The 55,520-nt window shown below is 66.7% G+C and carries 53 protein-coding genes and 3 tRNA genes (2 of these 56 cut by a window edge); 19 read left to right on the forward strand and 37 right to left on the reverse strand.

The window, feature by feature from the left end; translation table 11 throughout:
• The 4 genes in view from HMJ39_RS05795 to HMJ39_RS05810 are tightly spaced (at most 52 nt apart) and all read left to right on the forward strand, a layout consistent with a single transcriptional unit that may run on beyond the window.
• On the forward strand, positions 1-185 hold the end of the coding sequence (locus tag HMJ39_RS05795; RefSeq protein ID WP_194296613.1) for an acyl-CoA dehydrogenase family protein. It extends 901 nt beyond the left edge of the window; the window shows 185 of its 1,086 coding nt (coding positions 902-1,086); its start codon lies beyond the left edge, outside the window; the stop codon is at positions 183-185.
• Positions 186-203: 18 nt separating this feature from the next.
• Complete coding sequence (locus HMJ39_RS05800; RefSeq protein WP_194296614.1) at positions 204-674, forward strand: MaoC family dehydratase; 471 nt, start codon at positions 204-206, stop codon at positions 672-674.
• Positions 675-679: 5 nt separating this feature from the next.
• Positions 680-1,600, forward strand: coding sequence for an SDR family oxidoreductase (locus HMJ39_RS05805; protein WP_161383157.1), 921 nt, complete (start codon positions 680-682; stop codon positions 1,598-1,600).
• A 52-nt stretch (positions 1,601-1,652) separates the two neighbouring features.
• On the forward strand, positions 1,653-2,855 hold the full coding sequence (locus HMJ39_RS05810) for an acetyl-CoA C-acyltransferase (protein ID WP_161383158.1): 1,203 nt from the start codon (positions 1,653-1,655) through the stop codon (positions 2,853-2,855).
• Positions 2,856-3,042: 187 nt separating this feature from the next.
• Here the strand turns inward: HMJ39_RS05810 and HMJ39_RS05815 are convergent, their stop codons facing one another.
• From HMJ39_RS05815 to HMJ39_RS05875, 13 genes are all read right to left on the reverse strand, one after another.
• Complete coding sequence (locus HMJ39_RS05815; RefSeq protein ID WP_194296615.1) at positions 3,043-3,771, reverse strand: TetR/AcrR family transcriptional regulator; 729 nt, start codon at positions 3,769-3,771, stop codon at positions 3,043-3,045.
• A gap of 35 nt (positions 3,772-3,806) precedes the next feature.
• Entirely contained in the window at positions 3,807-5,372 is a 1,566-nt protein-coding gene (locus HMJ39_RS05820; protein ID WP_194296616.1) for an AMP-binding protein, read from the reverse strand.
• On the reverse strand, positions 5,369-6,934 hold the full coding sequence (locus tag HMJ39_RS05825) for a carboxylesterase/lipase family protein (RefSeq protein ID WP_228462180.1): 1,566 nt from the start codon (positions 6,932-6,934) through the stop codon (positions 5,369-5,371). The genes HMJ39_RS05820 and HMJ39_RS05825 overlap by 4 nt, the downstream gene beginning before the upstream one ends.
• A gap of 29 nt (positions 6,935-6,963) precedes the next feature.
• Positions 6,964-7,659, reverse strand: a complete 696-nt coding sequence (locus HMJ39_RS05830) for an ABC transporter ATP-binding protein (protein WP_194296618.1) — start codon at positions 7,657-7,659, stop codon at positions 6,964-6,966.
• Positions 7,659-8,408: an ABC transporter ATP-binding protein gene (locus tag HMJ39_RS05835; protein WP_194296619.1), complete on the reverse strand. Its 750-nt coding sequence runs from the start codon at positions 8,406-8,408 to the stop codon at positions 7,659-7,661. The genes HMJ39_RS05830 and HMJ39_RS05835 overlap by 1 nt, the downstream gene beginning before the upstream one ends.
• Complete coding sequence (locus HMJ39_RS05840; protein WP_194296620.1) at positions 8,405-9,646, reverse strand: branched-chain amino acid ABC transporter permease; 1,242 nt, start codon at positions 9,644-9,646, stop codon at positions 8,405-8,407. Before HMJ39_RS05840 ends, HMJ39_RS05835 begins: the two co-directional genes overlap by 4 nt.
• Complete coding sequence (locus HMJ39_RS05845; RefSeq protein ID WP_194296621.1) at positions 9,643-10,584, reverse strand: branched-chain amino acid ABC transporter permease; 942 nt, start codon at positions 10,582-10,584, stop codon at positions 9,643-9,645. Before HMJ39_RS05845 ends, HMJ39_RS05840 begins: the two co-directional genes overlap by 4 nt.
• A gap of 90 nt (positions 10,585-10,674) precedes the next feature.
• On the reverse strand, positions 10,675-11,901 hold the full coding sequence (locus HMJ39_RS05850) for a branched-chain amino acid ABC transporter substrate-binding protein (protein ID WP_194296622.1): 1,227 nt from the start codon (positions 11,899-11,901) through the stop codon (positions 10,675-10,677).
• Between the two features lie 346 nt (positions 11,902-12,247).
• Entirely contained in the window at positions 12,248-12,946 is a 699-nt protein-coding gene (locus tag HMJ39_RS05855) for an ABC transporter ATP-binding protein (RefSeq protein ID WP_228462181.1), read from the reverse strand.
• Positions 12,943-13,689 carry an ABC transporter ATP-binding protein gene (locus HMJ39_RS05860; protein WP_161383160.1) on the reverse strand — a complete coding sequence of 249 codons (747 nt, stop codon included), beginning with the start codon at positions 13,687-13,689 and terminating at the stop codon, positions 12,943-12,945. Before HMJ39_RS05860 ends, HMJ39_RS05855 begins: the two co-directional genes overlap by 4 nt.
• The gene (locus tag HMJ39_RS05865) at positions 13,686-14,936 is read right to left on the reverse strand and encodes a branched-chain amino acid ABC transporter permease (RefSeq protein WP_228462182.1); all 1,251 of its coding nucleotides are present in this window, start codon (positions 14,934-14,936) and stop codon (positions 13,686-13,688) included. Before HMJ39_RS05865 ends, HMJ39_RS05860 begins: the two co-directional genes overlap by 4 nt.
• Positions 14,937-14,956: 20 nt before the next feature.
• Entirely contained in the window at positions 14,957-15,898 is a 942-nt protein-coding gene (locus HMJ39_RS05870; RefSeq protein ID WP_161383162.1) for a branched-chain amino acid ABC transporter permease, read from the reverse strand.
• A 72-nt stretch (positions 15,899-15,970) separates the two neighbouring features.
• Entirely contained in the window at positions 15,971-17,191 is a 1,221-nt protein-coding gene (locus tag HMJ39_RS05875; RefSeq protein WP_194296624.1) for a branched-chain amino acid ABC transporter substrate-binding protein, read from the reverse strand.
• Here HMJ39_RS05875 and HMJ39_RS05880 point away from each other — a divergent pair.
• The 3 genes from HMJ39_RS05880 to HMJ39_RS05890 all read left to right on the forward strand — a co-directional run bounded on the left by HMJ39_RS05880 (position 17,190) and on the right by HMJ39_RS05890 (position 20,579).
• A complete protein-coding gene (locus tag HMJ39_RS05880; RefSeq protein WP_161383164.1) occupies positions 17,190-17,456 on the forward strand; it encodes a hypothetical protein in 267 nt (88 codons plus the stop codon). The two genes, HMJ39_RS05875 and HMJ39_RS05880, sit on opposite strands and share 2 nt — an antisense overlap.
• Before the next feature lie 509 nt (positions 17,457-17,965).
• Positions 17,966-19,597, forward strand: a complete 1,632-nt coding sequence (locus HMJ39_RS05885; protein ID WP_228462183.1) for a long-chain-fatty-acid--CoA ligase — start codon at positions 17,966-17,968, stop codon at positions 19,595-19,597.
• Between the two features lie 19 nt (positions 19,598-19,616).
• Entirely contained in the window at positions 19,617-20,579 is a 963-nt protein-coding gene (locus HMJ39_RS05890) for an alpha/beta fold hydrolase (RefSeq protein WP_161383165.1), read from the forward strand.
• 13 nt (positions 20,580-20,592) lie between these two features.
• Here HMJ39_RS05890 and HMJ39_RS05895 read toward each other — a convergent pair whose 3' ends face one another.
• Positions 20,593-21,552: an OmpA family protein gene (locus HMJ39_RS05895; RefSeq protein ID WP_194296625.1), complete on the reverse strand. Its 960-nt coding sequence runs from the start codon at positions 21,550-21,552 to the stop codon at positions 20,593-20,595.
• 32 nt (positions 21,553-21,584) lie between these two features.
• On the opposite strand from HMJ39_RS05895, the gene HMJ39_RS05900 reads away from it, so the two are divergent.
• The 7 genes from HMJ39_RS05900 to HMJ39_RS05930 all read left to right on the forward strand — a co-directional run bounded on the left by HMJ39_RS05900 (position 21,585) and on the right by HMJ39_RS05930 (position 28,770).
• Complete coding sequence (locus HMJ39_RS05900; protein WP_194296626.1) at positions 21,585-22,727, forward strand: sodium:calcium antiporter; 1,143 nt, start codon at positions 21,585-21,587, stop codon at positions 22,725-22,727.
• A 110-nt stretch (positions 22,728-22,837) separates the two neighbouring features.
• Positions 22,838-23,803 carry a formate/nitrite transporter family protein gene (locus HMJ39_RS05905; RefSeq protein ID WP_228462184.1) on the forward strand — a complete coding sequence of 322 codons (966 nt, stop codon included), beginning with the start codon at positions 22,838-22,840 and terminating at the stop codon, positions 23,801-23,803.
• A gap of 62 nt (positions 23,804-23,865) precedes the next feature.
• Positions 23,866-24,372, forward strand: coding sequence for an RNA polymerase sigma factor (locus HMJ39_RS05910; protein ID WP_194296627.1), 507 nt, complete (start codon positions 23,866-23,868; stop codon positions 24,370-24,372).
• 52 nt (positions 24,373-24,424) lie between these two features.
• On the forward strand, positions 24,425-25,357 hold the full coding sequence (locus HMJ39_RS05915; protein WP_194296628.1) for a FecR family protein: 933 nt from the start codon (positions 24,425-24,427) through the stop codon (positions 25,355-25,357).
• 291 nt (positions 25,358-25,648) lie between these two features.
• Entirely contained in the window at positions 25,649-28,033 is a 2,385-nt protein-coding gene (locus HMJ39_RS05920) for a TonB-dependent receptor domain-containing protein (RefSeq protein ID WP_228462185.1), read from the forward strand.
• Between the two features lie 142 nt (positions 28,034-28,175).
• Positions 28,176-28,442: a type II toxin-antitoxin system RelE family toxin gene (locus HMJ39_RS05925; RefSeq protein WP_194296629.1), complete on the forward strand. Its 267-nt coding sequence runs from the start codon at positions 28,176-28,178 to the stop codon at positions 28,440-28,442.
• Positions 28,420-28,770, forward strand: coding sequence for a helix-turn-helix domain-containing protein (locus tag HMJ39_RS05930; protein ID WP_161383173.1), 351 nt, complete (start codon positions 28,420-28,422; stop codon positions 28,768-28,770). The genes HMJ39_RS05925 and HMJ39_RS05930 overlap by 23 nt, the downstream gene beginning before the upstream one ends.
• 309 nt (positions 28,771-29,079) lie before the next feature.
• On the opposite strand, the gene HMJ39_RS05935 is transcribed toward HMJ39_RS05930, so the two are convergent.
• The 3 genes from HMJ39_RS05935 to HMJ39_RS05945 form a co-directional block, all read right to left on the reverse strand.
• Positions 29,080-29,167: transfer RNA gene (locus HMJ39_RS05935), tRNA-Ser, on the reverse strand.
• A 280-nt stretch (positions 29,168-29,447) separates the two neighbouring features.
• The gene (locus tag HMJ39_RS05940; RefSeq protein ID WP_323370850.1) at positions 29,448-29,918 is read right to left on the reverse strand and encodes a YiiD C-terminal domain-containing protein; all 471 of its coding nucleotides are present in this window, start codon (positions 29,916-29,918) and stop codon (positions 29,448-29,450) included.
• A complete protein-coding gene (locus tag HMJ39_RS05945) occupies positions 29,911-30,474 on the reverse strand; it encodes a nitroreductase family protein (RefSeq protein ID WP_161383176.1) in 564 nt (187 codons plus the stop codon). Before HMJ39_RS05945 ends, HMJ39_RS05940 begins: the two co-directional genes overlap by 8 nt.
• Positions 30,475-30,625: 151 nt before the next feature.
• On the opposite strand from HMJ39_RS05945, the gene HMJ39_RS05950 reads away from it, so the two are divergent.
• Complete coding sequence (locus tag HMJ39_RS05950; RefSeq protein ID WP_194296631.1) at positions 30,626-32,164, forward strand: adenylate/guanylate cyclase domain-containing protein; 1,539 nt, start codon at positions 30,626-30,628, stop codon at positions 32,162-32,164.
• A gap of 3 nt (positions 32,165-32,167) precedes the next feature.
• Complete coding sequence (locus HMJ39_RS05955) at positions 32,168-33,646, forward strand: AbgT family transporter (protein ID WP_194296632.1); 1,479 nt, start codon at positions 32,168-32,170, stop codon at positions 33,644-33,646.
• A gap of 78 nt (positions 33,647-33,724) precedes the next feature.
• Here HMJ39_RS05955 and HMJ39_RS18845 read toward each other — a convergent pair whose 3' ends face one another.
• The 5 genes from HMJ39_RS18845 to HMJ39_RS05980 form a co-directional block, all read right to left on the reverse strand.
• Positions 33,725-34,216, reverse strand: coding sequence for a DUF4870 domain-containing protein (locus HMJ39_RS18845; RefSeq protein WP_228462186.1), 492 nt, complete (start codon positions 34,214-34,216; stop codon positions 33,725-33,727).
• 23 nt (positions 34,217-34,239) lie between these two features.
• On the reverse strand, positions 34,240-35,064 hold the full coding sequence (gene queF / locus HMJ39_RS05965) for an NADPH-dependent 7-cyano-7-deazaguanine reductase QueF (protein ID WP_194296633.1): 825 nt from the start codon (positions 35,062-35,064) through the stop codon (positions 34,240-34,242).
• Positions 35,065-35,098: 34 nt separating this feature from the next.
• On the reverse strand, positions 35,099-35,872 hold the full coding sequence (locus tag HMJ39_RS05970) for an ABC transporter permease (RefSeq protein WP_161383180.1): 774 nt from the start codon (positions 35,870-35,872) through the stop codon (positions 35,099-35,101).
• Positions 35,869-36,819, reverse strand: a complete 951-nt coding sequence (locus HMJ39_RS05975) for an ABC transporter ATP-binding protein (RefSeq protein ID WP_161383182.1) — start codon at positions 36,817-36,819, stop codon at positions 35,869-35,871. The genes HMJ39_RS05970 and HMJ39_RS05975 overlap by 4 nt, the downstream gene beginning before the upstream one ends.
• Positions 36,820-36,883: 64 nt before the next feature.
• A complete protein-coding gene (locus HMJ39_RS05980) occupies positions 36,884-37,558 on the reverse strand; it encodes a histidine phosphatase family protein (RefSeq protein ID WP_161383183.1) in 675 nt (224 codons plus the stop codon).
• Positions 37,559-37,849: 291 nt separating this feature from the next.
• On the opposite strand from HMJ39_RS05980, the gene rnk reads away from it, so the two are divergent.
• Together rnk and HMJ39_RS05990 are read left to right on the forward strand one after the other, a co-directional pair.
• Complete coding sequence (gene rnk, locus HMJ39_RS05985; protein WP_194296634.1) at positions 37,850-38,230, forward strand: nucleoside diphosphate kinase regulator; 381 nt, start codon at positions 37,850-37,852, stop codon at positions 38,228-38,230.
• Positions 38,231-38,307: 77 nt separating this feature from the next.
• Positions 38,308-40,968 (forward strand): autotransporter outer membrane beta-barrel domain-containing protein, encoded by a 2,661-nt coding sequence (locus HMJ39_RS05990; protein ID WP_194296635.1) that lies wholly within the window; start codon positions 38,308-38,310, stop codon positions 40,966-40,968.
• A gap of 80 nt (positions 40,969-41,048) precedes the next feature.
• On the opposite strand, the gene HMJ39_RS05995 is transcribed toward HMJ39_RS05990, so the two are convergent.
• The 9 genes from HMJ39_RS05995 to HMJ39_RS06035 form a co-directional block, all read right to left on the reverse strand.
• Positions 41,049-42,020, reverse strand: a complete 972-nt coding sequence (locus HMJ39_RS05995; protein ID WP_194296636.1) for an XdhC family protein — start codon at positions 42,018-42,020, stop codon at positions 41,049-41,051.
• Positions 42,021-43,190, reverse strand: coding sequence for a xanthine dehydrogenase family Fe-S subunit (locus tag HMJ39_RS06000; protein WP_194296637.1), 1,170 nt, complete (start codon positions 43,188-43,190; stop codon positions 42,021-42,023).
• Positions 43,187-44,017: an FAD binding domain-containing protein gene (locus HMJ39_RS06005; protein ID WP_194296638.1), complete on the reverse strand. Its 831-nt coding sequence runs from the start codon at positions 44,015-44,017 to the stop codon at positions 43,187-43,189. Before HMJ39_RS06005 ends, HMJ39_RS06000 begins: the two co-directional genes overlap by 4 nt.
• Positions 44,014-46,362, reverse strand: a complete 2,349-nt coding sequence (locus HMJ39_RS06010) for a xanthine dehydrogenase family protein molybdopterin-binding subunit (RefSeq protein ID WP_194296639.1) — start codon at positions 46,360-46,362, stop codon at positions 44,014-44,016. The genes HMJ39_RS06005 and HMJ39_RS06010 overlap by 4 nt, the downstream gene beginning before the upstream one ends.
• 88 nt (positions 46,363-46,450) lie before the next feature.
• Positions 46,451-47,533, reverse strand: coding sequence for a TRAP transporter substrate-binding protein (locus HMJ39_RS06015; RefSeq protein ID WP_194296640.1), 1,083 nt, complete (start codon positions 47,531-47,533; stop codon positions 46,451-46,453).
• A gap of 81 nt (positions 47,534-47,614) precedes the next feature.
• Positions 47,615-48,988, reverse strand: a complete 1,374-nt coding sequence (locus HMJ39_RS06020) for a TRAP transporter large permease (RefSeq protein ID WP_203384910.1) — start codon at positions 48,986-48,988, stop codon at positions 47,615-47,617.
• Positions 48,981-49,502 carry a TRAP transporter small permease subunit gene (locus HMJ39_RS06025; protein ID WP_161383194.1) on the reverse strand — a complete coding sequence of 174 codons (522 nt, stop codon included), beginning with the start codon at positions 49,500-49,502 and terminating at the stop codon, positions 48,981-48,983. The genes HMJ39_RS06020 and HMJ39_RS06025 overlap by 8 nt, the downstream gene beginning before the upstream one ends.
• Before the next feature lie 403 nt (positions 49,503-49,905).
• Positions 49,906-49,981, reverse strand: a tRNA-Gly gene (locus tag HMJ39_RS06030).
• Between the two features lie 207 nt (positions 49,982-50,188).
• Positions 50,189-50,264 (reverse strand) — tRNA-Glu (locus HMJ39_RS06035).
• 217 nt (positions 50,265-50,481) lie between these two features.
• On the opposite strand from HMJ39_RS06035, the gene HMJ39_RS06040 reads away from it, so the two are divergent.
• Positions 50,482-51,135: a glutathione S-transferase family protein gene (locus HMJ39_RS06040; RefSeq protein ID WP_161383195.1), complete on the forward strand. Its 654-nt coding sequence runs from the start codon at positions 50,482-50,484 to the stop codon at positions 51,133-51,135.
• Between the two features lie 2 nt (positions 51,136-51,137).
• Here the strand turns inward: HMJ39_RS06040 and HMJ39_RS06045 are convergent, their stop codons facing one another.
• The 6 genes from HMJ39_RS06045 to ccmC form a co-directional block, all read right to left on the reverse strand.
• Positions 51,138-51,662: a GDYXXLXY domain-containing protein gene (locus HMJ39_RS06045; RefSeq protein ID WP_194296641.1), complete on the reverse strand. Its 525-nt coding sequence runs from the start codon at positions 51,660-51,662 to the stop codon at positions 51,138-51,140.
• Positions 51,659-52,885, reverse strand: a complete 1,227-nt coding sequence (locus tag HMJ39_RS06050; protein WP_194296642.1) for a DUF2157 domain-containing protein — start codon at positions 52,883-52,885, stop codon at positions 51,659-51,661. Before HMJ39_RS06050 ends, HMJ39_RS06045 begins: the two co-directional genes overlap by 4 nt.
• Before the next feature lie 32 nt (positions 52,886-52,917).
• Positions 52,918-54,423 (reverse strand): RimK family protein, encoded by a 1,506-nt coding sequence (locus HMJ39_RS06055; RefSeq protein WP_194296643.1) that lies wholly within the window; start codon positions 54,421-54,423, stop codon positions 52,918-52,920.
• A gap of 130 nt (positions 54,424-54,553) precedes the next feature.
• Positions 54,554-55,054, reverse strand: coding sequence for a cytochrome c maturation protein CcmE (ccmE, locus tag HMJ39_RS06060; protein WP_194296644.1), 501 nt, complete (start codon positions 55,052-55,054; stop codon positions 54,554-54,556).
• On the reverse strand, positions 55,038-55,253 hold the full coding sequence (gene ccmD, locus HMJ39_RS06065) for a heme exporter protein CcmD (protein WP_161383204.1): 216 nt from the start codon (positions 55,251-55,253) through the stop codon (positions 55,038-55,040). Before ccmD ends, ccmE begins: the two co-directional genes overlap by 17 nt.
• 2 nt (positions 55,254-55,255) lie before the next feature.
• Positions 55,256-55,520, reverse strand: partial view of a heme ABC transporter permease CcmC gene (gene ccmC / locus HMJ39_RS06070; RefSeq protein ID WP_161383206.1) — the final stretch only. The gene runs 503 nt beyond the window's last position; only the last 265 of its 768 coding nucleotides appear in the window; its start codon lies beyond the right edge, outside the window — the gene reads right to left on this strand; the stop codon is at positions 55,256-55,258.

Raw genomic sequence — 55,520 nt, forward strand, 5'->3', positions numbered from 1 at the left:
CCAAGTCCAAGGCCGCCAAGGTGGCCCTGCTGGCCGGCCAGGAAGGCGTGCAGATGCACGGCGGCATCGGCATGACCGATGAATTCGACATCGGTTTCTTCCTCAAGCGTGCCCGCGCCGGCGGCGAGACCCTGGGCGACGCCAACTACTGCGCCGACCGCTTCGCGGCCTTGCGCGGTTACTGAGTCAAGGAGAGCACGACAATGTCCAACAACACGCTCAACGTCGAACAACTCCAGGCCAAGGTGGGCGAGGACCTGGGTACCTCGCGCTGGTTCCCGGTGGACCAGAGCCGCATCGACGCCTTCGCCGACCTCACCGAGGACCCGCAGTGGATCCACGTGGACCCGGAGCGGGCCGCCAAGGAAACCCCGTTCGGTGGTACCATCGCCCACGGCTTCCTGAGCCTGTCCCTGCTGTCCGCCATGGCCATGGACGTGGTGCCTTCCATCCAGGGCACCGTGATGGGCATCAACTACGGTTTCGACAAGGTGCGCTTCCTGAACCCGGTGCGTTCCGGCTCCAAGGTTCGTGGCAATTTCAAACTGGCCAGCGTGGAACCGCGCGGTGACAATCAGCTGCTGATCCGCTACGCCATCAGCGTCGAGATCGACGGCGTCGACAAGCCGGCCATCGCCTGCGAATGGCTGAGCCTGATCATTCTGGGAGAGTAAACAGCATGAGCATCAACTTCGAAGGCCGCGTGGCCATCGTCACCGGCGCGGCCAATGGCCTGGGCCGGTCCCACGCCCTGGAACTGGCCCGCCTGGGCGCCAAGGTGGTGGTCAATGACTTCGGCGGCGCCCGCGACGGCACCGGCGGGTCCAGCGAAGCCGCCGAGAAGGTGGTCGCCGAGATCACCGCCGCCGGCGGCGAGGCCATCGCCAACGGCGCCGACGTCTCCAACGAGGAGCAGGTCCAGGCCATGGTCCAGCAAACCCTGGACCAGTGGGGCCGCGTCGACATCCTGGTCAACAACGCCGGCATCCTGCGCGACAAGAGCTTCGCCAAGATGGACATGAGCGACTGGGACAAGGTGGTGGCGGTGCATCTCACCGGCTCCGCCATCTGCACCCGGGCGGTGTGGCCGGTGATGCGCGAGCAGGGCTATGGCCGCGTGATCATGACCACCTCCACCTCCGGGCTGTACGGCAACTTCGGCCAGGCCAACTACGGCGCCGCCAAGATGGGCGTGGCCGGGCTGATGAACACCCTGTGCCTGGAAGGCGAGAAATACGACATCAAGGTCAACTGCGTGGCGCCCACCGCCGCCACCCGCATGACCGAGGACCTGATGCCCAAGGAAGTACTGGCGCTGCTGGAACCGTCGGAAATCACCCCGGCGGTGCTGTTCCTGGCCAGCGACCAGGCGCCCAGCCGCCGCATCGTGCTGGCCGGCGCCGGCTGCTACGCCATGGTGCGTCTGATGGAGAGCGACGGCATCTACCTGGAGGAAGGCGACCGCACCCCGGACGCCATCGCCGCCCGCTTCGAGGAACTCGGCGACATGAGCAACGCCCGCGAAATGCAGAACGGCGGCGAGCATGTCTCCAAGATTCTGACCAAGGCCGCCCACGCCAAGGGCATCAAACTGGGCTGACGGCGACGTCCGCCCCACCCTTTTCAACGACTTTCAAACAACGAGGCCCATCATGAGAGAAGCCGTAATCGTTTCCACCGCCCGCACCCCGATCGGCAAGGCCTATCGCGGTGCCTTCAACGACACCCAGGCCCAGGCCCTGGGCGGCCACGCCATCAAGCACGCCGTGGAGCGCGCCAAGGTCGATCCGGAAAGCATTCAGGACGTGATCATGGGCGCCGCCCTGCAACAGGGCTCCACCAGCGGCAACGTGGCCCGCCAGTGCGCCCTGCGCGCCGGCCTGCCCACCTCCGTGGCGGGCATGACCATGGACCGCCAGTGCGCCTCCGGCCTGATGGCCATCGCCACCGCCGCCAAGGAAATCGTGGTGGACAACATGGACGTGGCCGTGGCCGGCGGCCTGGAGTCCATTTCCCTGGTGCAGAACGACAAGATGAACACCTTCCGTGCCCGTGATCCGTGGCTGGTGGAGCACCGCCCGGACATCTACATGAGCATGCTGGAAACCGCCGAGATCGTGGCCGACCGCTACAACGTCTCCCGCGACGCCCAGGACGAGTACGCCTTCCAGTCCCAGATGCGCACCGCCCAGGCCCAGCAGGACGGCAAGTTCGACGACGAAATCGTGCCGCTGACCACCAACATGAAGGTGATGAACAAGGAGACCAAGGAAATTTCCGATCAGGAAGTGACCCTGGGCAAGGACGAAGGCAACCGTCCGCAAACCACCCTGGAAGGCCTGCGGAGCCTGCAGCCGGTGTTCAAGGACGGCATGGCCGTGAAGGAAGGCAAGTTCATCACCGCCGGCAACGCTTCCCAGCTGTCCGACGGCGCCAGCGCCTCGGTGCTGATGGAAGCCAAGGAAGCCGAGCGCCTCGGCCTGACCCCGCTGGGCGCCTACCGCGGCATGGCCGTGGCCGGCTGCGACCCGGACGAAATGGGCATCGGCCCGGTGTTCGCGGTGCCGAAACTGCTCAAGCGCTTCGGCCTGAGCATCGACGACATCGGCCTGTGGGAACTCAACGAAGCGTTCGCCAGCCAGTGCCTGTACAGCCGTGACAAGCTCGGCATCGACCCGGACAAATACAACGTCAACGGCGGCGCCATCTCCATCGGCCACCCGTACGGCATGTCCGGCGCGCGCATGACCGGCCACGCGCTGATCGAAGGCAAGCGTCGCGGCGTCAAGTACGTGGTGGTGACCATGTGCGTGGGCGGCGGCATCGGCGCCGCCGGTCTGTTCGAGGTATTCTGAACGGCTTCACCGAATCGCCGGGCCCGTCCCCTTTCCGGGTCCGGCAACGCTTTGCCGCGTCAGCAGGCCGGCGTGTCCCCAAAACGCGCCGGCCATTTCAGTGGTGACGATCGCGTCGACCGACGCCCCTTCCCAAGAATCATCACCGCACGAGGGCCGCTGACGCGGCCTTTTTATTATTCTCGATTCAGACGCGATCCCAGGCTGGGGGCTCACGCCCCTCGCAGATCTCGATCAGGCCGGCGGCCATGAAACGGGCCATGCGTTTCTTCACCGCTTCAAAGTCGTCGGACCGGCACAGCCCGCCGGACAGTTTGTCGATACGACCAGTACGCGCCAGGGTCAGCACCAGGGCACCGGTGACGAAATGATAACCCCAGAAAATGTCTTCCTCCGTGGCGTCCGGCAGCGCCTTCCTGAGCAGGTCGATGAGACGCAGCACCACCGGATCAAAGTGCTTGTCCATCATCTCCGCGCCCCACTCCGGGGTGTTCGCCACCTGGGCGGCGAACGCGGCGTAGTTGCGCCAGCCCTCGCCGCCCTGAATGTAGGTATCCAGGTCGGTATCCAGATACGCGTGCAGCGCCCCCTCCACGGTGGGCGCGCCGTCGCAGGAGCGCTCATAGTCGTCCAGGGCGGTCATGCGCCGGCTGCTGGTCTCCACCGCCCGGCGCGCGAACACGGCGTCGAAAAGCTGCTTTTTATCATCGAAGTAATAGTTGATCAGCGTGTGATGCACGTCGATGCGTCTGGCCACATCCTTCAGCGTCACGCCATGCAGGCCATGCTGGGAGAACAGGTACTCCGCCGCGTCCAGAATCCGCTCGGTCATCTCGGCGCGGCGCTCGGCCCGGCTCGGCCCCTTGCGCCGCGCACCGCTGGCCGCCTTGCCGGCGGGCTTTTCTCGGGCTGTCATCGTTGTTAAGACTCGTCGGGTCGGCGCGAAACCGGTCAAGCTTGGCCAAATTCCGCGCGCAGGCGTTTTTTGTCGATTTTTCCCGTACCGGCCAGTGGCATGCGGTCCACGCGCACCACCGCGTCGGGCAGCCACCATGAAGCCACGCGGTCGCGCATGGCGTCCAGTATTTCTCGATCCTCGATGGTTTGCGCGGGCTTGGTTTCGATGACAAGCACCGGCCGTTCCCCCCAGCGTCCATCACGGCGACCGATCACCGCCGCCTGTGCCACCGCCGGGAGCGCGCCGGCGATGGCCTCCAGCTCCGCCGGGTTGATCCATCCGCCGCCGGACTTTATCAGGTCCTTGGCGCGGCCGGTAATGGTCAGCCGGCCCTGCGCGTCGATGCGCGCCAGGTCGCCGGTGGCGAACCAGCCGCGCTCGTCCAAAGCACCGTGTCGCTGGCCAAGATAACGCTCCACCACGGCGGCGCCACGCACTCGGAGGTGCCCTTCAACGTTGCGCTGCTCGGGCAGCGGCGTGCCTTGCTCATCGGTCAGCAACAGATCCATGCCAACCGCCACCCGGCCCGCCGACGCGGCATCGCGCCGTGGCTCGGCGGCGGGCGTGATGGTGCCCAAGGGGGAAAGTTCTGTCATTCCCCAACTAGTCTGCACACTGACGCCCAGACGCTGCTCGAGCCGTGCCATCAGCGTCGCCGACATGGGCGCGCCGCCAACCAGAATGCGTTTCAAGGATGGCAGTTCACCGCCCTGCGCTTCCAGATGCTCAAGCAGGCCGAGCCAGACGGTGGGCACGCCGGCGGCCAGGGTGACGTTCTCCGTGGCGATCAGGCGCGCCAGGCTGGCGCCATCCAGGTGGCGGCCCGGAAACACCAGGTCCGCGCCCGCGGCCGGCGTCGCGAATGGCAATCCCCAGGCGTTGGCGTGAAACATGGGCACCGCCGCCAGCACCCGGTCACCGAAACCGAGGCCGAGCACATCCGCCTGCAGCAACCGCAGGGTCTGCAGGTAAATGGAACGGTGATCATAGAGCACCCCCTTGGGATCACCGGTGGTGCCGGAAGTGAAGCACAGCCCGGAAGCACTGTGTTCATCGAAATCGCCCCAGCTTACCGCCGTATCGTCCAGGTCTTCCAAGGCCGACTCCAGGGCAGGCGGCTCGCCGTCTCCATCGATCACGAACAGCTCGGTCAGGGCCGGCGCCAGGGCGGCGATGCGCTGGCCCAGCGGTGCCAGATCGGCGCTGACGATCAGTACGCGGGCGCCGGACTGACGCGCCATGGCGGCACTCTGGCTGTCGGTGAGACGGGGATTGAGGGTATGGCAGACCGCGCCCATTCCCATGATGCCGTACCAGGCTTCCAGGTGGGCGCGGCTGTTCCAGGCCAGCGTCGCCACCCGGTCACCGACACCGATACCGAGACCGGCCAGCAACGCCGAGATCCGGCGGGCGCGGCGCCGCAGCACCAGATAATCGGTTTGCTCCACCCCGCCATTGTCCAGCGCGCCGGTGACACCGGCATGCGGGTGCCATTTAGCGGCATGGTCGAGAAATTTATTCAGGGTCAGCGTGTAACGCTGCATCGCGCCGTCCGTCATGGTGCCTCCGATGTCGCGCTCGACCGCGGCGGCGCCGCGATGCCGATGTTCCAGTTCCAGGGGGTATCGCCGGCGCGCCGCCGGCGACGTACCAGTTCGTCATGCAGCGCGAAACGGTCCGGCATGGGATCGACCACCGGGGTTGGCGCCGCGCCAATATGCAGCCAGCGGCCACGGGGATGTTCGCCATGGGCCGGCCAGCGGGGCTGGTCCACGGCGGCGGGCTGGCCGTCGCGCACAAACGCCGCCCAGTAATCCCCCAGCGCCCGCGACAGCCGGCGTTCACCGTCATTGTCGGGAATGCGCGGCCACAGCGGGGTGGTACGCGCGGCGGTGCCGAACACATAGGGAATCTCGGCGGCATGAAAACCGTGTAAGCCACGTTCGTTGGCGGCGGGGTAACCGTGGTCGAACAGATACAGCCAGGCGTCCTGGCCGCGTGCCGTACGCGCTCTCACCAGGTACTCGGCGGTCCAGCCGTACAAAGCGTCACGCAGCGCCGCCAGGCGCGCCTCCTCGCCATCGCCGATGGGATAGATGCGCAGGAAGGTATCGGCCAGGTCGCCATAGCCATCCCGTATGGCGCGCTCGCCGACGGCGTTGTCGGCGGGCGCCGGCGGCAACAGGAAACGCAACGAACGCACCTCGCCACTGTTGAAGCCGGCCAGCAGCGGCACCGAAGCCTGCTCGCCACGGTCGAACACGTCCAGCGGCTGACGCGGCAGCCAGTGACCGTCCACATTGCCCAGCGGCATATAGCCGGCGTCCGCCGCCGCCTGGACCAGCTCCGCGGCATCCCGGGCACGCAGGTCCGCGATCCGCCGCGCGCCCAGCGCGTGGGCAAGCCGTTCGCCGATTTCCTCGGCGGGCATCTCACCGCATTCCCGGTGAGCCAGGGCCGGATGGGAAATCAGGTAGGCACTCTGCGCGATGGCCCGCTGGAACAGGCCCCGCGCCGGCGGCGACGCCAGCAGATACAGGACGCTGAGCGCGCCGGCGGATTCGCCGGCCACGGTGACCCGGTCCGGGTCACCGCCGAACCCGGCGATGTTGTCGCGCACCCAACGCAGCGCCGCGATCTGGTCGAGCAGGCCATAGTTGCCGGATACGCCGTGCTCGGATTCGGCGCTGAGCGCCGGGTGGGCCAGATAACCAAGCACCGCCAGCCGGTAGTTGAGGGTCACCACCACCAGACCACGGCGCGCCAGGGCGGCGCCGTCCAGCATGGGTTCGGTGCCACCGCCGGTATTCAGCGAGCCACCATGAATGTAGACCAGCACCGGCGCGCCCCGCGCGTTCGCCGGGGCCCAGATGTTGAGCGTCAGGCAATCCTCATTCAGCCCCGGCAGCGCCGGCGCGTAAAGACTGCCCGACCGCGACGCCGGCTGCGGACAGGCCGGACCGAAGCGAGTGGCGTCGCGCACGCCGGACCAGGGCGGCATGGGTTGTGGTGGCCGCCAGCGGTACGCGCCCACCGGCGGGCGCGCGTAGGGTATCCCCTTGAAGATATTCAGATCCCGCTGGCGGCGCCCCCGTAGCGTCCCGGCGGAAACCCGTGCCATCGCGTCACCCATTCCACCGCCCCCGCCGTTCATACTTCCAGCCATTCGCCACGCACCGTCTGATCGCCACGCAGCGCCGCCGGCGTGCCTTCGAACACGATGCGCCCGTGGCCCATCACCAACACCCGGTGGGAGATGTCCATGGCAATGGAGAGCTTCTGTTCGACCAGCAGGATCGACACGCCGGCCGCGGCGATCTCGGCGATCAACTCCCCGATCTGCTTGACGATCAACGGCGCCAGCCCCTCGGTGGGTTCGTCGATCATGATCAGCGCCGGGTCGCCCATCAGAGTGCGGCTGATGGTGAGCATCTGTTTCTCGCCGCCGGACAAGACACCGGCCGGGGCATCCGCGCGCCGCGCCAGATTGGGAAACATGTCGAGGAACTGCGGTACCTTCCATTTACCCGGCCTGCGGGTGTTCTTGACGCCCAGCTCCAGGTTCTCCCGCACCGTCAGGGTCGGGAACACATCCCGACTTTCGGGCACGTAGCCCAATCCCTTGCGGGCGATGCGATGGTTGGGCAGCCCGGCGATCTGCTCGCCGCGAAAGCGGATCGAACCCCGCGGCGGGACTTCGCCCATGATCGCCTTGACGGTGGTGGAGCGGCCCACGCCATTGCGGCCGAGCAGCGATACCACCTCCCCTTCGCCGATGGAAAGATCGACACCGTTGAGAATATGACTCTTGCCGTAGTAGGCGTGCAGGTCCTTGACTTCCAGCATCACGCCGCCTCCTCGCCCAGGTAGGCTTCCTTGACCCGTGGATCGTTACGGATCGCGTCCGGCGTGCCGGTGGCGATGATCTCGCCGTACACCAGCACCGAGATACGATCCGCCAGTTCAAACACCACCCCCATGTCGTGCTCGACGATCATCAGGGTGTGCCCCTCCGCGATACGACGGATCAGCGACACCGCCTGGGTGGTTTCGGTGTTGCTCATGCCGGCGGTTGGTTCATCCAGCAGCACCACGTCGGCGTCCCCGGCGATGGTCATGCCGATTTCCAAAGCACGCTGACTGGCATAGGGCAAGGCGCCGGCGGGGCTGTCGCGAAGCGCCGTCAGGCCGATCATCTCCAACACTTCCTCGGCACGACGGTTGGCCCGCTTCACCGACCCGGCCGGGCGCCAGAAGGCGTAGCCCGCCCCGCTTTGCTTGAAGCAGGCGCACCGGAGATTTTCAAACACCGACAAATTGCCGAACACGTTGCTGACCTGAAAGGAACGGGCCAGACCACGCTGCTGAATTTTTTCCGGCGCCAGACCGTCGATACGCCGGCCGTGCAGACTCACCTGGCCCGCGCTCGGCGCGAACGCACCGGACACCAGATTGAAGAACGTGGATTTACCGGCCCCGTTGGGACCAATCACGGCATGCACTTCACCACGGGCCACGGTCAGATCGACACCACGGATCACCTCGGCGGGACCAAAACTTTTCTTCAGCCCAAGAATGTTCAATGCTTCGCTCATGCGCGTGCCTCCCGATATCGTCCGCTGACGCGCGCCACGCCATAGCCGGCGGCGAACAGCGTGATAATGCCCAACCACACCAGCGGCGAGGCCGGGTCCGGTTCCAGACCGAGCAGCCGCGCCAGCTTGTCGCGGCCATGGCTGATCTGATAAACCAGTTCGATGGTGCTCACCAGCCCGAGGGCGATCAGCAGCACCGCCAGGGCTCCGCCCAGCCAACACGGCAGGTGCGCGCCCAGGTCGCCGCGCCGCCAGGCCAGACGCACCTGTTCGATGCCGCCGCCCAGCCCGCCGGGGGCGAACATCACCACCGCCAGGAACACCAGCCCCACGTACAATATCGAGGCATCGGTGTAGTCACTGAGCAGGGAGTTCATCACCGTGACCAGGATGGCACCGACCATCGGTCCGTAGAACACGGCCAGACCACCCACCGCGGCCATCAGCAGGGCCAGGCCCGAGGTCAGCAGGCCCAGGGATTCCGGGGTGACGATTTCGTAGTTCACCGCCGCCATGCCGCCGCCGAGCCCGGCGAAGCCGCCCGCGGCGATGAACACCAGGAACCGCAGGTTGCGTGGCGGGTAGCCGATGAACTGCAGCCGGTCGGCGTTATCGCGTACCGCGTTGGACATGCGCCCCAGGGGCGTGCGGGTAAACGCCCACATGGCGAACACCGCCACCAGGGTCCAGAACGCCATGAACCAGTACACGTCGGCGGGCTGGGCCAGCTCCAGGCCAAACCACACCGGGCCCACCATGCGGTTGCTGAACACGCCCGCCTCGCCGCCGAACACGGTGGGGACCATTTGCGAGCCGGCGGCGACCAGCTCACCCAGGCCGAGGGTAATCATGGCGAAGGCGGTGCCGGCGCGCCGGCAGAACGGCCAGCCCACCACCAGCGCCGCCAGAGCGCCGCACGCGAAGCCGACCAGCGGCAGCAGATAGACCGGGAAAAACGCCCAGAAACCGTGGCCGTCGTAACCGGCCTCGCCGATCAGATTCATGGCATGGATCGCCCCATAGGCACCCAACCCGAAAAATACCGCATGGCCAAAGGACAGCATGCCGCCCTGACCCAGCAACATGTTGTAGGACAGTGCGAAAACGATGTTGATGGCGACCACGTTGATGATGCTGAACGTGCCGTTTCCGGCCACCACCAGAGGCAGGGTCACCAGTACCAGCGCACTGATCGCCCAGGGCGCCACCGGGCGCCACCAGGAAAGCGATTTATTCATGGTTCAAGCTCCCCCATCAGGCCACGCGGGCGGAAAATCAGAATCAGTACCAACAGAATGAAGGGCGTCATCGGCGCGATCGACGCCAGGGTGATGCCGGTAACCTCGCCATAGGGGTCCACGGCGAACCCCAGCCCGTTGAGCAAATCACCGATCGACACATCCAGGGCCACGAAGAAGGTCTGCACCAGACCGATCAGCAGTGAAGCGTAGAAAGCCCCCGACAGGGACCCCATGCCGCCGACCACCACCACCACGAACACCACCGGGCCCAGCGACTGCGCCATGCCCGGCTCGGTGCTCAGCAGCGGGCCGCCGATCACGCCGGCCAGGGCCGCCAGCCCGCAGCCGAAGGCGAACACGCCCATGAACAAACGCGGCACGTTATGGCCAAGGTGGCCGACCATGGCGCCGTGCGTTAGCGCCGCGCGGATCATCAGGCCGACCCGGGTTTTCTTGAGCAGGAACCAGAGCGCCACGAACATCAGGATGGCGATCATCATGGTCACGCCCCGATAGATGGAGTAGTCGGTGCCAAACAGACTGAACAGCGGCGCGCGCAGGGCTTCCGGCGCGCTGTAGGACACCGGGATCGAGCCCCACAGCAGGTGCACGGTTTCGTCGATCACATAGGCCAGCCCGAAGGTGAACAGCAGCTCCGCCACATGACCATTCTCATGCACGCGCCGCAGGCCGAAGCGTTCCACCACGGCGCCGAGCACCGCCACCAGCAGCGGCGCCAGGAACAGCGCCGGCCAGAACCCGATATGCAGCCCCAGCGCATAGGCGAAGTAGGCGCCGAGCATGTAAAAACTGGCGTGGGCGAAATTCAGTACGCCCATCATCGAGAAAATCAGCGTCAAACCACTGGACAGCATGAACAGAAGCAGCCCATAGAGCAGCCCGTTAAGCGTGGAAAAGACGATTACTTCGAGCATCAAACGACTCCCGGGACGGCGGTGTGCCGCCGCCCCTTTTAAATCGCGGAATAAAAGCGCGCGTAAGAATCGAACCGGAAGAAGGCGGAATCAGTCCGGGCGGCGCATGCGACAGGTGGTGGGCAGGGTCGCCTGATCCGCATCGAAACGCGCCACCTGATGGAAGTTGTAGTCGGTGCCTTCGGCGCCGTACTTCATGTTGTCCTTGAGCACGGACAGGTACAGCGGCATTTGCAACTGATGATCGGCGGCGCGCATGGTCAGATGGCCGCCGGCGGAGTCGTATTCCAGGCCTTCCAGCGTCTTCGCCACCGCCAGTGGATCGACGCTGCCCGCCTCGTCACCGGCCTTTTTCATCATTTCCAGCATCGCCGCCACGCGCGGGTAGTAATCCCAGCCTTTCTCCTTGTAGAGACTGACCTGACGCTCGGCGATCTCCGGATCGGTGAAATCGCCGTGATATTCGGCGATCAGGTAGACCCGGTCCACGCCCTTGTCACCCACCTGGGTGATGGTGCCCGGGGTGCTGCCGTAATAGGTCAGGAAGGGGACATCCACGCCGTACTCGGCGGCGGACTTGATCAGAAGGTTGATGTCCTGGCCCCAGTTGCCGGTGATCACCACATCCGCGCCGGACGATTTGATCTTGGAAATATAAGGCGAGAAATCCTTCACCTTGCCCAGCGGATGGAAGGTGTTGCCGACGATCTCGATGTCCGGACGTTTCTTCTTGAGCATGCGCATGGCGGACTCGGACACGGTATGGCCGAAGCTGTAATCCTGGTTGATCAGGAATACTTTCTTCACGTCCGGATTGTCGGCGATCCAATCCGTGAGCATGTTCATTTTCATGTCCACGTGGGAATCGAAGCGGAAATGCCAGAAGGAACAGCGTTCGTTGGTGAACGACGGCTCGATGGCCGCGTAGTTCAGATACAGAACCCGGTCATCCGGGTTGCGCTGATTGTGTTTGTTGATCGCGCTCAGCAGCGCGGAACCCACCGAGGAACCGTTGCCCTGAATGATGTAGCGAATGCCGTCGTCAATCGCCTTTTGCAACTGCACCAGGCTTTCCTGGGGATTGATCTTGTTGTCATACCCGACGATCTCGATCGGATGACCGTCCATGCCGCCGTCCCGGTTGAGACGCTCGGCGGTGAACTGAAGCTGGGCCAATGCCGGCTGGCCCACCACCGACATCGGGCCGGTCAGGGGATCGATCAGCGCAAAGCGTACCGGCTCCGCGTCCGCCGCCCGGGCCAGGCCCGACAGCAGAACCAGGGAAACGGCGAACAGCTTGAGGAAGGGTCTCACCATGGTGCTCTCCAACGTTGTTATTTTATCGCTCGAACGGAACGAAACGGCGACGCCGAGCGGCGCTCACTTCATTCACTCACGCGAGAGATAATAAAAGGCAGTCGACGAAGCTGTCCATACAGGCCTCCCATACCCGCTGGAAGATCATCATCATTGCTTTGAAAACAACAACTTGGAGAATGCCATGACGTCGTGCGGCCATGGCGCGCGCGTCACGAACCGATTCACGCCGGCCCGATGCGGGGGCCAATGGTTACCATAGGTAACACCCCCGCTCAAAAACGACGCAAAAAAAGCCCGCCGAAGCGGGCCAGCCCATTGACGATGGAACACAAACAACACGCGATCAGACTTCCAGCCACTCCTTGCGGGTGGCTTCATCCTCGCGCAATTCCTCGGGGGTACCTTCAAAGACGATCTGGCCGTGGCCCATCACCAGCACGCGGTGGGAGATATCCATGGCGATGGACAGCTTCTGCTCAACCAGCAGGATGGACACGCCGGCCTTGGCGATTTCGGAGATCAGCTCGCCGATCTGTTTGACGATCAAGGGCGCCAGCCCCTCGGTGGGCTCGTCGATCATGATCAGTTCCGGGTCGCCCATCAGGGTTCGGCTGATGGTGAGCATCTGTTTCTCGCCGCCGGACAGCACGCCGGCCGGCGCATCCGCCCGCCGCGCCAGGTTTGGGAACATATCGAGAAACTGCTCCACTTTCCATTTGCCGGGCTTGCGAGTGTTCTTGATGCCCAACTCCAGGTTCTGGCGCACCGTCAGGGTCGGGAAGATATCCCGGTCTTCGGGCACGTAGCCGAGCCCCCGGCGGGCGATGCGATGATTGGGCATCCCGGCGATTTCCTCGCCACGGAAGCGGATCGAGCCCTGGGGCGGCACTTCGCCCATGATCGATTTCACCGTGGTGGAGCGGCCCACGCCATTGCGGCCCAGCAGCGCCACCACTTCCCCTTCCTGCATGGCGAAGTTGACGCCGTTGAGAATGTGGCTCTTGCCGTAGTAGGCATGCAGGTCGTTGACTTCCAGCATCATGCCGCCTCCTCCCCCAGATAGGCTTCCTTGACCCGCGGATCGTTGCGGATCTCTTCCGGCGTGCCGGTGGCGATGATCTTGCCGTACACCAGCACGGAGATGCGATCGGCCAGCTCGAACACCACGCCCATGTCGTGTTCCACGATCATCAGGGTGCGGCCCTGGGCCACCTGGCGGATCAGGTTGATGGCCTGGGTGGTTTCGGTGTTGCTCATCCCCGCGGTGGGTTCGTCGAGCAGTACCACGTCGGCGCCGCCGGCGATGGTCATGCCGATTTCCAGCGCCCGCTGGCTGGCGTAGGGCAACGCCCCCGCCGGCACGTCGCGCAGCGCCTGAAGGCCGATCATTTCCAGCACCTCGTCGGCGCGCTGGTTGGCGGCGCGCACCTTGCCCGCCGGGCGCCAGAACACATAGCCGGCGCCGCTTTGCTTGAAGCAGGCGCAGCGAATGTTCTCGAACACCGACAGATTGCCGAACACATTGGAGACCTGGAACGAACGCGACAGGCCCCGTTGTTGGATCTTCTCCGGGCTGAGCCCGTCGATGCGCTCGCCCTTCAGGTAGATTTCACCGCTGCTGGGCGGAAACGCCCCGGACAGCAGATTGAAGAACGTGGACTTGCCGGCCCCGTTGGGGCCGATCACCGCGTGAACCTCGTTCTCCGCCACGTCCAGATCGACGCCGCAGATCACTTCCGCGGGACCGAAGTTCTTGGTCAGCCCCTTGATGGACAGTGCGCTCATGCCTGATCCTCCCGCAGCTTGTTGGTAGCGCGCTTGATCACCACGCCCAGTGCCACCAGCACCGCGGCGGCGAGCCAGCCCCACAGGGCGGCGGCGTCGAACTCCATGCCCAGCACCTGGGCGAATTCATCGTCGCCGTGGGTGGCCTGGAACATCATTTCCACCAGCACCACCATGCCGACGATGATCAGCCCCACGGCCAGGGTACCGGTGAGCCAGCCCGGCAGACGCCGGCCCAGGTCGCCGTCACGCCAGGCCACGCGCACCTGTTCAATGCCGCCGCCGAGGCCGCGCGGCGCGAACATCACGATGGACAGGAACACCAGGCCCACGTACAGAATCGAGGCGTCGGTGTAATCGCTGAGCATGGAGTTCATCAGGGTCACCACGATGGCGCCCACGATCGGACCGTAGAACACGCCGAGCCCGCCCACGGCCGCCATCAGCAGCGCCAGGCCAGAGGGGATCAGACCCAGGGCCTCCGGGGTGATGATCTCGTAGTTGACCGCGGCCATGCCGCCGGCCAGGCCGCCGAAGGAACCGGAGGCGATGAAGATCATGAAGCGGATGTTGCGCGGCTGATAACCGATGAACTGCAGACGGTCCGGGTTATCGCGCACCGCGTTGGACATGCGGCCCAGGGGCGTGCGAGTGAAGGCCCACATGGCGAACACCGCCAAGAAGGTCCAGAACGCCATGAACCAGTACACGTCCGCGGACTGCGCCAGTTCCAGACCGAACCACTGCGGGCCCACCATGCGGTTGCCGTAGATGCCGGCCTCGCCGCCGAACAGCGACGGGAACATTTGCCCCGCCGCCGCCACCATCTCGCCGAGACCCAGGGTGATCATGGCGAAGGCGGTGCCGGCGCGCCGGCAGAACGGCCAGCCCAGCACCAGGGCCACCAGGCCGCCGGCGATCATGCCGATCACCGGCATGCCCACCACCGGCACGTGGGCCCAGAAGCCCTCGCCGGCGTAGGAGGCGTCGTCGATGGCGATCATGGCATGCATCGCCGCGTAGCTGCCCAGGCCGAAGAACACGGCGTGGCCGAAGGACAGCATGCCCCCCTGGCCCAGCAGCATGTTGTAGGACAACGCGAACACGATGTTGATGCCGATCACGTTGAGAAGCGTAAAGGCGGTGCTGTTGCCCTGGAACACGAAGGGCAGCAGCAACAGCACCGCGGCGAAGACCACCCAGGGGACCAGGCCGCGCAGGGAGGGTCGGGATTTTGAACGTTGCATGGCTGCGGATATGTCCTGGCTCATGGTTCAAGTTCCCCCATCAGACCGCGGGGCCGGAAGATCAGAATCAGCACCAGCAGGATGAACGGCGTCATCGGCGCCAGGGTCGCCAGGGAAATGCGGCCCAGCTCGCCGTAGGGGTCCAGGTTGGCGCCCATGGCGTTGACCACGTCCGCCACGGAGGCGTTGACGGCCACGAAGAAGGTCTGGATCAGGCCGATCAGCAGCGAGGCGTAGAAGGCGCCCTGCAGGGAGCCCATGCCGCCCACCACCACCACCACGAACACGATCGGGCCCAGGGTGGCGGCCATGCCCGGTTCGGTGGACATGATCGGCCCGCCGATCACGCCGGCCAGGCCGGCCAGGGCACAGCCGAAGCCGAACACGCCCATGAACAGGCGCGGCACGTTGTGGCCCAGGTGGCCGACCATTTCGCCATGGGTCAAGGCGGCGCGAATCATCAGGCCCACCCGGGTTTTCTTGAGCAGGTACCACAGCGCCACGAACATCAGGATGGAAATCAGGATCACCACCCCGCGGAAGATGGAATAGTCGGTGCCGAACAGGGTGAAAAGCGGCTCGCGCATGTAGGCGGGCTCGCGGTAGGCCACCGCCACGGTGCCCCACATCATTTGCACCAGTTCGTCGATCACATAGGCCAGGCCGAAAGTGAACAGCAGCTCGGCCACGTGGCCGTTGGCGTGCACCCGGCGTAGCCCGAAGCGTTCCACCAGGGCTCCGAGCGCGCCCACCAGCAGCGGCGCCAGAATCAGCGCCGGCCAGAAACCGGTGTGCATGCCCAGGGTGTAGGCGAAATAGGCGCCCAGCATGTAGAAGCTGGCGTGGGCGAAGTTGAGCACGCCCATCATCGAGAAGATCAGGGTCAGACCACTGGACAGCATGAACAGGAGCAGGCCGTACAAAATGCCGTTCAGGGTCGAGAAAATCACTATTTCGAGCATGACAAGGCTCCCGGGGCAGCGGCCTTGGCCGCTGCCCCTACTGCACGATCACGAAGGGTCGCCGGAACCGGCTTACTTGGGACGGCGCATGCGGCAGGTGGTGGGCAGAGTGACGTCTTCACGTTCGATCCGGGCCACCTTGTGGAAGTTGTAGTCGGTGCCTTCGGCGCCGTATTCCATGTCGTCCTTCATCACGGACATGAACATCGGCAGCTGGATCTGGTGATCCTCGGCCCGCATCAGCACTTCACCGTTGGTGGTTTCCAGGGTCATGCCTTCCATCGCCTTGGCGATTTCCACCGGATCGGTGGAGCCGGCCTTGTCGGCGGCTTTCTTGAGCATGTCGAGCATGGTGCTCAGACGCAGATAGTAGAAGTCCCAGCCGGTTTCCTTGTACATCTCCACCTGGCGCTTGGCCATTTCCGGATCCTCGAAGTCACCGTAGTACTCGTTGATCTGGTAGATGCGGTCCACGCCCTTGTCGCCGAGCTGGGTGACCACGCCGGCGCTGGCGCCGTAGTAGGTATAGAAAGGCGCGTCCAGGCCGAATTCGGCGGCGGCCTTGACCAGCAGGGTGATGTCCTGGCCCCAGTTACCGGAGATCACCGCGTCGGCGCCGGAGGACTGGATCTTGGACACGTAGGGAGTGAAATCCTTGACCTTGGCCAGCGGGTGAAAATCGTTGCCCACGATCTCGATGTCCGGGCGCTTTTTCTTGAGCATTTCCCGCGCCGCCTTGGACACCGCGTGGCCGAAGCTGTAGTCCTGATTGATCAGGTACACCTTCTTGATGTCCTCATTGTTGGCGATGTAGGTGGTCAGCGCGTTCATCTTCATGTCCGCGTTGGCGTCGAAGCGGAAGTGCCAGTAGGAACAACGCTCGTTGGTGAACGACGGGTCCACGGCGGCGTAGTTCAGGTACAGCACCTCATCGCCGGGATTGCGCTGGTTGTGCTTTTCCACCGCGCCGATCAGCGCCGAGGCCACGGAGGAACCGTTGCCCTGGGTGACGAACTGAACGCCGTCATCAATGGCTTTCTGCAACTGAACCAGGCTTTCCTGCGGGTTCACTTTGTTGTCCAGACCCACGATTTCCAGGTCCTTGCCGTTGATGCCGCCGTTGGCGTTGATGCGTTTGGCTTCGAACTTGAGGTGCTCGAACGCCGGCTGGCCGGCGCCGGCCATGGGGCCGGTGAGGGGATCGATCAGGGCTAGTTTCACGGTCTCGGCGGCGCCGGCGGTACCCACCAGCAACAACGAGGCAGTGATAAAGGTGAAAAGGGATTTCAGCATGACGCTCTCCACGATTGTTGTTGTTCTGCCGCCGCCGGGCGTCTCGCCAGGCGGACCGGCATTTCATATTGGCGTCCACCCGAGGATGGATACGCTGCAACATTTTTTGTTTACTTTGTTTTCTTTCCCGGATCCGGACCGGGGGCTGCGTTGCTTCCGTTTTGTCCTGTGCGCTTTTTTTGTTTTTTATGCGCGTTTTTTTATTTCGCGCCGGCCCCCGAAACGGTTCCTCTCCGGGCACCGGCGCCGCGAACATACTTGGTAGTATGTGCGCACGAAAATAATCCTGTCCAGCGTCAATTTTCGGCCTCCCGGCGAACGTCCGACTTACCGGGAAAATGGCCCCCTTAGGTCAACAAAGCAGGCCTAATAGCGCCGCCAAGCCAAGCATGACGCTGTTTCAGCATGAACCCAACACATCCCGGCGGCAATGTTCGATTGCGACGGCCAGCGGGGCGATCACGCCAGCGCCCGGTGCCTTCCCGCAGGCCCCGAAACGACGGCTTTTTCGCTCTTGCCGGGCGGCGATCCCCATCGCCGGCGCCGCGCGGGCGGGGTTTCAGAGGGCGGGAAATAAATGGCGCTTTGTTGCCGTTTTTTTTGTTTTTCGGGTTGCGCTGTTACCTCAAGTAACACCGGTGGCAAAAAGTTCCCAGCGCGCCTTGACCGCCCCCACCCCCGCCGGTATGAATTGCTCACCAACAATTTCAAAACGATCGTTCAAAATAAAAACACCGGCCCGGTGACGTCCGTGGCCGAGCAAGGGAGAGAGACATGCTGAATGGGCTGATGATGGACGCGCCGCTGTCCTTGATGGACGTGCTCGATTACGGCGCCCAGGTCCACCCCAAGGCGGAGATCGTGTCCGCCACCGTGGAAGGCGACGTGCACCGCCAGACCTACCGCGAGACCCGCCACCGCGTGGCGCGGCTGGCCCACGCCCTGGTGGCCCTGGGCGTGAAACCCGGCGACCGGGTGGCCACCATCGCCTGGAACGGCTACCGCCACATGGAGCTGTACTACGCCATCGCCGGCATCGGCGCGGTGTGCCACACCATCAACCCGCGCCTGCCCGCGGACCAGATGGCCTACATCGTCAACCACGCCGACGACACCCTGATTTTCTTCGATACCACCTTCACGCCGCTGATCACCGGCCTGCGCGACCAGTTCCCGGCGCACACCCGCTATGTGGCCATGACCGACCGGGCGCACATGCCCGACGGCGACGATCTGCTCTGCTACGAGGAGCAACTGGAGGGCCAGCCGGACCAGTACGACTGGCCGGAACTGGACGAAAACACCGCCTGCGCGCTGTGCTACACCTCCGGCACCACCGGCAACCCCAAGGGCGCGCTCTATTCCCACCGCTCCTGCCTGCTGCAGGCGCTGTTCGCCCTGGCCGGCTCCAACGGCGTGTTCCGGGTCGGCGACCGCGTTCTGCCGGTGGTGCCCATGTTCCACGTCAACGCCTGGGGCCTGCCCTACGCGGCGCCGCTCACCGGCTGCTCGCTGATCATGCCCGGCCCGGCGCTGGACGGCGCCAGCCTGTTCGACCTGATGGACCGGGAGAAGGTCTCCGGCGCCTGGGGCGTGCCCACGGTGTGGATGGGGCTGCTCGCCGCAATGAAGGAGCGCGGCCGCAAGCCCGGCGAACTGCGTCAGGTACTGATCGGCGGCTCGGCGCCGCCGCGCAGCATGTTGCGCGCCTTCGAACAGGACTACGGCATTGAGGCCATGCAGGGCTGGGGCATGACGGAAATGAACCCCACCGGCAGCATGGGCATCCTGGTGGAAGGCGAGGACCAGCTGCCCCTGGAAGAGCGCCTGGACATCAAGAGCAGCGCCGGGCGCCGCCTGTTCGGCGTGCGCATGAAGCTGATGGACGACGACGGCCGGGAAGTGGCCCAGGACGGCGACGCGGTCGGCGAGCTGTATGTGAAGGGCCCCACCGTGATCAAGGCCTACTTCAATAACGAGGAAGCCACCGCCCAGGCGTTCGACAAGGACGGCTGGTTCGCCACCGGCGACATGGCCTCGCTCACCGAGGACGGCACCCTGCACATCGTCGACCGGGCCAAGGATCTGATCAAATCCGGCGGCGAGTGGATCAGCTCCATCGACCTGGAAAACCTGGCCGCCGCCCATCCGGGCGTGGCCGAGTGCGCGGTGATCGGCGTGCCCCATCCGAAGTGGGACGAACGCCCCCTGCTGATCGTGGTGCCGCGCCCCGGCGCCGGCCAGGACAAGCAGGCGCTGCTTGATCACATGGGCGAAAGCATCGCCAAATGGCAGCTCCCGGACGACGTACTGTTCGTCGAGGAGCTGCCGCACACCGCCACCGGCAAGGTTTCCAAGCGTCACCTGCGGGACCGTTACGGCGATCACCTGGCCGACGCCGGCTGACCACGGCAAGAGGACAACGATGACCGACTTCAACGAACACACCGTCACCGCCAACGGGCTGGAATTCTTCGTGCGCAGCGCCGGGGACCCGGCCCGGCCGACGGTGATCCTGCTGCACGGCTTCCCGGAGTGCGGCTACTCCTGGCGTTACCAGATGCCCTATCTGGCCGACCAGGGCTTCCACGTGCTGGCGCCGGATCTGCGCGGCTACGGCCGCAGCGCCGCCCCCAAGGCGGTGTCCGCCTACCGCCAGGACATTCTGGTGGACGACGTGATGGGCATCCTCGACGCCTTCGGCGTGGAGCGGGCCCGGGTGGTGGGCCATGACTGGGGCTGCGCCCTGGCCTGGCAGGTGGCCCGCCAGGAGCCCGAGCGGGTGCTGGCCGTGGCCGGCCTGTCGGTGCCCTACCCGGGCATCGGCCCCAAGGCGCCCACCGAGCAGATGCGCGCCGCCTTCGGCGACCGCTTCTTCTACCAGCTGTACTTCCAACAGCCGGAGGTGCCGGAACAGGAGCTGGAAGCGGACGTGCGCGACTTTCTCAAACGCATGTACCACGCCATTTCCGGGCCGGGCATGAAGGAGAAGTTCCGGGTCAAGGGCGCCGCCACCGGCATGCTCGACATCCTGCAGTCCCCCACCGGCGCGCAGCCGGAGTGGATGACGGAAGCGGATCTGGACGTCTACGAGGACAGTTTCCGGCGCAGCGGCCTGATCGGGCCGATCAACTGGTACCGGGCCATGGACGCATCCTGGGAGCAGCAGAAGGCGGACGGGCGGGAACGCATCCACCCGCCGGCCTTCTTCCTGGCCGGCAAGGAGGACCCGGTGATTCAGTTCGCCGGCCGCGCCCTCAAGCGCATGCCGGAACTGATGGACGACCTCACCGACATGGTGCTGCTGGACGACGTCGGCCACTGGGTGCAGATGGAAGCCGCCGACACCGTCAACCACCACCTGGGCCGCTTCCTGAGCGGCACCTGATTCCGCACCCGAGCTAGCGAATACGCCGCATTTCGATGCGGCGATTGCGCTCGCGCCCGTCCTCGGTGGCATTGCTGTCCACCGGGCGGGTGTCGCCGTAACCCTCGGCCCGCAACCGGCCCGGGTCCACGCCCAGATCAATCAGGAAATCCCGCACCGTGGCGGCGCGCCGCTCCGACAGGCGCTGGTTGTAGCCGGCATCGCCGGTGGAATCGGTGTGCCCGGCGATCTCGATTTCACTGTTGGGGTAGGCGCGCAGCCGCTCCGCCACCTCGCGCAGCACGGTCTTGGCGTTGGGGGTCAGGCGCGCGGAATCAAACTCGAAATTGACCCCGTGCAGCACCTCCGGCGGCGCCATGGGCACCGGCTTGACCACCACCCGCTCGCGCTCGATAACGCGGGTCTCGGTATGCAGATCGCCGCCGCCGAACAACGGGAAGGTGAGCCCCACCAGGACGCGCACGTCGTTGAACGGCTCGTTGCCACTGCCATCGTCGGAGAAATCCATCGCGTAGCGCAGCTCCATGCGCAACCCCATGGCGCCCCAGACGTCGCGGAAGTGCAGCCCGGCGCCGGCGTTGAGGAAACCGTTGGTGTCGGTGCCCCGGTTGGAGTCGGTGTAGACCCCGCCGCCACCCAGCAGCACATAGGGGGACGGCCCCTCGCGATACAGATAACGCAGGGCATCCACGCCCAGCCCGTATTGCCAGTGCTGGCCGCCGGCGCGGTCACGCTGCAGGGCGTTGCCGAAGCCGTTCCACTCCAGATCCCAGTGCTCGCCAAGCTGACGCCCCAGCCCGAAACGCAGGCCGGTGCCGTAGTCCACGTCGTTGCGGTCCTGGTCCTCGAACACATGGATCCCCATGGCCGAGGCGTTCCAGCCGCGCGGGTCGGCCCGCTCACCGTCGGCGAGCGCCGGCGTGGCGGCCACCAGGGCCATGGAAATCAGTGCGCTCTTGGTCGTGATGTGCATGCCGTTCCCCTGTTGCGATCACGGCGGCAATCATGACCAAGTTCTCCGGGGCCCACTGTGGAGAAAGTGTAAACCCGGTGGCCCTTTTTCGCCGGGCCGGGCAACCGGTAGACTCGGGCCTGATTCGGACAGGAGCACTCCCCATCGACGTTCTTCAGGATTCCCTGCCCCTCAGCATTACCGTGTTCGCCGTGTGCGTGGCCATCGTCGCCACCGCCGGCGTCAAAATCACCGCCGTGGTGGACGAGCTGGCCGACCGCACCCGGGTGGGCGAAGCCCTGGCCGGCGCCGTGCTGCTCGGCGCCACCACGTCCCTGTCCGGCAGCGTGCTGTCGGTGACCGCCGCCCTCAAGGGCAACGCCGATCTGGCGCTCAGTAACGCCCTGGGCGGCATCGCCGTGCAGACCGCCTTCCTGGCGGTGGCGGATCTGTTCTACCGGCGCGCCAACCTGGAACACGCCGCCGCCTCCGCCGCCAACCTGATGCAGGGCGCCCTGCTGGTGACGCTGATGGCGGTGATCCTGGTGGGGGCCTTCTCGCCGCCGGTGACGGTGTTCGGCATCCACCCGGCCACCCCGCTGCTGTTCGGCGCCTACATCTATGGCCTGCGGCTGATCCAGAGCACCCGGGACCAGCCCATGTGGCAGCCGGCGCGCACCCGGGAGACCCGCGAGGACGTGCCCGAGGAGGAGAATCTGCGGCGCTCCCTGCGCACCCTGCTGATCGCCTTTCTGGGCCTGGGCGCCCTGCTTGGCGTCACCGGCTGGGCGCTGGAGAACGCCGCCGCCGCCATCGCCAGCCAGACCGGCCTGGCGCAAACCACCATGGGCCTGCTGCTCACCGCCACCGTCACCTCCCTGCCGGAGCTGGTCACGTCCGTGGCCGCGGTGCGTCGGGGGGCGCTGACCCTGGCGGTGGGGGGTATCATCGGCGGCAACGCGTTCGACACCCTGTTCACCGCGGCGTCCGACATCGCCTACCAGGACGGTTCCATCTATGCCGAGATGGGCGACGATCTGCTGGTGTGGGTATCGTTGTCGATTCTGATGACCGGTGCCTTGCTGATGGGGTTGATCCGGCGCGAGGAGCAGGGACCCGGTGGCATCGGTTTCGAGAGCGTGGCGGTGTTGCTGCTCTATGGCTTGGGCATTCTGCTGGTGGTGCATGGCGGTTGATGGCCGGAACCCGGTTTTTACGCGGCTTTTATGATTCCCGGTCGGGCCACGGTTTATAGTGGAGCCTTAGCCATCCGTCGCGCGGTGACGGCGGCCCACAGGAGAGCGGCTTGAACGACGACAAATACCGGCGCCCCAAGGACGAGGAAAGCAGCCCCTGGGAAGACGCGGTGGAACGGGAGCGCGAGGACGCGGCCCGGGACGCCGACGACGACGGCGCCGACGAAACCGAACAGGAGAAGTACCTGCCCTCCCGGGCCGCCGCCGTGCACGAACGGCTGCGCGTGGCCGGCGAGAAGGAACTGGAACGGGACGCCATGGCGCTGCTGTGGTCGGCGATCGCCGCCGGCATCTCCATGAGCGCCTCGCTGATGGCCCGGGGCCTGCTCGACGCCCACCTGCCGGACAGCGACGCCGGCTTTCTGATCGGCAGCATGGGCTACACCCTGGGCTTTCTGATCGTGATCCTGGCCCGCCAGCAACTGTTCACCGAGAACACCGTCACCGCCGTCCTGCCGTTCATGAGCCACCCCACCCTGGGCAATCTGTGGTGCCTGATGCGGCTGTGGGGCGTGGTGCTGGCCGGCAACATCATCGGCGCCGGCATCGCCGCCTTCACCTTCCTGCACCTGCCCATGTTCTCCCCGGAGGTGGGCGGCGCCTTCCTGGATCTGGGCCACAAGGTGCTGGAAAACAGCCCCTTCGAGATGTTCTCCAAGAGCATCATCGCCGGCTGGGTGATCGCCACCATGGTGTGGGTGATGCCCTCGGCGGACCAGGCCAAGGCCTGGGTGATCCTGATCATGACCTACGTGGTGGCGATCGGCGAATTCCCGCACATCATCGTCGGCGCCAGCGAGATTCTCTACCTGGTGTTCGCCGGCGAGGCCTCCTGGGCGGAGTTCACGCTGCGCTTCGGGCTGCCCACCCTGGCGGGCAACATCATCGGCGGCTCCTTCATTTTTGCCCTGATCAGCCACGCCCAGATTCGCAACGACATGGACTTGCAGCGCCAGGGCCGGCGCGGCGCCTGGGGCTTCGCCCGCAAGCGCGGCGCCGGCCGACGGGTGCAGTAAGCGGCTGGACACAGGAATAAGAATCAATAACAATTGCGGCCTGTTCCACTGTACGGGCCGCCATGTCCTCCCAGCCGCCGACGCCTTTGCTGTACGCGGAGTACACCCGCAAGATTCACCGCTATCTGTTGCTGCGCACCGGCGACGGGGAACTGGCGGCGGATCTGACCCAGGAGTGCTTCGCTCGTCTGCTGGCGCACAGCCGCCGGGCCACCATCGAGCGGCCGCTGCCCTATCTGTACACCCTGGCCGGTCGCCTGCTCACCGACCACCGCCGCCGCCACGAAACCTGGCGCACCGACACTCTGGCCCCGGAGCAGTGGGACGATCTGCTCGACGACCGCGACCGCCCGGACCTGCTCTACGAGAGCCGGCGCCGCATGGACGCGGTGGCGGCGGCGCTGCAACGGCTTCCCCAACGCTCCCGGCGGGTGTTCGAGCTGTGTCGTATCGAGGGCCACACCCACGGTGAAGCGGCCCGCGCCCTGCGCCTGTCCACCAGCTCGATCCAGAAACACCTGGCCCTGGCCATGCGTTATATTCTCGACCAGACTCGGGCCGACGAATGACAATAGCGCGTTCGAACCCGCTCCACGGAAAGCCCCGCACGGACCGCACGCCATGATCCAGCCTTTTCCCGACAATGTGGAACGCGCCGCCCACGACTGGTGGCTGCGCTGCCAGACCGGCCCCCTGGACCCGGCGGAACAGGGCCGTCTGGACGCCTGGCTGGCGGCGGACCCGGCCCACGGCGAGGCGCTGGCGGAACTGGAGATGCACTGGGAGCTGGCCGGCGAGGTGCCGCCGGCCACGGCGGCCGCGCACGCCACCCGCGCCCGCCGCCGGCCCGCCCGGGCCTGGCTGGCGGTGGCAGCGGCGTTGCTGCTGGTTTTCGCCTGGCAGGCACCGGCCTGGTGGCTGCAGGCGCGGGCGGATTACCTGGCCGGCGCCACGCCGCGCGCCCTGACCCTGGCCGACGGCAGCCATCTGGACCTGGCGCCCGGCGCCGCCGTGCGGCTGGCCTACGACGAACAGGGCCGCGACCTGGAACTGCTGCGCGGCGAGGCCCTGTTCCGGCCGGCGCCGGTGACCGCCGATGAACCACGCCCGTTCACCGTGCGCAGTGGCGACGCCCGGTTCACCGCCCTGGGCACCGCGTTCTGGGTCCGCCACCGGGACGGCGCCGAGCAGGTGGGCGTCACCGAGCACCGGGTGCGCGCGCGCCTGCCCGGCGGCCGCGAACGGCGGTTGAACGCCGGCGACGCCGCCCGGCTCAGTGACCGGGACGGCATCCGCCCGCTGGGGCTGGATCCGGCCCGGGAGGCGGGCTGGGCCCAGGGCGTGCTGGTGTTCGAGGGCGCTCCGCTAAGCGCCGCCGTGGCGCGCATCAACGATTTCCGCCCGCGCCCGGTGGTGCTGCTCGACCGTGCCCGGCGCGACGCCCCGGTGGAAGCGGTGCTGCACCTGGATAACCTGGACAGTGGCGTGCCCGCCCTGGCCGGCGGCCTGGGCCTGAACAGCCTGGATCTACCCGGCCTGACCCTGCTCTATTGAGCGCGATCCAGAGATGATGGTTGATCGTGGACCGCCCCATACAAAGGCGTGGCCTGTTGTAGGAGCGACTTCAGTCGCGATCAGCCGTGTTGCCATCTCCATCGCGACTAAAGTCGCTCCTACAGTCGCTCTACGACAGCCGTGCGGCGCCACGTCCTGGTGCCGCTGGAAGGCCCGTGCTTCAGGCTAGTCGGCGATGGACCAGAAAAATTTACTGCATCCTCGCGCTCAAACGTCATAGCCCTCAACAACAACGCTTCTCATTTCCATTGATGTAAGGATCCACCGGTTATGGCTTTGACGTTTTCACGCCGCCTGGGCGGCGCCGGGCTTGCCCTGATGCTGCTTTCCCCCGTTCTGCACGCCCAGAGCAGCACCCCCGACGCGCCGCTCACCGCGCCGGCGGAACGGGCCTACGACCTGCCCGCCCAGCCCCTGCGCGCCGCCCTGCGGCGCTTCGCCGAGCAGGCCGGCGTGGACCTGATCGTCGGCGCCGCCGACCTGGACGGCCAGCGCAGCCGCCCCCTGAAGGGCCGCTACAGCGTCGACGGCGCCCTCGACACCCTGCTCGCCGGCACCGGCCTGGGCTACCGCACCGACCAGCAGGCCGAGAGCGGCCGGGTCACCGTGCACCTGATTCCGGCGCCGCCGGCGCAAAGCGCCGCCCACCAGCTGGAGGACGTGGTGGTCTCCGCCGCCCGCGGCCACACCGTGGCCGGCAAATCGCCGCGCAAGATCACCATGATCTCGCGGCAGCAGATCGAGGAGCAGATGGCCATCAGCGACGACCCGGGCGCGGTGCTCGCCAACCTGATCCCCTCCTACTCGCCGAGCCGCCAGAAACTCTCCAACACCGGCGAGACCTTTCGTGGCCGCACGCCGCAGTTCCTGATCGACGGCGTGCCCCAGTCCAACCCGCTGCGCAACGGCGGCCGCGCCAGCCATACCATCGACCTGAGCATGGTGGAACGCATCGAGGTGATCCACGGCGCCAGCGCCGAATACGGCCTGGGCGCCACCGGCGGCATCATCAACTTCGTCACCCGCCGCCCGGAGAAGCCCGGCTTCCAGCAGCACGTGGGCGTCAGCCTGACCAGCGACGACGACTTCCAGAGTGACGGCCTGGGCCACAAGCTGGACTACCGCTTCACCGGCCAGACCGAATCCTGGGACATCGTCGCCGCCGCCAGCCGCCAGGAGCGCGGCCTGTTCTATGACGGCCGCGACCGCGCCATCGGCTTCGCCTACCCCGGCGAAATCCAGGATTCCACCAGCCACGATCTGTTCCTCAAGGTGGGCTACTGGCTGGACAACGACCAGAACCTGACCTTCAGCGCCAACCGCTACGAGCTGGAAGGCAACCACGACTACCGGGCGGTGCCCGGCGACCCGGCCAACGGCGTGCCCACCAGCGCCGAGAAAGGCGGCGCCGAAGGCGACCCCATGTTCAACAAGGTCACCACCACGCGGCTCAGCTACAGCCACGGCAACTGGCTGGGCAACGAGCTGGACGCCCAGGTTTACTACCAGGACTTCGAAGGCCAGTTCGGCGCCCTGCGCTCCGGCTCCTTCGAAATCACCCCCGGCGTGGATCAGCTCGACCAGACCCGCAACGAATCCGAAAAGCTGGGCAGCCAGTTCACCCTGAAACGGCGCGGCCTGTTCCGCGATCGCCTGGACCTGGCCACCGGCTTCGACGTGCTCAACGATGAAACCCGCCAGAGCCTGGTACTCACCGACCGGGTCTATGTGCCGGAAACCGAATACCGCAACTACGCCGGCTTCCTGCAACTGGACCTGCGGCCGCTGGACAAACTCGCCTTCTCCGGCGGCGCCCGCTATGAGTACGCCAAGCTGAACGTGGACGACTACCGCACCGTGGAAGCCAACAACGGTGTCCTGGTGCGCGGCGGCGACCCGGACTTCGACGAGATGCTCTACAACATCGGCGCCACCTACCAGTTCACCGACCGGGTGCAGCTGTTCGCCAACTACTCCGAAGGCTTCGGCATGCCGGACGTGGGCCGGGTGCTGCGCGGCATCGACCAGAGCGGCCAGGACGTGGACAACCTGCTGGCCCTGGAACCCATCGTCACCGACAACCGGGAAGTGGGCCTGCGCTTCAACGGCGAACGCACCCGCTTCGAGGTGAGCTACTTTGAATCGGATTCCGACTACGGCGAGCGCCTCACCGAGGAAAACGGCGTGTTCGTGGTCAACCGCGAGAAGGTGGAAATCCAGGGCGTGGAAGCGACCCTGGACTGGCGCGTCACCGACGCCCATGAACTGGGCCTCACCTACACCCACCAGGAAGGCGAATCCGACACCGACGGCGATGGCGACGTGGACACCACCCTCAACGGCCTGAGCGTGGCCCCGGACCGCGTCGGCGCCACCTGGAACGCGCGCTGGAATGGCGCCCTGCGCTCCTTCGTGCAGGTCAACCATTACCGCGACCGCAGCTTCGATCAGGACGACCTGGACTTCGACGGCTACACCCTGGTGGACGCCTCCCTGGTGCGCGCCCTGCCGGTGGGCCGCGTCAAGCTGGGCGTGGAGAACCTGTTCGACAAGGACTACGTGACCTACTACTCCCAGGCCGGCCGGGTCAGCCCGGACTTCTACTTCACCGGCCGTGGCCGGGTCTACAGCCTGGGCTACAGCGTCGACTTCTGAGCCCCTTCCAATCGTCCATCCGCCTCCGGCATCACCACCGCCGTCCCCAACCCGGGGACGGCGGATCCTTGACTTTCATTAGCAAAAACCGTAAAAATCTAATTTTCTTGATCTTAATATAAGAAAAGACCATGGATGGCGGATGTACGGTATCGAATGGACGAAAACGGCGGTGAAACAGCTGCGCGGGATTCAGCCCCCGAAACAGCGGATGGCGATTCTCGACGCGGTCCAGGGGCTGGCGAACTGTCCCACCAACGCCGCCAACGTCAAGGCACTGAAAAGGCGCCGGGCGGGCTACCGGCTTCGCGTCGGCCGCTACCGGGTGTTGTTCGATCTGGACGACGGCGTACGGATTATCACGGTGCAGGAGGTGAAAAAGCGGGATGAGCGAACCTACCAAAACTGAGCACGGCAATGCGCAGATCATTCGGGATGACAGCGGCAACCCGCTGTACGCGGTGGTGCCGTTCGATGAATACCAGAAGCTGCTGGACGCCGACAACCGCGTCACTCTGCCCCATGAGGTGGTGACGCTGATGGTCGCCAAGGATCTCAGCCCCATGGCCGCCTGGCGCAAGCACCGGGGTCTGTCCCAGGCGCGCCTGGCGGAGAAACTGGGCGTCACCCAGGGCGCCGTGGCCCAGGCCGAGAAAGCGGGCAACCGGCCCCATGTGGAAACCCTGCGCGCCTGGGCCCGGGCGTTGGAGTGCGAGGTGGCGCAACTCACCGAGTAACCGACCCAGCCATGGCTGTAGGAACGGCCGGGCGGCGTCCTGCGCCGGCCTTTGGCCGGCTTGTCGAACCGGAGGGTTCTTATCAGAGCCGCCCTGACCGCCAAATAAAAAACCCGGAACTTGGCTGCGTCTACAAAGGGCTGGAGAGGGAGGGATTGATTCGCCGGCTTCGCCGGCTCACCCCTTCGGGGCGCCACCTTGCGGCGGCGTCCTGCGCCGGCCTGCGGCCGGCTTGTCGAACCGGAGGGTTCTTATCAGAGCCGCCCTGACCGCCAAATAAAAAACCCCGCTTGCGCGGGGTTCTTTATTTGGCGGTGAGGGAGGGATTCGAACCCTCGATACGTTGCCGTATACACACTTTCCAGGCGTGCTCCTTCAGCCACTCGGACACCTCACCAAAACTGATTGTCACTTCCAGTCGCGTCTGCTCTGGCAGTCGCACGCAAGCGTGCTCGTTATTCGGGCCTTTCGCCCTCACCCCTTCGGGGCCGTCGCTGCTACGCAGCAACGTTCGCTTGCCTTCGGCAAGGCGTCAGCCACTCGGACACCTCACCAAAACTGATTGTGCTCCGCACCTTGCCGGTCGGCTGTGACCAATGCAGAGGGCGCGTAGGGTACCCGAGGGTGGCGGGGCTGGCAAGGCCGCGCGGTTCGGTTGGCGAGGGTTTGTACAACCTTCAATCGGCGAGCCGGGCCAGATAGAGCCCCTGGTACTCGCACACGGTGTCGCCGGCCGGGTTGGTGGCGCGGGCATGGACCTTGAGGGTGGCCTTGCCGCGCCGCGACAGACGCTCGGCGAAGCGGTCGCGCTGATCCGGCGCCGGGCTGGCGGTGACGGTGATGTCCGCCTCCAGGGGCAACCGGTACTGCTGGCCGCCGTCCACCGCCACCACGTCCACGGCCCGGTCCGGCTGGTCCGTGCCGGCGATCACCGCCTCGGCGATCAGGGTGGTGCAGGACCAGCCGGCCAGGGTCAGCAGGGCCACCTGGCTGCCGGCGAAAAAGGTGCCCTTGTCGTTGTGATTGGGGGCCAGGGGCGCGGTCAGCGTCAGGCTATCGCCGTCGAAGCCGGTGTACCGGAACGCCAGGTGCCGGGTCAGCGGGATGGCGGCGCGCACCCGCTCGGCCAGGGCCTCCAGGTCAGCCACGGGGCAGCTCGCGCAGAAACACATCCGGAGTTTCGTCGGGCAGGCTCTTGGAGGGCGCCGCCGGGGTGCCCAGATAGACGAAGCCCACCACCTGGTCCTTGTCGGCGAACCCCAGCCGGGCCTTGACGCTTTCGTCGTTGGCCAGGTCGCCGGTGCGCCACATGGCGCCCAGGTCCATGGCGTGGGCGGCGATCATGATGTTCTGCACCGCCGCGCCCACCGCCAGCACCTGCTCCCAGACCGGCACCTTGTGGTTCTCGGTGACCTCGGCCACGGCGACGATGATCACCGGCGCGCGCAGGGCCTTGCCACGAATGTTGTCCCGGGCACCCTGGTCGGCGTCCGGCTGGCGCTTGAGCAGGCGCCATTCCATGATGTCGGCCAGGCGCTGGCGCTCCTCGCCGCGCAGCACGATGAACCGCCAGGGGCGCAGCATGCCGTGATCCGGGGCGCGGATGGCCGCCTCCAGCAGCCGGCGCAGCTGGTCGTCGCTGGGGCCGGGATCGGTGAGGCGGGGCACGGAAACGCGTTGCGTCAGGGCGGTGAGGGTGTCCATGGCGACTCCTGATTCGGGGAGCCGTAGTGTAACCGGTTCCCCCGGGGCCGACGAACCCCGGCGCCGGGCCGGTGGCCAAATTCCGATCAGTCTTTTTTCTGAACGCACAACTGGGTAAGCTCCCTCGAACATTGCGTCCAGATTGCCGTTCATGAGCACACCCAAGCATCGCCCCCGGCGCCCCTACTTGGACCCCAAGCAGCGCGCGCAACGGCTGAGCAATTACATTCGTCTGCTGGCCTTCGTGGTGGCGGCCACCATCCTGTTCGCGGGCATCAGCCTGGGGCTCTATCCGTCCGGCTTTTTGCTCGGCGTGGCCGGCCTGCTGGCCTGGCCGCTGCTGGCGCAGACCGCGGTGTTCGTGGCCCAGCGCAAGGACGTGCGCGCCGAGCGGGTGTCGCGGGTGCTGATGCAACTCGACGCCGCCGTGATCGGCGTGGCCTGCGCGCTGCTGCAATTCTCGGTGGTGCCGAGCCTGGTGCTGCTGATCATCGTGCACGCCAACTCGGTGAGCAGCGGCGGCCTCCAGGCGTGGCTGCTGAATCTGCTGATGACCGCCGCCGGGGCCGCCGTGGGCGTGCTGGCGCTGGGCGTGCCGCTGCAGCCAACGCCGGTGCCGCAGATGCTGTCGGTGCTGTCGCTGGTGGGCCTGGGCCTGCACGTGGGCGCCAGCTCCTTCTACGCCAACCACCAGACCCGCTTCCTGCGTCAGGCCCAGGACCGGGTGCGCGAGCAGCAGCAGCAGGCGGTGGATCTGTCGCGCAAGCTGGCCAAGTATCTGCCGCCCCAGGTGTGGGGCTCGCTGTTCTCGGGCAAACGCGACGCCAAGCTGGAGACTCGCCGCAAGCGTTTGACCATCTTCTTCTCCGACATCCGCGGTTTCAGTACCATCTCCGAGGAGCTGCCCCTGGACACGCTGACGCGGATGCTCAACACCTACCTGAGCGAGATGACCCGCATCGCCCTGCGCTACGGCGGCACCATCGACAAGTTCATCGGTGACGCGGTGATGGTGTTCTTCGGCGACCCGAAAAGCGCCGGCGCCCAGGAAGACGCCTTTCGCTGCGTGGCCATGGCGGTGGAGATGCAGGAGTACATGCGCTTTTTGCGCATGAAGTGGCGCCGCCAGGGCATCGACCAGAAGCTGGAGATCCGCATCGGCATCAACACCGGCTTCGTCACCGTGGGCAACTTCGGCACCGACAGCCGCATGGATTACACCATCCTGGGCACCGACGTGAACCTGGCCAGCCGCCTGGAATCCGCCTGCCGCCCGGGCCAGGTGCTGATCTCCGAGGGCACCCACCGGCTGGTCAAGGACCGGGTGCGCTGCCGCAGCGTGGGCGAGATCCAGGTGAAGGGGTTCCACCGGCCGATAACCGTGTACGAGGCCCACGAACTCAAGCGCAACGCCGGCAGCAAGCGCCGTTTCGTCACCGTGGACAGCGCCGGCCTGGGCCTGCACGTGGACCTGGAGCGCATCCACAACTTCGACAAGACGGCGATCCTCAAGACCCTGGCCGGCTGCGCCACGGACCTGAAGAACGACAAGCCGGTGAACCTGGAATACGAAACCGAGGGCTTCGCCCTGTACGTGGACGCCAAGCGGCTGCGCGAACGGGATCAGGAGAAGGTGATCCAGATGCTGGGCCAGGCGGCCCAGCGCATTCAGGACCGGGTAAGGATGTAGACCATGACCTCCACCTCATCGGGCTGGCTGGGCCGGCTGGAACGGATCGGCAACCGCCTGCCCCACCCCACCCTGCTGTTCGTCTGGCTGTGTCTGCTGATGCTGCCGCTGAGCGCGGCGCTGGCGCTGTTCGGCGTCACCGCCGAGCATCCCCTGGAGGACCGGACCATCGTGGTGCGCTCGCTGCTGGACGGCGACGGCCTGCGCTATGTGTTCACCCACCTGGTGGGCAACTTCACCGGCTTCGCGCCCCTGGGCGTGGTGCTGGTGGCGATGCTGGGGCTGGGCATCGCCGAGCATTCCGGGCTGCTCGGCGCCGGCCTGGCGGCCCTGGTACGGCGCGCTTCCCACCGCACCCTGGTGGTGGCGGTGGCGTTCGCCGGGGTGATGTCGAGCATCGCCTTCGACGCCGGCTACGTGGTGCTGATTCCTCTGGCCGGCTTTCTGTTCCAGCTCGCCGGTCGCTCGCCGCTGGCCGGCATCGCCACCGCGTTCGCGGCGGTGTCCGGCGGCTACAGCGCCAACCTGCTGCTCGGCCCGGTGGACGCGGTGCTGGCCGGCCTGTCCACGGAGGCGGCGCACCTGGTGGACGGCGAGCGCACCGTGTCGGCGGCGGGCAACTACTGGTTCATCATGGTCTCCACGGTGCTGGTCACCAGCCTGGTATCGCTGATCACCCTGCGCATCACCGAGAAGCGGGTGGCGGCCACCGACGAGGACGCCGACAGCGAGGACCAGGCGCCCCGCTTCGACCGCCGCGCGGCACGCTGGACCCTGTTCACCCTGATAGCGGGTCTGGCCGCCGTGGCCGCCCTGGTGGTGCCGCCCGGCGCGCCCCTGCGCGGCGAGGACGGCGCCATTCTGCAGTCGCCGTTCATGTCGTCGCTGGTGGTGCTGATCGCCCTGGTGGCGGCGGCCTGCGGCACCGTCTACGGCCGTGTCAGCGGCCACTTCCGTTCCGCCGCCGGAGTGATCCAGGCGATGGAAACCACCATGGCGTCCATGTCCGGCTATCTGGTGCTGATGTTCTTCGCCGCCCAGTTCGTGGCCTGGTTTGGCTACAGTCAGTTGGGGCTGGTTCTGGCGGTGAAGGGCGCGGCCTGGCTGGGCGGGCTGGAGCTGCCCACGGTGTTGCTGCTGTTGCTGTTCGTGGGTCTGGCGGCGTTGATCAATCTGATGATCGGCAGCGCCTCGGCGAAGTGGTCGATCCTGGCGCCGGTGTTCGTGCCCATGCTGATGCTGGTGGGGATTGATCCGGAAGCCACCCAGGCGGCCTATCGGGTGGGCGATTCCAGCACCAACATCATCACGCCGCTGATGCCCTACTTCGCCCTGGTGCTGGGGTTTGCCCGGCGTTACCGGGCGGACACCGGCATCGGCACGCTGATCGCGCTGATGCTGCCCTACAGCCTGGCGCTTTTTTTGGGCTGGTCGGTTCTACTGGCGGTGTGGATCGGCTTCGGCTGGCCCCTGGGGGCGTAGGGAAACCCTGCCGCAGGAGCGGCGGGCGGCGTTATCGCGCGGGCGCCGGGTTATACGGCATCCCGCGCGACGGCGGTGCTAGTTGATCAGACGCAGGGTGAGGGGGTACCGGTAGTGATCGCCGCCGCTGGATTTCACCGCGGCGATGATGGTCATCACGATCCAGAAGATGAACACGGCGGGCAGCAGCAGCGCGCCGATCACCACGAAAGTGAGCAGGAAGGACACGAAGCCGGCGATGGCGATGGTGATATTGAAGTTCAACGCCTCCTTGCCCTGCTCTTCGACGAAGGCACTCTCCTCGCGTTTCACCAGCCACATGATCAGCGGCCCGATGATGTTGCCCAGCGGCAGCACCAGCCCGGCCAGCGCCAGCAGGTGGCAGGCCATGCCCAGGTTGCGTTCCTCCTTGGGCGGCGCGCCGTCGGCGGCGGCATTGTCCTCGCCAGGCGCGGACGTGGATTGGGGCGTGGTGCCCGTCACGGCGGTGTTATCGGCCTTGGGTTCGCCCTCGGGTTTCGGCGTGCCCTCGGGTTTCGGCGTATTGTCCGGTGTTTCGTTGTCGCTCATGAAAAAGATCCTATGCAGTGGGTTTATTGGCGGATGGTACGTCGGTTGGCCGGGGTGTCTTCATAATTGGACCGGAACGGGTTGATGTCCAGCCCGCCGCGTCGGGTGAAGCGACCGTAAACGGATAGCTGACGCGGCGCGCACTGGTGCTGCAGATCCACGAACACCTGCTCGATAATCTGCTCATGAAAGCCCTGATGGTTGCGCAGCGACACCACGTAGCGCAGGAAGCTGGCCGGGCTGATCGGGCGTCCGGTATAGCGCACCTGCACGGTGCCCCAGTCGGGCTGGTTGGTCACCGGGCAATGGCTGCGCAGCAGGTGCGATACCAGCACGCCGGTCTGTTCCGGGCCCTGGTCGGTGAGCAGCAGCTCCGGACGATACTCGAAGTGATCGAAGGTCACGTCCAGGGTGTCCACCAGCTGGCCGTGCTCCTCCCAGGCCGGTTCCCGCTCCGCTTCGCGCAGGGTCATCACACGCACGTCCACCGGCGCGCCGGCCACCTCGGCCAGGTCCTTGGCGATCACCGCCACCACCCGGTCGCGGCTGTCGAAGCGGCTGTTGGCGAAGCTGTTGAGGTACAGCTTCAGGGACTTGGACTCGATGATGTTCGGCGAGGTGCAGGGTACGATCAGTTCCGCCAGGGCCACCTGGGGCTTACCCTTTTCGTTGAGCCAGGACAGCTCGTAGGCGTTCCAGATGTCCATGCCGTGGAACGGCAGCGTGGTGTCCTCCAGCTCCAGCGATTCGCGGGCGTCCCAGCGCGGCACCGGGCACAGCAGCGAGGGGGTGTACTCATCGATGAAGTCGCTGCTGCGTCCCAGCGGCGTGTCCTTGAGGTAGCTCATGGCCAGCTCTCCTTGTCCTTGTTGTTTTCCCTTCTCATCCCCTTATACCGGTGCCGCGATTCAGCAACCACAGCGCCAGGGTGTAAAACACCACCACGAACACCAGGATAGCGCCCAAGGCCGCGTAGACGTTGACGTCGCTCACACCCAGAACGCCATAGCGGAATGCGTTCACCATGTAGACGATCGGATTGATCAGCGTCACCGCGCGCCAGAAGTCCGGCAGCAGATCCAACGAATAGAACACCCCGCCCAGGTAGGTCAACGGCGTCAGCACGAAGTTCGGAATAATGCTGATGTCGTCGAAATTGCGCGCGAAGGTGGCGTTCAGGAAACCGCCCAGGGAGAACAGCGCCGAGGTCATCACCACCACCGACACGGTGATCCAGGCGTGCTGCATGGTGAGATCGGTGAAGAACAGGCTGAGCAGGCTGACGATCAGCCCCACCGCCATGCCACGGGCCATGCCGCCGACCACGAAGCCGGTCAGGATCACGTAGTTGGGCATCGGCGAGACCAGCATCTCCTCGATGGAATGCTGGAACTTGGTGGAGAAGAACGAACTGACCACGTTGCCGTAGCTGTTCTGGATCACGCTCATCATGATCAGGCCGGGCACGATGTACTGCATGTAATCGAAGCCGCCCATGTCGCCGATGCGCCGGCCCACCAGGTTGCCGAAGATCACGAAATACAGGGTCATGGTGATCGCCGGCGGCAGCAGGGTCTGCGGCCAGATGCGGGTGAAGCGGCGGATTTCCTTGACCACGATGGTGCAGAAGGCGACCCATTGCTGATACGCGCTCATGAGGCCACCTCCTCGGTCGGCGCCGCCTGGCCGGGCAGGTTCTGCTCCACCAGGCGCACGAACAGTTCCTCCAGCCGGTTGGCCTTGTTGCGCATGCTCATCACGCGCAGGTCCCGTTCCGCCAGCTCCACGAACAGCTGGTTGAGGTTCTCGGTCTTGGGCACCTCCACCTCCAGGGTGGCGGCGTCACGCAGGCGCACCTGGAAGCCCGGCAAACGCGGCGCCTCGGTGACCGGCCTGGCCAGGTCGAGAATGAAGGTTTCCACCTGGAGCTTTTCGAGCAGGGATTTCATGTCGGTGTTCTCGACGATCTGACCGTGGTCGATGATCGCGATGTGCCGGCACAGGGATTCCGCTTCCTCCAGGTAATGGGTGGTGAGAATGATGGTGCGGCCCTCTTCGTTGAGGCCGATCAGAAAATCCCACATGGAGCGGCGCAGCTCGATGTCGACGCCGGCGGTGGGCTCATCCAGGATCAGCAGGTCCGGCTCGTGAACCAGGGCGCGGGCGATCATCAGCCGGCGCTTCATGCCGCCGGAGAGGGTACGCGCCTGGTTCTTGCGCTTGTCCCACAGGCCCAGCTGGCGCAGGTATTTCTCGGCGCGCTCCCGGGCGATACGCGCCGGGATGCCGTAGAAACCGGCCTGGGTGACGACGATGTCGAACACCTTCTCGAACTGGCCGAAGTTGAATTCCTGGGGCACCACGCCGATTCTCTGCTTGGCCAGGGCGCGTTCGCGATCCAGATCGTAGCCCAGAATGCTCACGTCGCCGCTGGTTTTGTTCACCAGGGAACTGACGATGCCGATGGTGGTGGATTTACCGGCGCCGTTGGGCCCCAGCAGCGCGAAGAAATCGCCTTTCTCCACCGTCAGGTCGATGCCCTTGAGGGCCTCCACGCCGTTGGCGTAGGTTTTTCTGAGATTGCGTATGGTCAGGGCGGACAAGAATCACCTCGCCGTCGGATAAAAGGTCAAGAAAAAGCCCAAGATGGGGACGAGAACGCGGCTTTCAAGCCTCGTCCAGGGAACGGTGACCGTGCTCGCCGCGCCACACCCAGTGCAGGTGGCGCCCTTCGAACCACAGCCAGAGCCCTTCCATCATCCAGGGCCAGTGCGCTTCGTCGATGGCGTCGCGGCCTTCCAGCTCCGCCACCAGCACCGCCAGGATGGTGTCGTGGGTCACGTGCACCGCCAGCGCCCCCGGCGCCGGCTCCCGCTCACGCAGATAGCCCGCCAGCTTGGCGCGGCCCGCCGCCGGCGTCAGCATGCCCTCGAACGGGCGACGCAGATGGGCATTGAGAAAACGCAGCGCGCCCATCTTCAGAAAGGTGGGCCCGACCCGGTTGAGATCCTCCACGTAACAGCCCGGCTCCACCAGGGTGCCGTCGGTGATCACCTCCGGCAGGGTGTCGATCAGGCCGGCCTCGCGGGCGCCCTCGGCCATGGCCGTGGCGGTGTCCACGCAGCGCCCCACCGGGCTGGAGTAAAAGCCGGATACCGGTCGCTCCAGGCGCGCGCCCCATTCCCGGGCCATGGTCACCCCTTCCGGGGTCAACGGCAGCCGGTAATCGGCGAAACCGTTCTTGGCCAGTTCGCGCACCGAATGGCGGGTCAACAGGTGGGCCGGCCGGTCGTCCGGCAGCATTTGCAAGGCGTCGTGAAGGCGGGGATGTAATCGGGCCATGTCTTCTCTCTGTGCCCGGTCATCTTACGGGCGGGAGGCGGCGATGCCAACCGCGCACGCGGCGCTGGCAAAACCGCGCCGCCCTGCTATGGTGGGCGTCATGATTTTCACGCAACGCCGACCCGGCGCCCGCCCCACTCCCATTGTTTCCGCCCGCGCGTCCCGCGCCGGCGCGCGCCTGCGCGTCTTCCTCCCCTAACGCCGGACCCGGTTCAGTATCGCCCCGGGGGTCCGGCGCCCCGGGGCCCCGATACAACTCTCATTCCAAGCGAACACTGAACGGAGCGCGCCATGACCGCCCTGCCCCCGATTACCGTTTCCACCCTGGACCGGGACCGCCTGTACGCCCTGCTGGAAAAACACCGCGGCGACGAGGAGGTGGTGGACCACCTCTACGATGAACTGGACCGGGCCCGCTACCTGGCCCCGGACGCCATGCCCGATACCGTGGTACGGCTCAACAGCCGCGCCCGCTTCCTCCACGAGGACAGCGGCAAGACCCACGAACTGGTGCTGTGCCTGCCCACCGAAGTGGGCGCCGGCGAAGACCGCCTGTCGATTCTCAGCCCGGTGGGCGCCGCCCTGCTCGGCCTGGGCGTGGGCGACACCATCGAATGGCCCAGCAAGGGCAAGACCCTGCACCTGACCCTGATCGCGGTGGCTCCGGCCTGACGCCCTCCCCTGTTTAGGGGACTGCTGCGCCGGCGCTCCCTGTGGTGCGATTCGTTCCTTGAACAGGAGCGAACGACATGACAACAACTTCCCTGGCGTCACGGCTGCTGGTGGGGATCGGGCTGCTGGCGCCGATCGCCACGCCGGTGGGCGCTGAAAGCATCGATGTGGGGGACCGGGAAACCGTGGCCGCCGCCGGCGGCACCCGCCCCAGCCCCTGGCAGGCCGGTTCCTTTTTGCAGATCGGCGGCGAGCTGATCGTCGGCGCCGGTGGCACCGTGGAGAACGGCCAGGGTTACATCGGCAGCGACTTCACCAATGGCGCCACCGGCTCCGTCACCGTCACCGGCACCGACGCGCACTGGGTCAACAGCGACGTTCTCTACGTCGGCGACCTCAGCGACGGCGTCCTCGACATCGAGGACGGCGGCCGGGTCACCGCCCTGCAAACCTACATCGGTAGCGACCTGGGCGACGGCCAGGTGGTGCTCAGCGGCGACGGCAGCCGCCTGGACGCCGGCAACACCCTGTCGGTGGGCGAGATCGGCCCGGGCACCCTGACCCTGGGCGCCGGCACCACGGTCACCAACGACCTCGGCTACGTGGGCTCCTTCGCGGACGGCGAAGGCCTGGTCCAGGTACAAGGCGGCCGCTGGGAGAACCGCGCTGATCTGGTGGTCGGCGGCGACGGCGACGGCCAGGTAAGCATCGGCGCCGGCGGCACCGTGATCAGCGACAACGGCTTCGTCGGCAGCGGCGCCGGCGGCCAGGGCCGGGTCACCCTGGGCGGCGCGGACGCCGGCTGGGAAATGGTCTCGAACCTGGTGGTGGGCAGCTACGGCAGCGGCGAGATCACCGTCAACGCCGGCGCCACTCTGTCCAACGGGCTCGCCTTCGTGGGCAGCGAGGCGGGCTCGTCGGGGAGTGTGACGGTGCTCGGTAACGGCGCGCTGTGGAACAACCGGGGCGCCATTCTTTTGGGCAACAACGGCAACGGCGAGCTTACCATCGCCGATGGCGGCACGGTGCGCGCCAACGGCGTGGTGGTCGGGGTGAACGCTTCGGGCACCGGCTCGCTGACGCTGGGCGAAGGCGGCACCCTGGAAGCCCCCTGGGTGGATCGGGACGCGGGCGCCGGCACCCTGGTGCTGAACGGGAACAACCTGTTCCGCGGCGCCTCCCGGGTGGACGGCGGCGCGCTGATCGTCAACGGCGCAGTGGCCGGCTCCACGGTGACCGTGGCCGACGGCGCCCTGCTGGGCGGCACCGGCACCCTGGGCGGCGCCCGCCTCACCGACGGCGCCACCCTGGCGCCGGGCAATTCCATCGGCACCCTCACCGTGGACGGCGATCTGGTGTTCGAGTCCGGCTCGGTGTTCCAGGTGGAAGGCGCCGGGGACGGCTCGGCGGACCGGGTGCGGGTCACCGGCGGCGCCACCCTGAACGGCGGCAGCGTGGCGCACATCGACGCCGGCGGCGACTACCAGCCGTTCACCCGCTACACCCTGATCGACGCCGACCAGGGCGTCACCGGCCGCTTCGACCAGGTCAGCACCAACCTGGCGTTCCTGCAGCCGCTGCTGGACTACGACAGCAACACCGTGAGCCTGCGCCTGGTGCGCAACGACGCCACCTTCGCCGGCATGGCGCGCACCGCCAACCAGAGCGCCGCCGCCAACGCCGCCGAGCAACGCGGCATCGGCGACCCGGTGCACGACGCCCTGCTGCTGCAGGCCGCCGACGGCGCCGCCGTGCGAGCCGCCTTCGACCAACTGGCCGGAGCGGTGTACGCCTCCACCCGGGCGGCGCTGATCGAGGACAGCCGCTTCCTGCGCCAGGCCGCCGGCGACCGCCTGCGCGCCACCCAGCGCCCCGGCGCCCCCGGCGCCACCCTGCTGGCCCGCGACGCGGACAGCGGCGCCACCGTCTGGACCCGCGCCTACGGCGCCTGGGCGGACCGCGACGCGGACGGCGGCGTGGCCGGCACCGAACACCGCGCCGGCGGCCTGTTCCTGGGCGCCGACGCCCGCCCGGCGCCGGGCTGGCGCCTGGGCGCGCTGGCCGGCTACGGCCAGACCCGGCTGGACGTGGACGGCGGCGACAACCGGGCGGAAAGCGACGACTACCACCTGGGCCTGTTCGCCGGCACCCGCCTGGACCGCCTGCGGCTCAGCCTGGGCCTGGGCCACAGCCGCCACCAGGTGGATACCGAACGCGGGATCGCCTTCGACGGCTACCAGGGCCGCGCCGGCGACCGCTACGACGCGACCACCACCCAGCTGTTCACCGAAGCCGGCTACCGCTTCGACGCCGGCCCGGTGGCCCTGGAACCCTTCGCCGGCCTGGCCCGGGTGCGCTACCAGGAAGACCGCCACCGGGAAACCGGCGACCCGGCCGCCCTCAGCGGCGGCGGCGAGGACGCCGACCTCAACGTCGCCACCCTGGGCCTGCGCCTGGACACCGGCCTCGGCCTCGCCGGCCTGGACGCCCGCGCCCACGGCACCCTGGGCTGGCAACGCACCACCGGCGACGTGACCCCGCGCACCGAGCACGGCTTTGCCGGCGGGCAACGCTTCACCGTCACCGGCCTGCCGGTGGCCGACGAAGCGGCCCTGCTGGAAGCCGGCCTGAGCCTGGCGCCCACGCCGCGCACCCGCCTCGGCCTCGCCTACCAGGGCCGCTTCGCCAGCGACACCCGACAACAAGGCGCCAACCTGACCCTGAACCTGGAATTCTGAAACCCTAACGACGCACTCCCGGCCCGGACGCGGCCCGGCTGGAGAACCCGCCTCCGCTACGGACCCGCCCCCCGCTGGAGCTAGAGCGAAGAACGCTCCTTACCCCGGTAGACCCGCAAAATATCCGCCATCACCGCCAAGGCGATCTCCGCCGGCGTCTTGCTGCCCAGCGCCAACCCGATCGGCATGTGCAACCGCTCGATCTCCGACTCGCTCAAATGGCCGGAACGGCGCAACCGCTCCGCCCGCTTCGCCGACGTGGCCCGGGACCCCATCACGCCGATGTAGAAGGCCGGCGTGCGCACCGCCTCCATCATCGCCAGATCGTCGATGCGCGGATCATGGGTCAAGGCCACCACCGCGGTGGCCGCGTGGCAGCCCTCCGCCTCGATGAACAGCGACGGCAACACCTCGCGCACCGTCACCCCGGCCACCGCGAAGTCCGCGCAGGCATCCGGGTCCGGATCGCACACGATCACCTCGAACCCCATGGCGGTGGCGAACTCCGCGCAGAAACGGGACACCGGCGAAATGCCGGCGATGATCAAACGCCGGGTGGGGCCCACGCGGATCAGCGCCTCCTCATCCCGCCGCTCCACCGCCGCCCCCTGGGGCGGCGCGTCCTCCAGCGAGGCGGCGCCGTCGCGCAACGACACCCGGCGGCGGCGCGGGGTACGCCCGGCCATCACCTCGTGCAACGCGGCCAGATGCGCCCGCCGGGCCGGCTCCGGCACCCAGTGTTCCACCAGCACGTCCAGGGAGCCGCCGCAGGGCAGCGTCACCCCCGGCGCGTCCACGCTGTCGCCGCCGTAGCGCACTACCGTGGCCGGCGCCTGGAATTCCCCGGCGCCGATGCGCGCCAGGAAGTCCTCCTCCACGCAGCCGCCGGACAGGGAGCCGGCATGGGCGCCGTCGGCGCGCGCCACGAACAGGGAGCCGGGCTCCCGGGGGGAAGAACCGAAAGTGGAAAGGACCGTGCAAAACCACAGCGCCTCGCCTTCACTCAACCAGGCCCGGGCCTGGGAGACGACCTGAAGATCAAGGTGTTGCATTCATTCTCGCCGGAACAGGGATTGGAACCAGGATTTGATCACATTCAGCGTCAGGCGTACCACACTCAATCCACTGCCCCCGCCCCGGGAAACCTGGCCACCGGACAACACGCTCTGCACGTTGTCGGCGAACATCCCGGCCAAAGCACCGACGAAGCTTTTCACCAGGCCGCCCCGGCTGAACTGCGACAACGGCCCGGTGACGCTGTAGGACGCCACGAACTCAATGCGGCAGCGCTTGCCGGATTCGTCGCCGATCACCGCGAAATCCAGGCCACCGCCGGCGCTGGAACCACTGCGCGCGTCGCGGCCTTCGCCTTCCATGCGGCCCTTGCGGGTGTCGTCGTCGAAGTGATAGCGGCCGGTGCCCCGGAAGCGCGCGCGGATCGCGCCCAGGGAAATTTCCATCTCCACGTCCAGCTCGTTGCCGTTCACCGACAGCAGGCGGGCGCCGGGCACGCAGGGCACCACCCGTTCCACGTCGCTGAGGAAGGCCCACACCTCGTCCACGGGCTTGTTCACGGTGATGGCTTCGCGCAGGGTCTGGTCGTCACCGCCGGCGCCGTCCGAGGGCGCCGCTTCCACCGCCTCCATCTGGCCGGCGGTGCGCTTGAAGGTGGCCAGTTTCGCGTCACCCCAGTCCGGCTGCACCGGCGGTGCCACCAGGGTCTGGTCGCCGGCCAGCAGTTCATGCCGGCGCTCGAACACCGAGCGCACCGCGTTGACGATGCCCACGTAGCCGGTGCAGCGGCAGATATTGCCGCCCAGGGCGATGCGGATCTGTTCGTCGGTCAGCGCGCGGTGACGCAGGATGATGTCGCGGCAGGCCACCAGCATGCCGGGCGTGCAGAAACCGCACTGCAGGCCGTGGAACTCCATGAAGGCGTCCTGCAGGGCAGCCATCAGCGGGTCATCGTCACCGCCTTCGATGGTGCGCACGCTGCGCCCTTCACAGGCCCGCGCCAGGGTGATGCAGGCACGCACCGGCTGGCCGTCCATTTCCACCGTGCAGGCGCCGCACACGCCGTGCTCGCAGCCCAGGTGAGTGCCGGTAAGATCCAGGTCGTCGCGCAGGAAATCCGCCAGGCTGGTGCGCGCTTCCACGTGCCCGCTGACGGTCTCCCCGTTCACGTCCAGCGTCACTTCCGAAAGAGACAGTTTGGTGGTCATTGAGTCGCTCCAATCTGTGCCAGCGCGCGTCGCACCGCGACCTTGTACAGCTGACGGTTGACCCGAGGGTAATCGCCCAGGGCGGTGTCCACCGCCGCGTCCAGCACCGCCACGGCGCCGTCCGGGCCGTCGGCGGCGAGCGCTTCGGCCACCGGTTCCAACGGCACCGGCGGGCTGTCCAGGGCACCCACCAGCACCCGGCAGTAACCCCGTTCCGGGTCCACCACCACCACGCCGGTGGCCTGGGAGAATTCGCCCACTTTCTTGCAGAACTTGTAGTAGCCCCAGCGAGCGCTGTCGCTGAGTTTCGGTACGCGTACGCCGGCCAGAATCTCGTTGGGGGCCAGTTCGGTCATGAAGGCCGCCTGGATAAAGTTTTCCGCCGCCACTTCACGCACGCCCTTCTTGCCGCGCAGCAAGTAGGTGGCGCCCAGACCGGTCATCACGCACACCCAGTCTGCGGCGGGGTCGGCGTGGGACAGGCTGCCGCCCAACGTGCCCCGGTTGCGCACCGCCCGGTAGGCGATGCGCGAGGCCACCAGCGGCAACATGCCCCGGGCGGCGTCGGGCACCCGGCCGTCCTCGAAATCCGCATGGCGCACGGCGCCGCCGTAGACGATGGCGTCGCGGCTTTCCTCCACGCCGGCCAGGTCCTCGGCGCGGTGCAGGTCCACCAGCACCGCCGGCCGCGCCAGGCGCAGGTTGAGCATCGGCCCCAGGGACTGGCCGCCGGCGATGCACTTGGCCTCGTCGCCGTGCTCGGTCAGCAGGCGTACCGCCTCGGCGCCGTCCCGGGCCGGCAGATAATCAAACTTAACGGGTTTCATGATGCGTTCTCCTTGCCGGCCTCGGCGCCGAGCAACGCCTCCAGGATGCGTTCCGGGGTGGCGGGAATCCGGTTGATTTCCACGCCGTGGCCGGCCAGCGCATCGTTGATGGCGTTGACGATGGCGCCGCCGGGGGCGATGGCGCCGCCCTCGCCCACGCCCTTGATGCCATGGGCGGTGTGCGGCGACGGGCTCTCGGTGTGCTGGATGCGAATGTGCGGCGCTTCCGCCGCGCCGGGCAGGTGGTAGTCCGCCAGGGTGGAGCTGAGCGGCTGACCCTGGTCGTCGTAGGTCACCTCCTCGAACAGGGCGGTGCCGATGCCCTGCACCGCACCGCCGATGGTCTGGCCTTCCACGATCATCGGGTTCACCACCTTGCCGGCGTCTTCCACGATCACGTAATCGAGCAGTTCCACCTTGCCGGTCCGCGGGTCCACCGCCACCACCACCGCGTGGGAAGCGTAGGAAAACACGCCGTGGTCGGTTTTCGGTCGATAGGCTTCGGTGACTTCCAGGCCGCCGTGACGGTCGCCCTCGGGCAGTTCGTCCGGGCGCAGGTACCAGATGTGGCCCACCTCGGCGAAGCTCAGGCTGCCGTTGGGGCCGTGCACCCGATCGTCCTCCAGGCGCACCTGCTCGGGTGTGCAGTCGAGCGCCCGGGCCGCCATCACGCGGATGCGTTCCGCCAGGGCTTCCGCGGCCCGCGACACGGCGCCGCCGGCCATGACGATGCCCCGCGAGGCGAAGGCGCCGTAGGAATACGGCGTGGTGCCGGTGTCGCCCATCAGCACGCGGATGCGGTCCGCCGGGATGGACAGGATCTCGGAGGCCACCTGGGCCAGGGTGGTCTGCAGGCCCTGGCCGATGCTCTGGATGCCCACCCGCACTTCCACGCCGCCGTCCGGGGTCAGTTTGATGCGCGCTTCGTCGTAGCCGGGCACCAGCGCCAGGCCCCACTGGGCGAAGACCTTGCTGCCGTGGGCGGACTGCTCGGTGTAGGTGGCGAAGCCAACGCCGATCAGCCGGCCGTCCGCTTCCGGGGTCTTCTGCCGCTCCCGTACCTGGTCGAAGCCGATCGCGTCCTTGGCGCGCATCAGCGAGCCGGGGTAATCGCCGGTGTCGTAATGCTTGTTGGTCACGTTCACATAGGGCATGGCGTCCGCCGGCACCAGGTTCTCGGCGCGCACTTCCCAGGGCTCGCGACCGACTTCCCGGGCGATGGCGTCGATGGTCAGTTCCATGGCGAAGCACACGCCGGGCCGGGCCACGCCCCGGTAAGGGGTGAACGGCGGCTTGTTGGTGGCCGGCGCGTTGACCTGGCAGCGGTACTCGCGGAAATCGTAGGGGCCGGGCAGGTTGCCACCGGCCTGGGCCGCTTCCAGCCCGGCGGTGAACGGCCACACCGAGTAGGCGCCCACGTCCACGGTGACTTCCGCGTCCATGCCCAGCAGCCGGCCGCGCTGGTCGGCATAGGCGGTGACCGAATAGTTGTGCTCGCGGGTGTTGGCGCCCGCGGTCAGATGTTCGCGGCGATCCTCCAGCCAGCGGAACGGTTTGCGCCGGGTCCAGGCCAGCCAGGCCACGGCGATCTCCTCGGGCTGCAGAATGCACTTGTAGCCGAAGCCGCCGCCCACTTCCGGGGCGATCACGCGGATCAGCGATTCGTCGATGCCCAGGCAACGGGACAGGCCGTTACGGATCACATGGGGCACCTGGGTAGAGGTGGTCACCACCAGTTGGCCATCGCGGTAATCCCACCAGGCCACCACGCCCTTGCCCTCCATGGGGTTCATCACCTGGCGGGCGGTACGAAACTGGCGGGTGACCACCACATCCGCCTTCTCCCGGGCATTCGCCGGGTCCTGGCCCACCGCCAGCTTGAGGAACATGTTGTCATCCCATTCCTCGTGCAGGCGGGGCGCGTCGCCGGCCATCGACGCCGCGCCGTTGATCACCGGCGGCAGCGCCTCCAGTCGCAGGTCGATCTCCTCCAGCAGATCCTCGGCTTCGGCGCGGTTGCGGCCGATGGCCATGGCCACCGGTTCACCGACGAAACGCACCTTGTCGCGGGCCAGCGGCCAGTGCTCGGAGTTGCGATAGCTGGGCAGGGTGGACTCGGCGACGATGGGCCGCACGCCGTCCAGGTCGGCGGCGCACAGAATCCGACTCTCCAGACCCTCCGGTTTGTTGACCGCCTTGATCCGGGCATGGGCCAGCGGGCTGCGCAAGAACGCCACGTCGCACATGCCAGGCATCTTGATGTCGCCCACGTAACGGCTTCGGCCATGAACAAGACGGTCGTCTTCCAACCGACGTACACGGGCACCAATACCGGTCTGATTCATCCTTTACCTCGCACCCTTTCAATCTTCAAAGAACGAACGGCGGAGGCGGGAGCCCCACCGGGACTCCCGCCTCCGCCCGCGCGCTGGATCAGTTCGCCCGCGCGGTCATGTATTCCATTTCGGTGATTTCGGAGTACGGCCGCACCACCTCCATGAAATCGGTCATGGACCGGTGAATCTTGCCAGCCAGGGCGTCTTCCTTGGCCACGTTGGCGACCACTTTCCGCGACACTTCCTTGAGCGACTTGAGGGTGTCCGCGTTGAAGGTGGTGACGTTAACCTTGGGATAGTCCTGCTTGATTTGTTGCAGCGCCTTGGCGTTCTTGGCCACGAATTCGCTGAGCACCATCTGGTTGGCGAAGGCGTTGGCACCCACCAGCACTTCCTTCAGGTCGCTGTCGAGCTTGTCCCAGGCGGATTGATTGACGAAGCAGTCGAGCACGCCGTTGGGTTCCATCCAGCCGGGCCAGTAATAGTTGCGCGCCACCTGCGGCAGACCGAACGCCATGTCGTTGAACGGGCCCACGTAGTCGGCGCCGTCGATGGTGCCGTTCTGCAGCGCCTGGGTGACTTCCCCCAGGGGCAGTTGCACCGGCACCGCGCCGAACGCCTGAAGCACGCTGCCGGCCAGGGCGCCGGTGCGGATTTTCATGCCCTTGAAGTCGGCGGCGGCATTAATGTCCTTGTTCAGCCAGATGCCCTGCACCGAGGTGTTGCCGCTGGGGAAGAACTTGAGACCGAACTCGCCATACAACTGATCGATCAGTGCCTGCCCGCCGCCGTAGGCGAACCAGGCATTCTGTTCCTGGGAGGTCATGCCGTAAGGCAGCGGCGCCAGGAACTGAAAGCCGGGGTGCTTGCCGGACCAGAACGCCGGGTAACCGTGGCCCATGTGCAGGGTGCCGTCGGCCACCGCGTCGAACACTTCCAGCGGGCCGACCACTTCACCGGCGGTGTAGACCTTGAGCTTCATGCGGCCGCCGGAGGCCTTGTTCACATAGTCCGCCACCAGATCCGGGCCGGTGGACAGCAGTGGTGAGTTACGGCGCCAGGTGCTTTGCATGCGCCATTCCACGGCGCCCTTGGCGATGGCCGGGAAGCCCACACCGGCGGCGGCGGCGCCGACCGTGCCGGCGACGCCGGCCTTGAACAGAAAATCACGTCTCTTCATGAGTCTTGCTCCTCAATCTCCGCGATGAAATGCGCAAAACCTCCACCGGCGACGCGGTCACCGCCGGCGGAGTGACGGTAATCAGTTGGCCAACAGCCCCGGCAACCACAGCACCAGATCCGGCCAGACCCAGATCGCCACCACGGCCAGCAATTGCAGGATCACGAAGGGGATCACGCCCCGGTACACGGTGGTCAGCTTGAGATCGGTCACCGCCCCTTTCAGGAAAAAGATGGCGTAGCCGAACGGCGGGGTGAGATAGCTGGTCTGCAGAACGATGGCGGACGCCACGCCCAGCCACAGCGGGTCGGCGCCCATCATGATCAACGGCGGCGCGAAGATCGGCACCACGATGAAGATGATCTCGAAGGTGTCGAGGATGAAGCCGAGCACGAACATCACCAGCAACACGAACAAAATGGCGCCGGTGACGCCGCCGGGCACCGAGGCCAGCAATTCGGCGATCACGTCCTCGCCGCCCAGGGCCCGGAACACCAAGGACAGAATGGTGGCGCCGATCAGAATGGCGTAGATCATCAGGCTCATGGAGAGCGCCGAGCGGCTGGCGTCCTTGAGCACCCGGAGCGAGAACTGCCGGCCCAGGACCGCCAGGATGCAGGCGCCCATCCCGCCCAGCGCGGCGGATTCCGTGGCGGTGGCGATACCGGACAGAATCGACCCCAGCACCAGCACGATCAGCGCCAACGGCGGCAGCATGGTGCACAGCACCCGTTTGGGCAGGGTGCGGCGCTCTTCGTCGCTCATGGTCAGCGGCGGGCAGGCGTCACTGTCGAACACGGCGCGCAGTCCCATCACCACCAGATAGAAGAACACCAGCAACAACCCCGGCACCAGGGCCGCGGTGAACAGGTCGGTGACACCGATCTGGGTACTGTTGAAACCGCCCTGGCTGAGCATCGCCTGGGTATTGGCGTCCTGCAGCATGATGCCCAGCAGAATCAGCACCGTGGACGGAGGAATGATCTGCGCGGTGGAGCCGGCGGCGCAGATCAGGCCGCTGGCCAGGGGCTCGTCATAGCCGGCGCGGCGCATGGCGGGCAGACTGATCAGCCCCATCGCCACCACGGTGGCGCCCACCACGCCGGTGGACGCGGCCAGCAGCGCGCCAACGATGATCACCGCCACGCCCAGCCCGCCGGGCACCCGGCCGAACAGCTGGCCCATGGTGGTGAGCAGGTTCTCGGCGATGCGCGAGCGTTCCAGGATCGCCCCCATGAACACGAACAACGGCACCGCCAGCAGGGTTTCATTGGCCATGATGGAGAAGATGCGCCCCGGCAACGCCCCCAGCATCAGCATATCGAAAGCGCCGAAACAGGCAGCCACCGACGCCACCAGGATGGAAGCCCCACCAATGGCGAACGCCACCGGAAAACCACTGAGCAGCGCGAGGATCAGAACAACAAGCAGGATCAGAAGGAACAGCTCAGCCACGGCCTTTCTCTCCAGCGGACGGATCGCGAATCACGAGAATGGAACGGAGCATCAGGCTCAGCCCCTGCAAAGCGAGCAGCAGGCAGAAGCCGAGCAGGCAGGACTTGAGCAGATACATGAACGGCAGGCCGCCGATGGTGGGCGAGGTTTCCAGCCGCGCCCAGGAACGCTGGATGCCCGGCCACGCCTTGATGGCGATGAAGTAGAGCATCGGGTAGAGGAACACCAGGGTGCCGAGCAGATCGATCCAGGCCCGCCCGCGGGCGGAAAGCTGGTTGTAGAAGAGATCCACGCGCACATGACCTTCGGTGCGCAGAACATAGGCGGAACCCAGGGTGAACAGGGCGCCGTTGAGCCAGATATAGGCTTCCGACAGCCAGGGAAACCCGAGTTCGAAACCATAACGGAGCACCGCCACCACCGCGCAGATCACCGCGATGACCGGCATCCCCCACTTGAGGACTTCGCCGATGCACTCGTTGAGGCGATCAATGAGATTCGCCAACCTCTCCATACCGCTTGTCTCCTGCCCATCGCCTTTACCGGATCGCGCCGATGTCACCGGCATCGCCGGACGGCTCCACGATCGTGTTCAAGTCCCTGGGTTGCCCGCGGCCGTGGGCGGCGGGGGAAAGCGGCGCGCTGGAACGCCAAATTAGGATGGGTAGCACCTATTTTTTTGGATAGGCGGTGCCTTGGATCCTCGGTCATATCGATCAACCTGTTGTTATTACTGTTGTTTTTTTATCTGTCCCAAGCCGCGTACCATGATTTATTTATCAGTACACTGACTATAATCAACGCTAAACGAATCAATGGGGCTTTGCAACAGGCTTTCCACGCGGGGGTTCAGAGGGTGAAACAAGGGGGAGACAGGAACAAAAAAAAGGGAGCCCGGATGGGCTCCCTTTTCGAATTGGAGCGGGAAACGAGATTCGAACTCGCGACCCCAACCTTGGCAAGGTTGTGCTCTACCAACTGAGCTATTCCCGCTGAGCGCTTGTGAACGGGTTGAGTGGCGTCCCCTAGGGGAGTATTCGGCGCTTCGCGCCTCACCCCTCCGGGGCTGCCCTCGCACGCGAGGCCATTCTTCGTCGCCGGCCATGCCGGCTCCTTGTCGAACCCCATTAAGGCAGTTCGACTTCTGGCCTTCAACCGCTGCCTGCCACGGCAAGCTGCTGTGTGATCGGCCAGATTGAGTGGCGTCCCCTAGGGGAGTCGAACCCCTGTTACCGCCGTGAAAGGGCGGTGTCCTGGGCCACTAGACGAAGGGGACCCGTGCTCTCAAGCGGCGCGTAGAATAGAAATCGGCGCCGCTATCGTCAAGGGGAAATTCGCCCTTGGCGCGCGTCCGCTGAATCTTTCGCCAATCCGCCGCCCGGCGGCGCGGCGGGCGGCATAAAGGGTCATTGACCGTCCCGGTCCGCTGCTATATCCCTGAGGCTTCAAAAAACGGCCCCGCGCCCGCCCGGGGCCCCGACCGGGAGAGACGCATGTCCATGAAACTCTACGGCGCCATTCTGTCGCCTTTCGTCCGCAAGACCCGCGTGGTGCTGGCCCTCAAGGGCCTGGAGTACGAGTCGGTGATGGTGGACCCGAACAACAAACCGGAGGGCTATGAAGCGATCAGCCCGCTGGGCCGCATTCCCGCGTTGGAAGTGGACGGCCGCTACCTGGCGGATTCGGCGGTGATCTGCGCCTATCTGGAGCGTATCCAGCCGGAACCGGCGCTCTACCCCGCCGATCCCTATGAGTACGCCCGCACCCTGTGGTTCGAGAAGTACGCGGATTACGAGCTGGCGCCGCAGTGCACCTTCATGGTGTTCCGCAACCGGGTGGTGAAACGGCTGATCGGCCAGGAGTGCAACGAGGAGCAGGCCCGGGAAGCGCTCACCCAGCGCATTCCGCCGCTGCTGGATTACCTGGAGCAAGAGCTGGAGGGCAAGGAGTATCTGGTCGGCGACCGGCTCACCGTGGCCGACATCGCCGTGGCCAGCCAGATGGTCAACTTCGCCCATGGCGGCGAGCGCCCGGACGACGGCCGCCACCCCAACCTGGCCGCCCATACCCGGCGCATCCACGAACTGGCGCCGTTCGCGGAGACCATCGCCAAGGAAAGCGGCTTCCTGAAAAAAGTGCTGGGCTGAACTCAGGGCGCCGGATCGGCGCCCCGCTCCACCGCCTCCAGCGCGGCGCGGCCGCCGGGCGCCACCCGCAGCCGGGCCACGCCGCCGTCGCGCAGCTCCGCTTCCAGCCGGCGCGCCTCCTCCGGCGGCGCGAACCAGGCTTCAATGCCGTAGCGCACGTGCATGCGCCCGCCGCGCACGGCGGTGATCCGGCCACGCAGATAGGGCCCGTCGTCCGGCTCGCGCAGGCGGGCCCGGCCGGGACGCCACAGGCCGTCTTCCCGGTGCAGCGGCACGAACACCGGGTCGCCGCCCCGGGGCAGCTCCATATCCGGAATCGGCAGGCGGCTGAACGGATAATCGAGACGCACGTACTGGCCCCGGAACCAGTCCCGGGGGTCCACCGGCAGCGTCGCCACCCGCACTTCCTCGCCCACCCACAGCGGGTACTGGCTGTAGCCGGCCAGGCCGCCCAGCACCAGCAGTTGCACCAGCACCGCCGTGACCAGCCCGGCTTTCATCAGGGTTCGGTTCAGGGGGCGGGTCATGGCCGGACCTCCCGGCGGCGCCAGTAGAAGGCCGCCAGCAACAGCACCACCGCCATGCCGGCGAACAGGCCGGCGCCGCCCAGGTAGCCGCCGATCAGATCCAGATAGCGCAGCAGGGCCAGGATCAGCATGGCCACCAGGCCGGTGAAGAACAGCCCCGCCCGGCCTTCGGTGAGCCCCCGGTGCAGCCAGCGCAGGGCCAGGCCCAGCACCAGCAGGTTGCCGGCCACCGCCCAGACCAGGGCCTGGTCCGGCAGGCCACCGGTGTGCACCAGGGCCAGCAGGCCGGCGGTTACCGTGGCCAGCAGCGGCTGGCCGGCCAGGGCCGCCACCACCAGCACCGCCAGGGCCGCCCACAGGCCCGGGTCCAGCCAGGTCCAGGCCAGCGCCAGATAGTCCCGCCAGATGTCCACGAAGGTGAACGGCAGCAGCGCCAGCAGGATCAGGCGCGGTACGCCCACCACCAGGGCCGGGCCGGCGGCGCCGAACCAGCGCGGGCGCCGGGACAGGGCCGCCGCCAGCACCAGCAGCGCCAGGTTGAAGCTGATCATGCCCTCCGGGGCGTCCGGTCCGAAGTCGGTGGCGTAGGCCCAGGTGAGCATCAGGTTGAGCCAGCCGGCGGTGGCCGCCAGGGTCGCCAGGGTCAGCACGGCGCTGTCCCGATAGCGGGCCACCCCGGCGGCGACGGCCAGGAACAGCGGCATGGCCCAGGGCATGGCGTAGCGGTTTTCCAGCACCATCCAGGCGCTCGCCACCGCCAGGGTCAGCAAGGCCAGCAGCCGGCCCCGGGTGAGCGCGGCCAGGGGCAGCACGCCCAGGGCCCACAGCAGCAGGCCGTTGGGGAAATGCTCGCCGAGGTGATACATCTGGCCGATCAGCATCACCGAGGCGCCGTAGGCGAAGCCGCCCAGCAGCAGCCAGAAGGCGCCGGCGCTGCGGCGCAGGTAGCGCGCCACGCCGACGCCGTTGAGCACCGCGGTGAGCAACATCAGGCCGGCCAGACGCAGGGCCCGGGGCAGCTGCTCCCAGTTGGCGGACACCACCAGCAGCAGGGCCAGCCCCAGGAACAAGCCGGCCACCGCCAGAATCGGCCCGGCGGCGGAGGGCTCCGGATCATCCAGGCCGGCGCCGTAGCGGCCCAGCAGACGCCGGGCGGTGGCCTCGTCGATGTCGCCGTCGGCGTACCAGCTCCGGATCGCCCGGCGGATCAGATATCGTCGCATGCTCGCTCTCTCGTTCCCTGAGGGCGCGGCCGCTACAGCGGCAGGCCCAGACGCTTGGCCTCCAGCCGGCGCAGGAATTCCAGCATGATCTGCCGGTACAGGTCCTCGCCCAGCCACAGGTCTTCCACGCCGGCGTCCACGTTGGGGTTGTCGTTGACCTCGATCACTACCACCTCGTCGCCGGACTGCTTCAGGTCCACGCCATACAGGCCGTTGCCCATCAGGCGCGCCGCCTTGAGCGCGGTGCGCAGCACCCTGGGCGGCACGTCGCGCACCGCCAGGCCGCGGAAGCCGCCGGAGCTGGTCCTGCCGCCGTCCTTGTGGTGGTAGATCTGCCAGTGGCCCTTGCTCATGAAGTACTGGCAGGCGAACAGCGGCCGGTTGTTGAGCACGCCGATGCGCCAGTCGTAGTCGGTGTACATGAAGGCCTGGGCCAGCACCACCGCGGACTGCTTGAGGTACTGGCGCAGGGCGTCGCGCAGGCCGTCGCGGTCGGCCACCTTGCTGATGCCCCGGGAGAAACTGCCGTCCGGGATCTTGAGCACCATGGGCAGCCCCAGCTCGCCGATCAGGCGATCCACCTGGGCATCGGAATCGTCGAACACGAAGGCGGTGGGCGGCACCGGCACCTTGTTGGCCTGCATCAGCTCCGCCAGGTAGATCTTGTTGGTGCAGCGCAGGATCGAGCCCGGGTCGTCGATCACCACCATGCCTTCCTGCTCCGCCTTGCGGGCGAACTGATAGGTGTGGTGGTCGATGCCGGTGGTCTCGCGGATGAACAGGCCGTCGTACTCGCCCAGGCGGGCGTAGTCGTCGCGGCCCACCGGCTCCACCTTGATGCCCAGCTCGCGGCCGGCCTTGATGAACCGCTTCAAAGCGGTTTTGTTACTGGGCGGCAGGGCTTCGTGCTCGTCCACCAGCATGGCCAGTTCATAGCGGTCGCCGCGACGCCGGCGCGGGTTGCGCCAGACGCGGGCGTCGAAACGCTCCAGGGCGCGGGCGAAAGCGTCTTCCTCGTCGCCCTTGAGCTGCTTGAGGCTGGCGGTGCGGATCGATTCCAGGGTCCACTGGTCGTCGCGGCGCCGGAACGCCACGCGCAGAATCGGGCACGGCAACTGATCGAAAATCTGCCGGCCCAGCTCCGCCAGGTCCTGCTGTTCGGTGTGGCCGAAGTACAGGGTCAGGGTGAGCCGCTCGGCGGCCTCGCCGTGCTTGCCCGGGGCGCGCTTCTTGATCACCCGGTCCAGGGCGCTTTCGAAGTGGCCGAAATGCAGGCCGTACAGCGCCTTGCGGCTGAGGTCGTTGACCGTGCGCACCGAGGGCATGACCCGCTGGCCGCGCGCCTCCGCCAGCAGCGAGCAGTAGTAACCGGGCGACAGGTATTTATAGCCCCGGCACAGGTTGATCACCTGCACTTTCTTGTCGGTGCACACCGGCGTGGCCGCCTGCAGGTAATCGCGGGCGGACAGCAGGTGGCGGGTGGGGTAATAGGCGGCCCAGTCGGCGGGATCGTCGACCAGGATGATGACCTGACTCATGTGCCCGGATGGCCTCGCGTAAAAGGTAGTCCGGCGCACTGTATGCCAGGCCCGGCGGGGCGACAATCACTTTCGCGCCGGGCCCGGCGCGCCCTCCGCCACCACCAGCAGGGCCAGCGGGCCGCCGGCCTTACTGATCGCCGTACTGGCCGCCGTAGCCGCCGCCGTCCCTGGCGTTCTGGTCGGTTTTCCCGGCGTTACCCGGGTGTCCGGCTTTTTCGAGCGCATCCTGCACCTCCGGTGGCATGTAGGTTTCGTCGTGCTTGGCGAGCACCTCGTCCGCCTCGAAGCGGTCGCGGCTCACCAGGGTACCGTTGGCCACCACGCCCTGCCCTTCGCGGAACAGATCGGGAAGAATCCCCTGGTAATGGATCTCGAAGGTGCCCTTGCCGTCGGTGACGGCGAAGGTCACGTTCAGGGATTCCGGATCGCGGCGCACCGACCCCTCCTCCACCAAACCACCGACACGCATTTTAGTGCCCACCGGCGCTTCGCCGTTGACCACCTGCTGCGGGGTGTAGAACAGATTGATGTTCTGGCGCAGGGCGTAGACCGCCAGCCCCACGGCGATGGCCAGGCCGACCAGAATGGCCAGCACCACCATCAGACGTTGTTTACGAACCGGATTCATCAAGGTGCTCCGAAGAGGTTGCGTTGTCGCGGGCATCGCGGCGCGCCCGGCGCGCCAGCTCGGCGCGCACCCGTCCCTGCTGGCGCAGCGCGAACAGCATATTGCCGATGATCAGGAGCGCGCTCAATCCGTAGGCGGTCCAAACGTAGAAGCCGTGGTTTCCCATCGCCACGAAGTCGGCGAAGCTGTCGAAATACATGCTTACCTCCCGCCCTTGCCGCCGGCCGGGGCCACCAGCTTGCGCACCCAGCCGCTACGCCGCTCGCGGCTGAGCACCTCGGCGCGGGCCCGAATCAGCACATTGGCGGCGTACAGCAGCCACAGGCCCAGCATGCTGATCAGCAGCGGATACTTCATGGCGTCGTTGATGGACGATTCGCCCACCATCTTCAGCGTGGCGCCCTGATGCAGAGTCTGCAGCCATTCCACGGAATACTTCACGATCACCACGTTGATCACCCCCACC

Origin of the sequence: Alloalcanivorax profundimaris, from assembly GCF_015265435.1 — a bacterium.
GTDB lineage: Bacteria > Pseudomonadota > Gammaproteobacteria > Pseudomonadales > Alcanivoracaceae > Alloalcanivorax > Alloalcanivorax profundimaris.

What these genes read in the sequence shown, in the direction of transcription:
- HMJ39_RS05800 (WP_194296614.1), top strand. Translation starts at nt 204, where the DNA reads ATGTCCAACAACACGCTCAACGTCGAACAACTCCAGGCCAAGGTGGGC.
- HMJ39_RS05805 (WP_161383157.1), top strand. Translation starts at nt 680, where the DNA reads ATGAGCATCAACTTCGAAGGCCGCGTGGCCATCGTCACCGGCGCGGCC.
- HMJ39_RS05810 (WP_161383158.1), top strand. Translation starts at nt 1,653, where the DNA reads ATGAGAGAAGCCGTAATCGTTTCCACCGCCCGCACCCCGATCGGCAAG.
- HMJ39_RS05815 (WP_194296615.1), bottom strand. Translation starts at nt 3,771, where the DNA reads ATGACAGCCCGAGAAAAGCCCGCCGGCAAGGCGGCCAGCGGTGCGCGG.
- HMJ39_RS05820 (WP_194296616.1), bottom strand. Translation starts at nt 5,372, where the DNA reads ATGACGGACGGCGCGATGCAGCGTTACACGCTGACCCTGAATAAATTT.
- HMJ39_RS05825 (WP_228462180.1), bottom strand. Translation starts at nt 6,934, where the DNA reads ATGGCACGGGTTTCCGCCGGGACGCTACGGGGGCGCCGCCAGCGGGAT.
- HMJ39_RS05830 (WP_194296618.1), bottom strand. Translation starts at nt 7,659, where the DNA reads ATGCTGGAAGTCAAGGACCTGCACGCCTACTACGGCAAGAGTCATATT.
- HMJ39_RS05835 (WP_194296619.1), bottom strand. Translation starts at nt 8,408, where the DNA reads ATGAGCGAAGCATTGAACATTCTTGGGCTGAAGAAAAGTTTTGGTCCC.
- HMJ39_RS05840 (WP_194296620.1), bottom strand. Translation starts at nt 9,646, where the DNA reads ATGAATAAATCGCTTTCCTGGTGGCGCCCGGTGGCGCCCTGGGCGATC.
- HMJ39_RS05845 (WP_194296621.1), bottom strand. Translation starts at nt 10,584, where the DNA reads ATGCTCGAAGTAATCGTCTTTTCCACGCTTAACGGGCTGCTCTATGGG.
- HMJ39_RS05850 (WP_194296622.1), bottom strand. Translation starts at nt 11,901, where the DNA reads ATGGTGAGACCCTTCCTCAAGCTGTTCGCCGTTTCCCTGGTTCTGCTG.
- HMJ39_RS05855 (WP_228462181.1), bottom strand. Translation starts at nt 12,946, where the DNA reads ATGATGCTGGAAGTCAACGACCTGCATGCCTACTACGGCAAGAGCCAC.
- HMJ39_RS05860 (WP_161383160.1), bottom strand. Translation starts at nt 13,689, where the DNA reads ATGAGCGCACTGTCCATCAAGGGGCTGACCAAGAACTTCGGTCCCGCG.
- HMJ39_RS05865 (WP_228462182.1), bottom strand. Translation starts at nt 14,936, where the DNA reads ATGCAACGTTCAAAATCCCGACCCTCCCTGCGCGGCCTGGTCCCCTGG.
- HMJ39_RS05870 (WP_161383162.1), bottom strand. Translation starts at nt 15,898, where the DNA reads ATGCTCGAAATAGTGATTTTCTCGACCCTGAACGGCATTTTGTACGGC.
- HMJ39_RS05880 (WP_161383164.1), top strand. Translation starts at nt 17,190, where the DNA reads ATGACGCTCTCCACGATTGTTGTTGTTCTGCCGCCGCCGGGCGTCTCG.
- HMJ39_RS05875 (WP_194296624.1), bottom strand. Translation starts at nt 17,191, where the DNA reads ATGCTGAAATCCCTTTTCACCTTTATCACTGCCTCGTTGTTGCTGGTG.
- HMJ39_RS05885 (WP_228462183.1), top strand. Translation starts at nt 17,966, where the DNA reads ATGCTGAATGGGCTGATGATGGACGCGCCGCTGTCCTTGATGGACGTG.
- HMJ39_RS05890 (WP_161383165.1), top strand. Translation starts at nt 19,617, where the DNA reads ATGACCGACTTCAACGAACACACCGTCACCGCCAACGGGCTGGAATTC.
- HMJ39_RS05895 (WP_194296625.1), bottom strand. Translation starts at nt 21,552, where the DNA reads ATGCACATCACGACCAAGAGCGCACTGATTTCCATGGCCCTGGTGGCC.
- HMJ39_RS05900 (WP_194296626.1), top strand. Translation starts at nt 21,585, where the DNA reads ATGACCAAGTTCTCCGGGGCCCACTGTGGAGAAAGTGTAAACCCGGTG.
- HMJ39_RS05910 (WP_194296627.1), top strand. Translation starts at nt 23,866, where the DNA reads ATGTCCTCCCAGCCGCCGACGCCTTTGCTGTACGCGGAGTACACCCGC.
- HMJ39_RS05915 (WP_194296628.1), top strand. Translation starts at nt 24,425, where the DNA reads ATGATCCAGCCTTTTCCCGACAATGTGGAACGCGCCGCCCACGACTGG.
- HMJ39_RS05920 (WP_228462185.1), top strand. Translation starts at nt 25,649, where the DNA reads ATGGCTTTGACGTTTTCACGCCGCCTGGGCGGCGCCGGGCTTGCCCTG.
- HMJ39_RS05925 (WP_194296629.1), top strand. Translation starts at nt 28,176, where the DNA reads ATGTACGGTATCGAATGGACGAAAACGGCGGTGAAACAGCTGCGCGGG.
- HMJ39_RS05930 (WP_161383173.1), top strand. Translation starts at nt 28,420, where the DNA reads ATGAGCGAACCTACCAAAACTGAGCACGGCAATGCGCAGATCATTCGG.
- HMJ39_RS05945 (WP_161383176.1), bottom strand. Translation starts at nt 30,474, where the DNA reads ATGGACACCCTCACCGCCCTGACGCAACGCGTTTCCGTGCCCCGCCTC.
- HMJ39_RS05950 (WP_194296631.1), top strand. Translation starts at nt 30,626, where the DNA reads ATGAGCACACCCAAGCATCGCCCCCGGCGCCCCTACTTGGACCCCAAG.
- HMJ39_RS05955 (WP_194296632.1), top strand. Translation starts at nt 32,168, where the DNA reads ATGACCTCCACCTCATCGGGCTGGCTGGGCCGGCTGGAACGGATCGGC.
- HMJ39_RS18845 (WP_228462186.1), bottom strand. Translation starts at nt 34,216, where the DNA reads ATGAGCGACAACGAAACACCGGACAATACGCCGAAACCCGAGGGCACG.
- queF (WP_194296633.1), bottom strand. Translation starts at nt 35,064, where the DNA reads ATGAGCTACCTCAAGGACACGCCGCTGGGACGCAGCAGCGACTTCATC.
- HMJ39_RS05970 (WP_161383180.1), bottom strand. Translation starts at nt 35,872, where the DNA reads ATGAGCGCGTATCAGCAATGGGTCGCCTTCTGCACCATCGTGGTCAAG.
- HMJ39_RS05980 (WP_161383183.1), bottom strand. Translation starts at nt 37,558, where the DNA reads ATGGCCCGATTACATCCCCGCCTTCACGACGCCTTGCAAATGCTGCCG.
- rnk (WP_194296634.1), top strand. Translation starts at nt 37,850, where the DNA reads ATGACCGCCCTGCCCCCGATTACCGTTTCCACCCTGGACCGGGACCGC.
- HMJ39_RS05990 (WP_194296635.1), top strand. Translation starts at nt 38,308, where the DNA reads ATGACAACAACTTCCCTGGCGTCACGGCTGCTGGTGGGGATCGGGCTG.
- HMJ39_RS05995 (WP_194296636.1), bottom strand. Translation starts at nt 42,020, where the DNA reads ATGCAACACCTTGATCTTCAGGTCGTCTCCCAGGCCCGGGCCTGGTTG.
- HMJ39_RS06000 (WP_194296637.1), bottom strand. Translation starts at nt 43,190, where the DNA reads ATGACCACCAAACTGTCTCTTTCGGAAGTGACGCTGGACGTGAACGGG.
- HMJ39_RS06005 (WP_194296638.1), bottom strand. Translation starts at nt 44,017, where the DNA reads ATGAAACCCGTTAAGTTTGATTATCTGCCGGCCCGGGACGGCGCCGAG.
- HMJ39_RS06010 (WP_194296639.1), bottom strand. Translation starts at nt 46,362, where the DNA reads ATGAATCAGACCGGTATTGGTGCCCGTGTACGTCGGTTGGAAGACGAC.
- HMJ39_RS06015 (WP_194296640.1), bottom strand. Translation starts at nt 47,533, where the DNA reads ATGAAGAGACGTGATTTTCTGTTCAAGGCCGGCGTCGCCGGCACGGTC.
- HMJ39_RS06025 (WP_161383194.1), bottom strand. Translation starts at nt 49,502, where the DNA reads ATGGAGAGGTTGGCGAATCTCATTGATCGCCTCAACGAGTGCATCGGC.
- HMJ39_RS06040 (WP_161383195.1), top strand. Translation starts at nt 50,482, where the DNA reads ATGTCCATGAAACTCTACGGCGCCATTCTGTCGCCTTTCGTCCGCAAG.
- HMJ39_RS06045 (WP_194296641.1), bottom strand. Translation starts at nt 51,662, where the DNA reads ATGACCCGCCCCCTGAACCGAACCCTGATGAAAGCCGGGCTGGTCACG.
- HMJ39_RS06050 (WP_194296642.1), bottom strand. Translation starts at nt 52,885, where the DNA reads ATGCGACGATATCTGATCCGCCGGGCGATCCGGAGCTGGTACGCCGAC.
- HMJ39_RS06055 (WP_194296643.1), bottom strand. Translation starts at nt 54,423, where the DNA reads ATGAGTCAGGTCATCATCCTGGTCGACGATCCCGCCGACTGGGCCGCC.
- ccmE (WP_194296644.1), bottom strand. Translation starts at nt 55,054, where the DNA reads ATGAATCCGGTTCGTAAACAACGTCTGATGGTGGTGCTGGCCATTCTG.
- ccmD (WP_161383204.1), bottom strand. Translation starts at nt 55,253, where the DNA reads ATGTATTTCGACAGCTTCGCCGACTTCGTGGCGATGGGAAACCACGGC.